Here is a 44,596-nt window from a genome sequence, read left to right on the forward strand (position 1 = left end):
CGCCTCCCAGGTGATCGTGGTCCCGGGGTACGGGATGGCGGTCGCGCAGGCCCAGCACGCGGTCAAGGACATGGCCACGCTGCTCGAGGGCGATAGTCGCCAGGGCGACTATCGCCACTCACGAGGAGTCAGGAGCTGTAGGCCTCGATGGGCGGGCAGGAGCAGACCAGGTTGCGGTCGCCGTGCGCCTGGTCGATGCGGCGGACCGGCGGCCAGACCTTGCGGTCGTGCACCCCGGGCACGGCACCCGTCGGGTAGGCGGCGAGATCGCGCGGGTACGGGTGGTCCCACTTGTCCACCAGGCAGGCCGCGGTGTGCGGCGCGCCGCGCAGCGGGTTGTCGTCGACCGGCCACTCCCCCACCTGCACCCGACGGATCTCGTCCCGGATCCCGATCATGGCCGCGACGAACCGGTCGATCTCGGCGAGGTCCTCGCTCTCGGTCGGCTCGACCATCAGCGTCCCGGCGACCGGGAAGGACATGGTCGGGGCGTGCAGGCCGTAGTCGGCGAGCCGCTTGGCGACGTCGTCGACCGTCACGCCGGACTCCTTGGTGATCCCGCGCAGGTCGAGGATGCACTCGTGCGCGACCGCGCCGTCGCGGCCCGCGTAGAGCACCGGGTAGTGCTCGCCGAGCCGGGCGGCGACGTAGTTGGCCGCCGCGACCGCGGTGAGCGTGGCCCGCCGCAACCCCTCGACGCCCATCATCCGGATGTAGGCCCAGGAGATCGGCAGCACGCCGGGGCTGCCGTACGGCGCCGCCGAGACCGCCCCGACGGCGTGCTCGCCCGAGCCGCGGCCGGGCAGGAACGGCGCGAGGTGCTCGGCCACGGCCACCGGCCCGACGCCCGGGCCGCCCCCGCCGTGCGGGATGCAGAAGGTCTTGTGCAGGTTCAGGTGGCTGACGTCGCCGCCGAAGGCACCGGGCCGGGCGAGCCCGAGCAGCGCGTTCAGGTTGGCCCCGTCGACGTAGACCTGGCCGCCGGCCTCGTGCACCGCGGCGCAGACCTCGCGCACCTCGGCCTCGTACACCCCGTGGGTCGAGGGGTACGTGATCATCAGCGCGGCGAGTGCCGCACCATGCTCGGCGATCTTGGCGCGCAGGTCGGCGAGGTCGACGTTGCCGGCCGAGTCGGTGGCCACCACGACCACCCGCATACCGGCCATGACGGCCGACGCCGCGTTGGTGCCGTGGGCGCTCGACGGGATCAGGCAGACGTTCCGCTCGGCCTCGCCGCGCGAGCGGTGGTAGGCGGCGATGGCCAGCAGCCCGGCGAGCTCGCCCTGGCTGCCCGCGTTGGGCTGGACGGACACGGCGGCGTACCCGGTCAGCTCGGCGAGCCAACGCTCGAGCTGCGTGATCATCTCCCGCGTCCCCTCGGCGTCCTCCGCGGGGGCGAACGGGTGCAGCTCCGCGAACTCCGGCCAGGTGATCGGCTCCATCTCGGCTGTCGCGTTGAGCTTCATGGTGCAGGAGCCCAGTGGGATCATCGTGCGGTCGAGGGCCAGGTCGGCGTCGGCGAGCCGGCGCAGCCAGCGCATGAGCGCGGTCTCCGAGCGGTGCTCGTGGAAGGTCGGATGGGTGAGGAACCCCGACTCCCGCCGCAGGTCCGCGGGCAGGGCGTCGGCGGTGGCGGCGTCGAGCTCCGCCACGTCCGCGGTCACGCCGAACGCCTCCCACAGCATGCGGAGGTGCGCGGTCGTGGTCAGCTCCGAGCAGGCCAGCCCCAGCTCGTCGGCGGAGATCCGGCGTACCGAGATCCCGGCCGTGTGGAGGGCGTCGGCGATCTCGGCGGCACGTCCGGGCACCCGCGCCACGACGGTGTCGAAGAACTCGCCGTGCGCCACCTCGACCCCGCCCGCACGCAGACCGGCGGCCAGGACGGCCGCCATCCGGTGGGTGCGCCGGGCGATCCGGGTCAGGCCCTCGGGGCCGTGGTAGATCGCGTAGCAGGCCGCGACGACGGCGAGCAGCACCTGCGCCGTGCAGATGTTCGACGTCGCCTTCTCCCGCCGGATGTGCTGCTCACGGGTCTGCAGGGCGAGCCGCAGGGCGGGGTTGCCGTCGGCGTCCCGGGACACGCCGACCAGCCGGCCCGGCAGCTGCCGGGCGAACTGCTGGCGCACCGACAGGTAGCCGGCGTGCGGGCCGCCGAACCCGAGCGGGACGCCGAAGCGCTGGGTCGTGCCCACCGCGGCGTCGGCCCCGAGCTCGCCGGGCGGGGTGAGCAGGGTGAGCCCGAGGAGGTCCGCGGCCACCGCGACCAGGCCCCCGCGTGCGTGGGCCTCCTCGATCAGCCTCCGGGGGTCGGCGACGCGGCCGGACGCACCCGGGTACGAGAGGAGCAGGCCGAACAGGTCGCCCTCGGGCAGGCCGTCGGCCAGGTCGGCGACCACGAGCTGGATGCCGAGCGGCTCGGCGCGGGTCCGCAGCACGTCGACCGTCTGCGGGAGGGTGTCGGCGTCGACCACGAACCGGGGGCTCTTCGCCTTGCCCGCCCGCCGCAGCAGGGTCATCGCCTCGGCGGCCGCGGTGGCCTCGTCGAGCAGCGACGCGCCGGCGACCGGCAGCCCGGTGAGATCCGCGACCATGGTCTGGAAGGCGAGCAGCGCCTCCAGCCGGCCCTGGCTGATCTCCGGCTGGTAGGGCGTGTAGGCCGTGTACCAGGCCGGGTTCTCCAGCACGTGCCGGCGGATCACCGGCGGGGTGACCGTGCCCGCGTAGCCCAGGCCGATCATCGGGACGGTCACGGTGTTGCGGTCGGCGAGCCCGCGCAGCTCGGCCAGCATCTCGGTCTCCGACGCCGGCGCCGGGATGCTCGTGGGCACCTCGCCGGTGTCGCGGATGCTCGGGGGCAGCGCGCGGTCGGCCAGCTCCTCCAGCGAGCCGACGCCGATCGCGGCGAGCATGCGCTCGAGCTCGGCCGGCCGGGGTCCGACGTGCCGGTCGGCGAACGGGACCCCCGCCTCGAGCTCGGCCAGCGAGAGCGGCGACGGGGCGGACGTGGTGCTCGACGGAACGGGCGGCGCGTCGGTCACGAGGACGACCTTTCGGGCGGTGGGCAGGACGGCATGCAGGACGTGCTGCCCTCCCCCTCTGTCCCCACCCGGGTACCCGGGTGCCTGAGAGATTCACCCGGCCGGAGCCGGGCTTTCCCCGTCGGCGGACGCCGGTCCGGTGGCTTCCGCACCGGCGTCGCTTTCCAGAGGCGTCTCACCCTCGCGGTCTCGGGTGCCTGAGAGGTTCCGGGGAGGAGTTGCTCCTTCGGCGCCCGGTCCACGTGCGACCGGGTCTCTCCCGCGCGGGATCGGCGACTGCCCGACCAGCCTAGCGCCGGATCCCGTAGTTCCACCGAGGAACCGGGCCGGGATCACCGCCAGACTCGCTGCATGAGCAGCTCGGACCGCAGCCCCGGCCCCGTCCCGTCGACCACCGCGGCCTTCCACCTGCAGGCGGTGGCGTCGTTCGTCGTCTCGCTCGCCGCCGTGACGGTCGGCGTGCTCTACCTGCCCGCCGATCCCTGGGTGCGGGCCTTCCTCGCCGTCTCGGTCCTCTACGTGACGACCTCGGCCTTCACCCTCGCCAAGACGGTGCGGGACAAGCAGGAGCGCCTCACCGTGGTCAACCGGGTGGACCAGGCGCGCCTGGAGAAACTCCTCGCCGAACACGACCCCTTCCGTCCCGCCGCCTGAGCGCGTGCCTCCGCTGGTCGAAATGAGCATCAGGGCTGTTTCGGCTCGCGAAACAGCCCTGACGTTCACCTCGACGGAGAGGAACCGCCGGGACGGTGATGCGGGGGGTTGCTCGGAGAGCCGCGCCCCGGGGCCTCAGCTGATGGCGCGGCGGGCGCGGCGGCGGGAGAGCTCGTCCTCGGGGGCCTCGTCGACCGAACCGCCGTCCGCGCGCTCGACCGGGAAGTCCTTGATCGAGCCGCTGATCTCGCGCATCGCGCCGGAGACCGCGATCCCGAACACGCCCTGGCCGCCCTGCAGCAGGTCGACGACCTCCTCGGGCGAGGTGCACTCGTACACCGTGGTGCCGTCCGAGAAGAGGGTGATCTGCGCCAGATCTCTTATCCCGCGCCGGCGCAGGTGTTCGACCGCGACCCGGATGTTCTGGAGGGACACCCCGGCGTCGAGCAGCCGCTTGACGACCTTGAGGACCAGGACGTCCTTGAACGAGTACAGGCGCTGCGACCCGGAGCCGGCGGCCCCGCGGATCGACGGGACGACGAGCCCGGTGCGGGCCCAGTAGTCCAGCTGCCGGTAGGTGATGCCGACGACCTGGCAGGCGGTGGGGCCACGGAACCCGACGAGCTGGTCCGGCAGGCCGTCGAGGCCTTCTCCGACCAGCGGGTCCGGGAAGAGCTCGCCCTGCTCGGGCCCGTCGGACGACGACCCGTCCACGGCACTCCCTCCGCCGGCCGGGACCTCCTGTCCCGACGACCCATTCACCTGTTGACGGAGCCGACGGTAAGCGCGCAGACGCCCACGGTCAACGCGCCACGCCGCCGTACGCCCTGCTCACCCGGGCGTGTCGGCGATCAACCCGCATCGAGGCGGATCCTCAGCCCGGCTGGGCGCCCCGGAAGTCCTCCGGGGAGACGGAGTCGAGGAACTCGCGGAACTTCTCGACCTCGTCCTCCTGCTCGTCCGGGATGACCAGCCCGGCCTCGGAGAGCACGCTCTCGTCGGCGTGGATCGGCACCCCGATGCGGAGCGCGAGCGCCACCGAGTCACTCGGCCGCGCGGACACGGTGATCCCGCCGTCGAAGATCAGCTCGGCGTAGAACGTGCCCTCCTGAAGATCGGTGATCCGCACCTGTTCCAGCCGCCGCCCGAGTGCGCCGATCACGTCCTTGAGCAGGTCGTGGGTCAGCGGACGGGCGGGCTTGACCCCCTGCTGCTCCAGCGCGATCGCGGTGGCCTCCACCGAGCCGATCCAGATCGGCAGGTAGCGGTCGCCCTGCGTCTCCCGCAACAGGAGGATGGGCTGGTTGGCGGGCAGTTCGACCCTGACTCCCACGACGCGCATCTCGCTCATGCGCCCGCCTCCTCACCCTGGGGTCCGACATGCTCGACGCTACACGCGCGACCCGTGCTTCGCGCGCCTCCGGACGGGCGTCGGCGGTGACTTTTCCGCCCCGCAACGCCTCCGCGCCCGGTCAGCCCTCCGCCCCGGGCTCGGGCCCGGTGAGGAAGACGAGCCGGAACTTGCCGATCTGGACCTCGTCGCCGTTGGCGAGGACGGCCGTGTCGACCGGCTCCCGGTTGACGTAGGTCCCGTTGAGGCTGCCGACGTCGACGACGACGAACTCGCCCGAGTCGCGCCGGAACTCCGCGTGCCGCCGGGAGACCGTGACGTCGTCGAGGAAGATGTCGCTGTCCGGGTGCCGGCCCGCACTCGTGGTCGGCCGGTCCAGCAGGAACCGCGAGCCGGCGTTCGGGCCGCGGCGCACGACCAGCAGGGCGGAGCCGGGAGGCAGCGCGTCGACCCCCGAGACCGGCTGCTCCTGGGCGGGCGGCTCGACGTCGGCCAGGAAGTCCGCCCGGAAGACCGACGTGGTCTCCGGGGAACGCTCCGGCGGAACGCCGGGCCCGTCGTTCGTGGTCACCTCGGGGTCTCCTCCTGCGTGGTGCGGTCCCGGCCGCGCCGCTGAAGGCGCCGCAGGGGCTTGCTGTCGTGCGGGCCGCCGCGGCACGACCCGCCGAACCTATCGTGCCGGGGCCGTGCGCGGGGGCCGGGGGACGGCGCTAGGCGCCTTCGACGAGCTGCCGGTAGGCGGCCGCGTCGAGCAGCTCCGCGACGGCCTCGCCCGCGCCCTCGCCGAGCTCCAGCTCGACGATCCAGCCGTCCCCGTAGGCCGCGGAGTTGATCAGCTCCGGGCTGTCCTCCAGGGCCTGGTTGACGGCCACGACCTCGCCCGCGAGCGGGGCGTAGATGTCCGAGACGGACTTGGTCGACTCCACCTCGCCGAGCGCGTCGCCCTGGGCGAAGCTGTCCCCCACGGCCGGGAGCTGCACGAACACGACGTCGCCGAGCTGCTCCTGCGCGTGGTCGGTGACGCCGACCCGGACCCGGTTCCCGTCGAGGACCCGGACCCATTCGTGGGCCTCGGTGTACCGCAGGTCGTCCGGCGTGGCGGTCTGCTCGGCAGTCACGCAGCGCAGCCTAGCCCTCGGGCCGCGGGTCCTCGGAGCGGACCGGTCCGGCGCGCATCGCCAGGACGAACTGGGTGAAGTACAGCAGGCCGGACCACAGGTAGAGGGCCACGCCCCAGGCCGCGAAGGCGTACCCGAACGGCTGCGCGAGCTCGCCCCAGAACCCCGCTCGGGTGCCCAGCAGCAGGATCGGGAAGGCGTAGAGCAGCAGGAAGGTCGCCGCCTTGCCGAGGTAGATCACCGGGAACGGGCCGTAGCCGTTGCGCCGCAGCACGGACACGCAGAGCCCCAGCACGAGGTCTCGGGCCACGAGCACGACGACGACCCACCACGGCACGATCTCCCGGACACCCAGCGCGACGAGCGCCGCGAGGATGTAGAGGCGGTCGACGGCGGGGTCGAGGAGCTCGCCGAGCCGCGAGTACTGGTCCAGCAGCCGGGCGAGCTTCCCGTCGGCCCAGTCGGTGATCCCGCCGACGGCGAGCACGAGGATCGCCCAGCCGTCCGCCCGCGGGCCGAGCAGCAGCCACAGGAACAGCGGGACCCCGGCCAGCCGCAGCACGCTGAGCAGGTTGGGGACGGTCAGCACCCGCTCCTGCCGGATCACCCCTGTCACGACGGGGAGGGTACCGGTGGAGATCGGCCCGCCCCCGGGCGACGATGGCCCCATGGACGCCACCCAGCTGCGGGACGTGCAGGGCCCGCTGAAGAAGCAGTACCGGGACGACCCGGGGTCCGCAGTGGTCACGCTGCACGCGGACGGGGAGCTCGACGGCACGGGCGTCGCGTGCCGGGTGCGCACCGCGACCGCGCTGGCCGAGGCCGGCCTGCACCCCGCGACCGGCGGCGACGGCACCCAGCTCTGCTCCGGCGACATGCTCCTCGAGGCCCTGGTCGCCTGCGCCGGGGTCACCCTGCGGGCCGTGGCGACGTCGATGGGCCTGGAGGTGTCCGGCACCGTGCGCGCCGAGGGCGACCTGGACTTCCGGGGCACGCTCGGCGTCGACAAGGAGGCCCCGGTCGGGTTCCGGGACGTCCGGCTGTCCTTCGCCCTGGACACCACGGCCGACGAGGAGCAGGTCGCGAGCCTGGTGAAGCTGACCGAGCGGTACTGCGTGGTGCTGCAGACGATCAAGGGCAACCCGCACACCGAGGTGGCGGTGACCACCGCCGGGTAGCGTCGCGGCATGGCAGGACCCGAGACAGGACCCGAGCCGACCGCGGAGACCACGGCCGAGACCACCGGCGCACAGGTGCTGCTGCGCACCCTGGTCGACGCCGGCGTCGACGTCTGCTTCGCCAACCCCGGCACGTCCGAGATGCACCTGGTCGCGGCGCTCGACGCCGAGCCCCGGATGCGGGCGGTCCTGACCCTGTTCGAGGGGGTGGCGACCGGCGCCGCGGACGGCTACGCCCGGATGGCGGACAAGCCGGCGGCCACCCTGCTGCACCTCGGGCCCGGCCTGGCCAACGGGACCGCCAACCTGCACAACGCCCGGCGGGCCGGCACGCCGGTGGTCAACGTCGTCGGCGACCACGCCCTGGACCACAAGCCGCTCGACGCCCCGCTGGAGTCGGACGTGGCCCCCGGGGCCGCCCGGGAGGGGGGGGGGGCCCCCGGCGGCAGGGCCCCCGGGGCCGGGGGCGGGACCCCCGCCGCCGGCGGGGCCGGGGCGGGCGCCCCCCCGCCCGCCGTGTCCACCTTGCTCGTGCCCGCCGACGTCGCCTGGACCTCGGCCGCGGGGCTCGAGCCCGGCACCGTCCCGCCACCGGCCGCCCCGGGCCGCGGGGCCCTCGACGCCGACGGCCTGGAGTCCGCCGCCAAGGCGCTGTGGTCCGGCGAGCCCTGCACCCTGCTCGTCGGGGGCACGGGCCTGCGTGAGCGCGGGCTGGTCGCGGCGCACCGCATCGCGGTCGCGACCGGGGCCCGGGTGCTCGCCGAGTGCTTCCCGACGCGGCTGGAGCGCGGCGCGGGCGTCCCGCCGATCTCCCGGCTCGCCTACCCGGGCGACGTCGCGCGGAAGCAGCTCGAGGGCACCACGCACCTCGTGCTCGCCGGGGCCGCCTCCCCGGTCACCTTCTTCGGCTACCCGGGCAAGGAGGGCGACCTGGTGCCGGAGGGCGCCACCGTCCACCGCGTCACCGAGATCGGGGCCGCCGGGACCGTCGCCCTGGAGGCGCTGGCGGACCTCGTCGCCGCCGATGTCACGGACGTGCCCCGCGCCGAGGCCGCCCCGCCCGCGCTGCCGAGCGGCCCGCTGACCGTGCAGACCGCGGCCGAGGTCGTCGGCGCCCTGCTGCCCGAGGGCGCGATCGTGGTCGACGAGTCGGTCACCTCCGGTGCGAGCCTGCCGCAGGCCACGGCCGGATCGGCCCGGCACGACTGGCTCACCCTCACCGGCGGGGCGATCGGGTTCGGTCTCCCCGCGGCCACGGGCGCCGCGGTCGCCTGCCCCGACCGGCCCGTCTGGTGCCTACAGGCCGACGGCAGCGCGATGTACACCATCTCGGCGCTCTGGACCCACGCGCGGGAGAACCTCGACATCACCACCGTCGTCTACGACAACGGCGCCTACGCGATCCTGCGCGGGGAGCTGCTCGGGGTCGGCGCGTCGCTGCCCGCGAACTCCCCCTCGCGGTCGCTGCTCGACCTCGGCTCGCCGCGGCTGGACTTCGTCGCCCTCGCCACCGGGATGGGGGTGCCGGCGGTCCGGGCGACGACGGCCGAGGAGCTGGCCGACGCGCTCCGCCGGGCCGCGGCCGAACCCGGCCCCCACCTGGTCGCCGCCCAGGTCCCGCCGCTGGTCCCCTGATCACGACCGCCGGGCTCACCGTTCGTCGCGGTGTCGTGTCGCTTCGGCGCGGGTACCCCCTGCCGTGTGACGGGCGACCCCCGGTCGCGCCCGTAGGGTGGTGATCTGGTCACGAGCAGCGAGCGAGAGACATGAGCGTGCGAGCGGCAGAGGATCTGGCGTCCGGCGACCACGCCTGCGCCGTTCCGGTCAGCGACGAGCAGCTCTGGGAGCTCACCGCCCGGTTCCTCTCCGGTGGCCTCCGCCGCAACGAGAAGGTCGTCTACTTCGACGACGGCACCTCCGAGCGGGTCCTCGACCGGCTGACCGAGGACCGGATGCCGGTCGCCGCCACGCTGCGCAGCGGCCAGCTGCAGGTCGTACCCGCCGACGTCACGCGCGGCGCGTTCCGCTCCCCCGTCGCCGACGTCCGCGCCCTGCTCCACTCCTACGTCGACGCCTCCGTCGCCCAGGGCTGGTCCGGTTTCCGCATGACCGGGCAGATGAGCTACGGCGCCGACGCCCCCGCGGGCATCCCGATGACGGCCTACGACGCCGCGCTCGACGACGTCGTCCGCGAGCGGCGGCTCGCCGCGCTGTGCCTCTACGACCACGGGCACTACACCCAGGAGCAGATCGAGCGGATGCGCGCGACGCACCGCGAGGAGCTCACCGCCCCCGCCGCCTACGACGACGGCCTGCTGCGGATCACCCAGACCGGCGTCACCTCCGTGCGGCTCGCCGGCGAGGCCGACCACAGCAACCGCCCGGTCATCCACAAGCTGATCACGGACACGCTGGACCGGGCGCTGCGCTCGGCCGACGCGCCCACGGACATCGAGCTCAACCTGGCCTCGCTGCGGTTCCTCGACGTCGCCGGGGCGGTCGCCCTGGTGCACGCGGCCGAGGAGTTCCCGAGCAGCCACCGGCTCGTGCTCGGCGACGTCCGGCCCGGTGTCCAGCGGGTGCTCGACCGGTGCGGGGCGCCGTTCGCCACCCAGCTGCTGGTCCGCGAGGCCCGCCAGCCCCCGGCCCGGCTGCCCGAGCCCGCGGACGGTCCGCACGGTCCGCGCGAGCGGCGCGTCGCCGGGGCGGAGCCGCCCGCGGGGTGGGGGAACGGGTCCCGGCCGGAGCAGGACGGGCCCGGTGCCGCCGGTGCGCCCGACGCCACCGACGCACCCGACGAGGACCCCCGGCGCGAGCCCGCCACCGAGGGGGCGCCCGGATGAAGGTCGAGTCCCGCGTCCCCGCGCACACCCGGCTGCGGCACGCCGTGGAGTTCCACGACGGGCCGGAGGACCAGCTCGCACGCGCCGTCGCGTTCGCCCGGGCCACCGTCCGCCGCGGCGAGCAGCTCGCCGTGGCGGTGCCGCCCGCCGTCGAGAAGGCGGTGTTCGACGCGATCGGGCACGCCGGCGTCGTCGCGCTGACGGCGCCGTTCGGCGCGTCCGGCGGCTCGGGGCAGACCACGGCCGCGACCTGGGCCCGGGAGCTGCGCTCGCTCGTGCAGAGCGACGCCGGCGCCACCGTGCTGTGCGGGCACGACCCGGCGCACGACGGCGTCGACGGCGGCTACTGGACCGAGCTCGACGCCGCGCTGAACGTCTCGCTGGCCGACCTGCCGGTGGACCTCGTCTGCCTCTACCCGGCCTGGCCGCTGCACCTCGAGGTGCTCGAGGGCGCCCGGGCCAACCACCCGTACGTGCTGGACGGGAGCGGGCTGCGGCACAACCCCGAGCACCGCTGCCCGCTGGAGGTGCTGCGCGGGCGGGAGCGCGCCGCGCCGCTGATCCTGGGCCCGCCGGACGTCACCTACCGGTACAACTCCTGGCAGCTGCACGAGGTCCGCCGCATGGTCGCGCGGCTCGCGCCGGCGCTGGGCTTCGACCCGGTCCGGTCCGAGGACCTGGTGCTGGCCGTGAACGAGATCGCCACGAACGCCGTCGAGCACGGGGCGCCGCAGGCCGAGATCCAGCTGTGGGCCACGGCGGGGGGTCTGGTCTGCGAGGTGCACGACACCGGCGACCTCGACGAGCCGCTGCCCGGCCTGACCGCACCGCACCCCGCGGAACCGCGCGGGCGCGGGGTGTGGATCGCGCGGCAGCTCTGCGACCTGTTGCACGTGTGGCAGGACCGCCGGGGTACCCACGTCCGACTGCACGCGACCCCGTGATCGGCCCGCCGGGGGTCCCCCGGCCGTGTTCCGAGGGCTGGGTTAAGATCGCCGAGGACGTCACCATTACGGCTGTACCTGCGGATCGTCAATTAGGTACGTGCAGATCGTAACTGTGACGAAACAGCCTCTTGGCAATCCGGGTCGTCGGGAGAACACTGTTCGGCGGCACGGAGCCCACGAGGCGTGCCCACGGGTCATCAGTCGCGTACCACCACAAGTCGGGATAACCATGTCTGACGGTCACCGCCGATCCCTCACTGAGTGTCCGGGCCACCGCATCACGGTGCTCGGATCGTTCGGTCTCACCTCGGACGGCACCACCGTGCCGTTGAGTGTGGACTCCCGCCGCGTCGTCGCGTACCTGGCCGTGCACCGCCGGCCGCAGCCGCGCGCCGGCCTCGCCGCCGACCTCTGGCCGGGCGTGCCGGCCGAGGCCGCCCACCGCCTGCTCGCCGAGGCGCTGACCGGCATCGACGTACCGGGCCTGCTCGTGGGCGACCCGGCCGACGAGGCCGCCCCGGTCGCCCTGGCGGACGAGGTCGAGGTCGACCTGTCCGACGCGATGCTCCTGGTCCGCGCCTTCAGCGGCGGCGGCCGCCTCACCGAGCGTCCCGCGGTCGACCTGCTGACCGAGGACATCCTGCCCGCGTGGACCTCCCCGTGGATCGCCGTCGAGCGCGAACGTTTCCGCCAGCTCCGGCTCGCCGCGCTGGAGGAGGTCTCCCTCAAGCTGACCGCGGCCGGCCTGTTCGCCGACGCCGTGGAGATCGCCGAGATCGCCGTGGCCGCCGCCCCGAGCCGGGAGAGCGCGCGCCGGGCCCTGATCGAGGCGCTGCTGGCGAAGGGCGACGTCGTCGAGGCGGTCGCCCAGTACGACGCCTTCCAGGAGCTGCTGCGCACCAGCGTCGGGCCGGAGAGCGCGGGCCTGGAGGGCCTGTTCCCGTTCGCCGGCGCCTGGCCGATGCGGCCCTCGATGGGCGGGTTCCGCCGCCCGGTGCAGCGCTCCGCCGTGGTCCTGCCGGGCCTGCGCGCCGCGCGGCCGGCCACGCCCGGTGCCCCGCGTCGCCTGGTCTCCGGCGGGTCGGTGCCCGGCCGCTGAGCCCGCACGTCCCGACTTCTCCCGGAACCCCGGTCGCCCCGCGGCCGGGGTTCCGGCGTTCCCGGGCCCGGGCGGTCCCGTCGGTGCGGTCAGTCCGGGAGGGCCAGCTCGAGGCAGACCTCGGTGCCCCGGCCCGTGGCGACGACGTCGAGGTGCGCCGCCAGCGCCCGGATCATCGGGAGCCCGCGGCCGCGGTCCCGGACCGCGCCCGCCGTGGCCGGCCGCCAGCGCCCCTGGTCGGAGATCCGCGCGGCGACCACGCTCCCGGAGCGGCGGCGGCGCAGCTGCACGTCGACCTCCACGGGCCCGGGCGGGCCACCGCGGTAGGCGTGGTCGACGGCGTTGGCCGCGGCCTCCCCCACCGCGAGGAGCAGGTCGACGAGCACGTCGGCGGACAGGCCCGCGCGCCGGCCCCACCGGGACACGGCGGTGCGGATGCCGGAGAGCTCGTCGGCCACGGCCGTGCGGACGATGCGCAGCTCGTCCGGTACCCCTCGCACCGACCGCCGGTCGGCCGCGCCCTGCGCGGTCGGTGCGGCCGGGACGCCGCGCTGCGGGCCGTGCGCGTTCACGAGCGGAGTGCCCCCGGGGATCGACGGTGGCGCACCGTATTCGGTCGCCTCGCCTGGTATCCCCCGGGCGCGCGCGCGGCAAACAGGCCCGGCGGGTGAGCCGCGCCGGTCAACCGTGGAAGCGGGGCGGCCGCTTCTCGCCGAACGCGGTGAGCCCTTCGGTCCCCTCCGGCCCGGCGGCACTGGCGGAGATCGACGCCGCCTCGGCGTCGAGGTGGGTCCGCAGGTCGTGGTCGAACGTCCCGGCGAGGAGCCGCTTGATCCGGCCGAGCGCTGCCGTGGGGCCCTGGGCCAGCCGGTACGCCGTGGCCTCGGCCTCGGCGGCCAGCTCGGTGTCGTCGGCCAGCACCGACGCGATGCCCAGCGACAGCATGTCCTCGGCGGAGAGCACCTGGTCGGACAGCAGGATGTGCCGGGCGCGGCCGAGGCCGACGATCCGCGGCAGCGTCCAGCTCATCCCGCCGTCGGGCGAGAAGCCGATGGCGGGGTAGGCGGGCCGGATCCGCGTCGAGGCCCCGACGACGACCACGTCCGTGGCCAGCACCAGGCTCATCCCCGCGCCGGCGGCCCAACCCTGCACGCCGGCCACCGTCGGCACGGCGCACCGGACGTACGCCTCGAGCATCTCGTGGAACAGGTCGGCCACCTCGCGCACGAACGCGCCGCGGTCCTCCGCGGCCGCGAAGGAGCGCACGTCCCCGCCCGCGCAGAAGTTGCCGCCGTCGTGCGCGAGCTGGACCGCGCCGATCCCCCGGTCGGCCGCCTCCTCCAGGGTGCCGAGCCCGCGCAGCGCCTCGGCGACCTCGGCCATCGCCGGGCCGTCGAGCGCACCGGCCTTGCCCGCCGTCACCCGGCAGCGCAGCACGCGGCCGTCCTGCGCCACCACGGGGCTCCCGCTCGCACCGCTCATCCCACCGCTCCTCACCCGGGGCGCGTCCCCGTCGACCCCGGCAGGCTAACGGTCAGCGCTGACCGGAGGGAACGATCACCCCGGGTGAGGCACCCGACACCGCCGCGGTCAGGCCAGGGCGCGCAGCTTCGGGACGACGTCCTCGGCGAACTGGGTGAGGAACCGCTCCTGGTCGTGGCCGGGACCGTGGACGACGAGGTGGTTGAGCCCGGCGTCGAGATACGGCTTGATCTGCGCGACCGCCTCGTCCGGGTCGCTCGCGACGATCCAGCGCTTGGCGACCTGCTCGATCGGCAGCTCGTCGGCCAGCCGCTCCATCTCCTCCGCCGAGTCCACCGTGTGCTTCTGCTCGGCGGTCAGCGACAGGGGCGCCCAGAAGCGGGTGTTCTCGAGCGCCGCGTCGGCGTCGCGGTCGTAGGAGAGCTTGATCTCGATGGTCCGGTCGATGTCGTCGAAGGAGCGGGACTCCTTCTCCGCGCCCTCCTTGACCGCCGGGATCAGCTTCTCCGTGTAGAGGTCCATGCCCTTGCCCGAGGTGCAGATGAAGCCCTCGCCGGACCGGCCCGCGTAGCGCGCCACCACCGGGCCGCCGGCCGCGATGTAGACCGGCACCGGCTTCTCCGGCCGGTCGTAGATCTTCGCGTTGACGAGCGTGTAGTAGTCGCCCTCGACGTTGACGTTGTCCTCGGTCCACAGCGCGCGCATCAGCCGCACGGCCTCGCGCAGCCGCGCGAACCGCTCCTTGAACTCCGGCCACTCCATGCCCGACACCGCGATCTCGTTGAGCGCCTCGCCGGTGCCCGCGCCGAGGATGATCCGGTTGTCGTACAGCAGCGCCATGGTGGCGAAGGTCTGCGCCATCACCGCCGGGTTGTAGCGGAACGTCGGCGTGGTCACGCTCGTGCCGATCTGCACCCGGCGGGTGCGCTCCCCCACGGCCGCCATCCACGTCAGGGCCGACGGCGCGTGCCCGCCCTCGTGCCGCCACGGCAGGAAGTGGTCCGAGACCCACACGCTGTCCAGGCCCACCTCCTCGGCCCGCACCGCGTACTCCACCAGGTCACGGGGCCCGAACTGCTCCGCCGAGGCCTTGTAACCGATCTTCAGGTCCACGCTGGTCCTTCCGCTGGGGAAACCCCTTCTGCGCACAGGTCTACTACACCGGACCGCCGCCGACACCCGCGCCGCCCGGCCCGCCCTTGACCTCGACCGGGGTTCAGGTCGCACGGTCGGGTGGTGATCGCGACAGGGACCGGCGGCTCCGCCCACGGCGAACCCCGCGCAACTCGGATGCGCCGGCGCCGGGGACTTCGTAGCGTGGTCGAAACCATGCCTGCCTCTCCCGACACCGTGCAGGCGCAGGACCCTCCCACGACCGAGCCGTCCGGGGCCGTGATCCGGCCCGCGGCGACCCTGGCCGCGCTGCGCCGCCTCGCCCCCTACGTCCGTCCGCACCGCGGCGCGCTGCTCGGCTCCGGCGCCGCGGCGCTCACCGCCACCCTCGCCGCCCTGGTGATCCCACTGGTCACCCGCCGGATCGTCGACGGGCCGATCGCCCGCGGCGACCTCTCCCCGCTGCCGTGGCTGATCGGCGGCGTCCTGGCGCTGGGCCTCGTCGAGGCCGTCCTGCTGTTGGTGCGCCGCCGGATCGTCGCGCGCCCGACCACCCGCATCGAGGCCGACATGCGCGCGGACCTCTACGCGCACCTGCAGCGGCTGCCGATCTCCTTCCACGACCGCTGGCCCTCCGGCCAGCTGCTGTCCCGCGCGGTGCAGGACCTCTCCACGATCCGCCGGTTCCTGGCGTTCGCCGGGGTGTTCCTCGTGGTCAACACGATCACCGCGCTGGTCGGCATCGCGATCCTCGGCGCCCTGTCCTGGCTGCTCGGGGTCGCGGTGGTGGTCGTCGCGGTGCCGCTGGTCGTGCTGACGCTGCGGCTCGAGCGCCGCTACTCGGTGGTCGCGCGGCTGGCCCAGGACCAGGACGGCGACCTCGCGACGGTCGTCGAGGAGTCCGCGCTCGGCGTGCGCGTGCTGCGCGCGCTGGGCCGGGGCCGCCAGATCACCGACCGGTTCGTCACCGGCGCCCGCGGCCTGCGGCGTACCGAGCTGCGCAAGGTGCGGCTGCAGGCGGCACTGTGGTGCGTGCTCGTGCTGCTGCCCGAGGCCGCGATCGCCGTCATCCTCGCGATCAGCGCCTGGGGCGTCGCCACGGGCGCGCTGACGGTCGGCACCCTGGTCGCGGCCGTGACGATCATGACCTACCTGTACTGGCCGATCGCCTCGCTGGGGTGGCTGCTCACCGAGGCCGGGAACGCCGCGGCCGCGACCCGGCGGTACTGGGAGGTCCGCGACGTCGCACCGGCGATCGTCGACCCACCGGACCCCGTCGCTCTCGGGGCCGTGCGCGGCCGCGTCGAGTTCCGCGGGGTCCGGTTCCGGCACGAGGGAGCCGACGCCGACGTGCTGCGCGGGGTGGACCTCGTCGTCGAGCCGGGCGAGACGATGGCCCTGGTCGGGGCCACCGGCTCGGGCAAGACCGTGCTGACCTCGCTGGTCGGCCGGCTCACCGACGTCACCGGCGGCGCGGTGCTGCTCGACGGCGTCGACGTCCGGCGGCTGCGGCTCGCCGACCTGCGCACCGCCGTCGCCACGGCCTTCGAGGACCCGGTGCTGATCTCCGCGAGCGTGCGGGAGAACGTGGCCCTCGGCCTGCCCGACGCGAGCGACGCGGACGTGTGGGAGGCCCTGCGGGTCGCGGGTGCGGCCGGGTTCGTCGAGGCGCTGCCGTGGGGCCTGGCCACGCGGATCGGCGAGCAGGGCCTGTCCCTGTCCGGCGGGCAGCGGCAGCGGCTCGCGCTGGCCCGTGCCGTGCTCAGCCGCCCGCCCGTCCTCGTGCTCGACGATCCCCTCTCGGCCCTCGACGTCCACACCGAGGCCGAGGTGGAGGCGGCGCTGCGCAGCGTGCTCGGCGGCGTGACCGCGCTGGTGGTGGCCCACCGGCCGTCGACTGTGCAGCTGGCCGACCGGGTCGCGCTGCTGGAGGGCGGCCGGGTCACCGCCGTCGGCACGCACCGCGCGCTGCTGGCCACGAACGCGGCCTACCGGGACCTGCTGAGCAGCCCCGACGCCGACCGGGTGGGGGCGGCATGAGCACCGCGACGGACCCCGGCGCCGATCTGGACTGGCGCGGCGTCGGCGACGACAGCGAGGAGGTCACCCGGGCCGCCGGGCTGCGGCTGGCCCGCAGCGCCCGCCTGCTCGTCGCCGACCTGCTGCGCCCCCGCCGCGGGGCCGTGGCGCTCGCGCTGCTGATCCTGGTCGTCGAGAACGCCGTGATGCTGACCGGACCGCTGCTCGTCGCGCTGGCCGTGGACACCGGCGTTCCCGCGGCGCTCGACGGCCGCCCGGCGCCGCTGGCCTGGGCCGTCGCCGGGTACGCGGCATGCGGGCTGGCGTCGGCGGGCCTGCGGGCGGCGTTCCTGCTCCTGTCCGGCCGGCTCGGCCAGGACGTGCTGCTGGAGCTGCGGCGGCGGGTGTTCCGGCACGCCCAGCGGCTCGCCCTGGAGTGGCACGAGTCGTACACCTCGGGCCGGCTGATCTCCCGCCTGACGAGTGACCTGGAGTCGATCGACGACCTCCTGCAGCAGGGGCTCGACGGCCTGCTGGGCGCGCTGCTCGCGCTGGCCGGGATCACCGTCCTGCTCCTGCTGATCGACCCGGTGCTCGCCGCCGTCGTGCTGGCCGGGTTCGTGCCGCTGGCCCTGCTCACCCGCTGGTTCCAGCGCCGGTCCCGGGCGAGCTACCGGCTCACCCGCACCTGGGTGGCGCGGGTGATCGTCCAGTTCGTCGAGTCGATGAACGGCATCCGCGCGGTGCAGGCCTACCGCCGCGAGGCGCGCAACGAGTCGATCATGGAGAAGCTCAACCACCGGTACCGCGACGCCAACGCCGACGCCCTGCTCACGTTGTCCTGGTTCGTCGCGTGCGTGCGGGCCGTCGGCAACCTGACGCTGGCGCTCGTGCTGCTGCTCGGCGCGCTGCGGGTCACCTCCGGGGCCCTGGAGCTCGGCGCACTCACCGCGTTCCTGCTCTACCTGCGGCGCTTCTACGACCCGCTCGACCAGCTCGCCCAGTTCATGAACGCGTACCAGTCCGCGGCCGCGGCGCTGGAGAAGCTGGCCTCGGTGCTGGAGACGCCGATCGGGGTGCCGGAGCCGGCACGCCCGCAGGGGCTGTCCGCGCCGGTGCGCGGCCAGCTGACCTTCGACCGGGTCACGTTCGCCTACCCCCGGGCGCCCGAGCGGCTCGTGCTGCCCGAGTTCTCGCTGACGGTGCCGGCCGGGCAGACGATCGCGCTGGTCGGCGAGACCGGAGCGGGCAAGACCACGCTCGCCAAGCTGGCCGCCCGGTTCCACGACCCGGTCACCGGTGCCGTGCTGCTCGACGGCGTGGACCTGCGCGAGCTCGCCGACGCCGACCTTCGCCGCGCGCTGGTCATGGTCACGCAGGAGCCGTTCCTGTTCTCCGGTTCGCTGGCGGACAACGTCGCCATGGGCCGGCCCGGGGCGTCGCGCGCGGAGATCGCCGCGGCCGTCGACGCCGTCGGGGCGGACTTCGTGCACGACCTGCCGGAGGGACTCGACACGGACGTCCGCAAGCGCGGCGGGAGGCTCTCGGCCGGGCAGCGGCAGCTGGTCTCGCTGGCCCGGGTCGTGCTGGCCGATCCCGCGGTGGTGCTGCTCGACGAGGCCACGTCGAGCCTCGACATCCCGTCGGAACGGGCGGTGCAGGCGGCGTTGGAGACGGTGCTGGCGGACCGGACGGCGCTGATCATCGCCCACCGCCTGTCCACGGTCGCGATCGCCGACCGCGTGCTGGTGATGGGCGGCGGCCGGATCGTGCAGGACGGCACCCCCGCCGAGCTCCTCGCCTCCGGCGGCGACTTCGCCGACCTCCACGCGGCCTGGCAGGACTCCCTGCGCTGAGGCGCCCGTGCGCGGTAAGTGGTGCTCCAGCACCACTTACCGCGCACAGGCGCGCTAGCGCACGAAGGCGGAGTGGCCGGTGATCGCCCGGCCGACGACGAGGGTGTTGATCTCGCGGGTGCCCTCGAAGGAGTAGAGGGCCTCGGCGTCGGCGAAGAACTTGGCCACGCCGTAGTCGAGCACCACGCCGTTGCCGCCGACGACCTGCCGCGCCAGCGCCACGGTCTCGCGCATCGCGGTGGTCGTGTACTCCTTGGCCAGGGCGGCGTGCTCGTCGCGCGCCTCGCCGGCGTCCTGCATCTCGGCGAGGCGCACGCACATGCCGAGCGAGGCGGTGATGTTGCCCAGCATGCGCACCAGCAGGTCCTGGACCAGCTGGAACCCGCCGATCGGCCGGCCGAACTGCTCGCGCTCCTTGCTGTACGCGAGCGCGGCCTCGTAGGCGCCGATCATCGTGCCGGTGGCGCCCCAGGCGACCCCGCCGCGCGTCCGGCGGAGCACGCCGTTGGTGTCCTTGAAGGAGTTCGCGCGCTGCAGCCGGTCCTCCTCGGGAACCCGGCAGTCGGTCAGCACGATGTCGGCGTTCTGCACGGTGCGCAGTGCGATCTTGTTCTCGATCTTCGTGGCCCTCATGCCCGGGTTGTCCTCGTGCACGACGAACCCCTTCACCGCACCGTCGGACTCGTCGCGGGCCCAGATCACGACGAGATCGGCGAAGGTGGCGTTGCCGATCCAGCGCTTCTCGCCGTTCAGGACCCAGGTCTCGCCCTCGCGGCGCGCCGTGGTCTCCAGGCCCTGCGCGACGTCGGAGCCGCCGTGCGGCTCGGTGAGGCCGAAGGCGCCGATCTGCTCCATCCGTGCCATCGGCGGCAGCCAGCGCTCGCGCTGCTCGTCGGAGCCGCAGAGGTCGATGCTGCCCATCGCGAGCCCGTTGTGGATGCCGAAGAAGCTGTTGAGCGAGGCGTCGGTGTGCGCCAGCTCGAGCGAGACGAACCCGATCAGCAGCCGGCGGGCGGCCGGGCCCGCGAGCCCGTCGTAGGGCAGCGCGGCGATGTCGAGCTCCGCGAACTTCGGGACGATCCCGTGCGGGAACTCGGCGCGGCTCCAGGCCTCCTGCGCGATCGGGGCGATCTCGGTCCGGCAGAACTCCCGGACGCGTCCGACGATCTTCTGCTCCTCGTCGGTGAGCAGGGAGCCGTAGCCGAAGAAGTCGCCGGTGAGGAGGTCGGCGTCGCGCAGGTCGCTCATGGGGCGACTCTTGCACGGCGCACCGGCCCCCGCTCGTCGTCGCGCGGGTACCTGTGGGAGTCGCCTGCCGGTCGGGGACCGTCGGTGCCGGCTCGTACGATCGCGCCGTGACCGCTCCCCCCGCCCCCGCGCTCGAGGTGCTCCACCGGGTCTTCGGCTACGAGGCGTTCCGCGGGCCGCAGCAGGAGGTCGTCGAGCACGTGTGCGCGGGTGGGGACGCGCTGGTCCTCATGCCCACCGGCGGCGGCAAGTCGCTCTGCTACCAGGTGCCGGCGCTGGTCCGCCCGGGCACCGGCGTGGTGATCTCGCCGCTCATCGCGCTCATGCAGGACCAGGTCGACGCCCTGCGCACGCTCGGGGTGAAGGCCGGCTTCCTCAACTCCACGCAGGGTCCGGAGGAGCGCCGCGACACGGAGCGGGCGCTGCTCGCGGGCGAGCTGGACCTGCTCTACCTCGCGCCCGAACGGCTGCGCGTCGGGTCGACCGTCGATCTGCTGGACCGGCTCGAGGCCCGGGGCGGGATCGCGCTGTTCGCGATCGACGAGGCGCACTGCGTGGCCCAATGGGGCCACGACTTCCGGCCGGACTACCTCATGCTCTCCGAGCTGCACCGGCGCTGGCCGGCCGTGCCGCGCATCGCGCTCACCGCGACGGCCACCGAGCACACCCGCGCGGAGATCGCCGAGCGGCTCGACCTCACCGGGGCCAAGCAGGTCGTCGCCAGCTTCGACCGGCCCAACATCCAGTACCGCATCGCGCCGAAGGCCGAGCCGCGCCGGCAGCTGCTCGACCTCATCCGCTCCGAGCACCCCGGCGACTCGGGCATCGTCTACTGCCTGTCGCGCAAGTCCGTCGAGCAGACCGCGGAGTTCCTCCAGGGCCAGGGTGTGCCGGCCCTCCCCTACCACGCCGGGCTCGACGCCGGGGTCCGCCGCGAGCACCAGGCCCGGTTCCTCCGCGAGGAGGGCCTGGTCATGTGCGCGACCATCGCCTTCGGGATGGGCATCGACAAGCCGGACGTCCGCTTCGTCGCCCACCTCGACCTGCCCAAGTCCGTCGAGGGCTACTACCAGGAGACCGGCCGCGCGGGCCGGGACGGGCTGCCCTCCACGGCGTGGCTGGCCTACGGGCTGGCCGACGTCGTGCAGCAGCGCAAGATGATCGACGACTCCGAGGGCGACCAGGCGCACAAGCGGCGGCTGGGCCAGCACCTCGACGCGATGCTCGCGCTGTGCGAGACCGTCGAGTGCCGGCGGGTGCAGCTGCTCGCGTACTTCTCCGAGAAGACCGGGCCGTGCGGCAACTGCGACACCTGCCTCACCCCGGCCGAGTCCTGGGACGGCACCGTGCCCGCCCAGAAGCTGCTGTCCACGGTGTGGCGGCTCAAGCGCGAGCGGAACCAGAGCTTCGGCGCCGGGCAGGTCGTCGACATCCTCGTCGGCAAGCGCACCGCGAAGGTGGAGCAGTCCCGGCACGACCAGCTCTCCACCTTCGGCATCGGCACCGAGCTGTCCGAGCAGGAGTGGCGCGGCGTCGTCCGCCAGCTGCTGGCGCGCGGGCTCCTCGAGGTCGGCGGGGCCTACAACACGTTGCAGCTCACGGACGGCAGCTCCGCCGTGCTCAAGGGCGAGCGCCAGGTGATGCTGCGCAAGGACCCCGAGCGCACGCGGACCCGCCGCACCTCCCGCTCCACGGTCCCCGCGGCGGACCTGCCGGCCGGCGCGGCCCCGGTGTTCGAGCGGCTCCGCGCGTGGCGGGCCGCGACCGCGAAGGAGCAGGGCGTCCCCGCCTACGTGATCTTCCACGACGCCACGCTGCGCGCCATCGCCACGCTCGCGCCGACCTCCGCCGCCGCCCTCGGCACGGTCAGCGGGGTCGGGGAGAACAAGCTCGCGAAGTACGGGGCGGGCGTGCTGGCGGCCGTCGCGGGGAACGACGGGGCCGACTCCGCTGCCGCCGCGGAGACGGCCGCGCAGCCGGGGGCACCGGCGCCCGAGGAGGACTGGCCGCTCGAGGACCCCCCGGAGCCGGACTACCCGGACGACGATCCGTGGGGCGCCTGAGCCGACCCGCCTGTCACCCCGTCGGCCCAGCGGCCGGGCCCGCCGGGCGTCGATAATCGCGGGTGGACCCGTCGTCGAGGCCCGGGAGGACACGTGCCGGATCGGACCGGCCTGCCCCTACGGATCACGGAGCGGCTGCGCCTGCCGGTGATCGCCGCGCCGATGCTGCGGGTGTCCGGCCCGGACCTCGTGGTGGCGGCGTGCGAGGCGGGCGTCGTCGGCGGTTTCCCCACCGCCAACGCGCGCAGCGCCGAGGAGCTGGACCGCTGGCTGGGCGAGATCGAGGCGCGGACCGGGCCGGCCGCCGCGCCCTGCGCCCCGAACCTGATCATGCGGTCACCGCGGCTGGCCGAGGACCTCGCGGTCCTCGTGCGACACCGGGTGGAGCTGGTGATCGCCAGCGTCGGGTCGCCGGCGCCGGTCCTCGGGCCGCTGCACGACGCGGGTGCCCTCGTCCTGGCCGACGTCGCGACGCTGCGACACGCCGAGCGGGCCGTCGCGGCCGGGGCGGACGGGCTGGTCCTGCTCACCGCGGGCGCGGGCGGGCAGACCGGATGGATGAACCCGTTCGCGTTCGTCCGGGCCGTGCGCAGCTTCTTCGACGGCCCGGTGGTGCTCGCCGGCGGGATCGGCGACGGCACCGCGCTCGCCGCCGCCCGCACGCTCGGCGCCGACCTCGGCTACCTGGGCACCGCCTTCCTCGCGACGCGCGAGAGCATGGCGGCCCCGGAGTACAAGCGGATGTGCGTCGACAGCACGCTCGACGACGTCGTCCTGACCAGGGCGTTCACCGGTCTGCCCAGCAGCATGCTGGCCCCCGCCATCCGCGCCGCCGGCCTCGACCCGACGGCGCTCGACGAGACCGTCACCCCGGCGGACGCCGACGCCCTCTACGGCCACGGCGGCCTCGGCCCGCGCCGGTGGAGCGAGGTCTGGAGCGCCGGCCACTCCGTCTCCGGGGTCCGCGAGATCCCCACGGCCGCCGAGCTCGTCGACCGCCTGGCGTGCGAGTACGAGGCGGCCGCCGACCCGGACCGCACCGTCACCCCGTCCTGACCCGTCCCGACGTCCATCGCCGCACCGAGGGAGCACGCATGACCACGGACACCCGCACCACCGCCCACACCGGCTCCGCGCCGGCGCCGCTCTGGGCGGAGACGACCGTCGGGACGCTGGTGCTCCGCGCGCTGCGCCGGTACCCAGACCGGATCGCCTTCGCCACCGACACCGGAACGCTCACCTATGCCGCCGTGACGGAGCTCGTCGGGCGGCTCCAGCGGGTGCTGGCCGACCGCGGCCTCCGCCGGGGCGACCGGATCGGGCTGCTCGCCGGCAACAGCCCGGAGGCCTGGTGCGCGGGCATCGCGGTGCAGGCGGCGGGCATGGCGACCTCGTGGCTGCACCCGCTCGGTTCGGTGGAGGACCAGCTGTACCAGCTCGCCGATCTCGACGCCGCCGCCTGCCTCGTCGACGCCCAGCGGCACGCCGGCCGAGGGGCGGAGCTCGCCGCCCGCTCCGGCGACGTCCCGGTGCTCGGCCTCGGCCCGTCCGACTTCGGTCCCGACCTGCTCGGCGAGGCCGCGGCGGTGGGCGCCGCGACCGCGCACGACGTCGCGCACGTCGACGACATCGCGCTGGTCAACTACACCGGTGGCACCACGGGCCGGCCCAAGGGAGTGATGCGCCGGCACCCCGCCGTCAGCCACATCATGTCGATCGGCACGCTCACCGACTTCGAGATCCCGTTCGACGCCCGCTACCTCGCCGTCGCGCCGATCACGCACGTCGCGGGCACCAAGGTCGTCCCGGTCCTGCAGCGCGGCGGGACGGTGCACCTGCAGGACGGGTTCGACCCGGGCCGGGTGTTGGAGACCGTCGAGCGCGAGCGGATCACGATGACCCTCGCCGTGCCGACGATGATCTACGCGCTGCTCGACCACCCCGCCCTCGACCGCACCGACCTGAGCTCGCTGGAGCTGCTGCTCTACGGCGCCTCCCCCATGTCGCCGACCCGGCTGGCGGAGGGGCTGGAGCGGATCGGGCCGGTGTTCTCGCAGCTCTACGGTCAGACCGAGTGCTACCCGATCAGCGTGCTGCGCCGGGCCGAGCACGCCGACCCGACGCTCGAGGGCTCCTGCGGCGTCCCGATCAGCACCGTCGACGTCAGCCTCCTCGACCCGGAGGGCAACCCGGTCGAGCCCGGCGAACCCGGCGAGATCTGCGTCCGCGGCCCCGGCACCATGGAGGAGTACTGGCGCAAGCCGGACCTGACCGCGCAGGCGTTCGCGCACGGCTGGCTGCACACCGGCGACGTCGCCCGACGGGACGCCCGTGGCTACCTCACGATCGTGGACCGCACCAAGGACATGATCATCAGTGGTGGCTTCAACGTCTTCCCCCGCGAGGTGGAGGACGCCCTGACCAGCCATGACGCCGTCGCGATGGCCGCGGTGTTCGGGCTGCCGGACGAGAAGTGGGGCGAGGCGGTGACCGCCGCGGTCGTGCTGCGGCCCGGCGCGACGGCGACCGCGGAGGAGCTCGCCGCGCACGTGCGGGCGCTCAAGGGCGCGGTGCAGACGCCGAAGTCGGTCCACCTGGTCGACGCCCTGCCGACCACGGCCGTCGGCAAGATCGACAAGAAGGCGCTGCGGGCGGGCCTGCGGACCGGCGGGCTGGAGCGGTAACCCTCACCCCTCCCCCGGGTCGGCCGCCGCGCGCAGCCGCTCCAGCTCGTGCTCGGCCGCCCCGAGCCGCCGGTGCAGGTCGGCCACCTCCCGCGCGTGCTCGGCGGCGCGCCGTTCGGCCGCGGCGGCGTGCTCCTCCCGCAGCCGGTCCTGCCCAGCGCGGTGCCGGGCGGCCGCCCGGTCCCGTTCCTCGGCCGCGGCGGCCCGGACGGCGTCGAGCCGGGAGGCGTGCTCCTCACGGAGACCGGCCAGCGCGGCGTCCAGCTCGTCGCGATGGGCGGCGGCCGCCTCGCGGGCCCGTTCCCGCTCCGCGTCGAGCTCCGTGCGACAGGCGGCCAGCTCCGCCCGGTGGGCCTCGACGGCCTCGCGGGCCCGGCGCCGCTCGGTGTCGAGCTCGGTGTCCCGGGCGGTGAGGGTGGCGCGCAGCGCGGCGAGCTCGTCGCGCAGCTGGGCGGTCTGCGCGGCGGCGGCCTCGGCCAGCTCCTCGGCGCGCACGGCCCGGTCCTCGAGTGCGACGGACCGGCCCTCGGCCCGCAGCTGCTCCCGCTCCGCGGCGGCCGCGGCCTGCTCCGCCCGCGTGCGCGCCCGCTCGGCCTCCGCCCGCAGCTCGACCGCCTCCGCGGCCCGTGCGCCGGCGTCGGCCGCCGTCGCCTCGGCCCGCCCCGCGCGCTCCTCCGCCGCCCGCCGCGCGCCGTGGTCCTCGGCCGCACGCGTCAGCGCCGTATCGCGGGCGGCCAGGGCCTCGCGGACCTCCTCGTCGAGCTGCGCTCGCAGGATCGCGACGCCGTCGATCACCGCGGCCAGCGGACCGGCGGCAGCGGCGAGCCGGGCACCGAGGTCGTCGACGGCGGTGACTGCGCCCGCGGTGTCCCCCTCCTCCCGCAGCGACTCGACGGCCACGAACGCCGCCTCGGCGTCCTTGCAGCTCAGCCCCTTCGTCCCCCAGCCCCGCCCGTCCTGGCAGTAGCGCGGCCGATTGCCCCGCCCCACCAGCACGGGCAACGGCTCCCGGCAGCGCCGGAAGGCGCACCGGCGGGACTCCGCGGCCACCCCCGACTCGGTTTCCGCAGGTCGCACCGCCATCGCAGGGTCATCCACCGCTTGTCTCCCGGAATTACGTAACTCGAACTCGATACCCAGAACTACATTTCTGTAGTTCGAAGAGTACTCGACTCAGGAGAACACCTCTTCTCCTGGGTCAGAACGCAGCCCGGGGCGAGGAACGGCCGAGAAACTGGGAGGCTCCGCGGCACCGGGTGCGCGGTCCCCTCCAGGGCGTGCCGGTGGGCGCCGCGGCACGGGGCGCAGGGCGCGTACGGGGCGGGGCCACGGCCGCGGCGTTCCCGCGACTGTCTCGCGGCGGCTCGACAGCCGAGCCGAGCTGGTGGCGGCGCGACCGCCCGATCCCCGTGAGACGGACCGCGCCGTTGCGGTCCCGGGAGCGGCCGCGCCGCTGCGGGTTCCGAGAGTGGGTTGAGGACCCGCACCCCCGCTGTTCCCGGCCGCACCCCACCGTCGAACGCCGTGTACAGGTTCGGCAGCGACGTGTCCCGTTTTCCGTGAGCGCTCCCGGAGATCACCTCCGCGTGATCAGCGGGGTGTGGTCGGATGACGGCATGCAGCGACGCGTGACGGAGTTCTGCGAACGGTTCGGCCTGCGGCTGCCGATCCTCGAGGCGCCGATGGCCGGGGCCTGCCCGCCGGAGCTGGCGATCGCGGTGGCCGAGGCGGGCGGGATGGGTGCCGACGGGGTCGTGCTCGACCCGCCCGAGCGGATCACGGCGTGGGTGGAACGGTTCCGGGCGGGCTCGGCCGGGGCACTCCAGCTCAACATCTGGATCCCGGACCCGCCGGTCGACGAGCCCGACCGCCTGCGCGCCGCCGAGGAGTACCTCGCGGGCTTCGGCGCGCCGGGGGAACCGGGTCCCGCGGGCCCGGTCTTCGCCGAGCAGTGCGAGGCCATGCTCGACGCCGCGCCGACCGTGATCTCCTCGATCATGGGCCTGTTCGAGCCCGACTACGTCGAGCGGATGCACGCGCGCGGGATCGCCTGGTTCGCCTGCGCGACCACCCTGGAGGACGCGCTCGCCGCCCAGCAGGCCGGTGCCGACGCGATCGTCGCCCAGGGCATGGAGGCGGGCGGCCACCGCGGCACGTTCGATCCGGCCGCGGCCGAGCGCACGAACGTCGGGCTCTTCGCGCTGCTCCCCCACCTCGTCGACCGGCTGCAGGTCCCCGTCGTCGCCGCCGGCGGGATCGCCGACGGCCGGGGCGTGGCCGCGGCGCTCGCCCTCGGTGCCAGCGCCGTCCAGGTGGGCACGGCACTGCTGCGGTCGCCCGAGGCCGGCATCGACGAGACCTGGGCCTCGGCGCTGGCGGACCTGCCACCGGAGCGGACCGTGCCCACCCGCGCCTACTCGGGGCGGCTCGGCCGGGCCGTGCCGACGTCGTACGTCACGGCGTGGACCCGGCCCGAGGCACCCGCGCCCGCGCCCTACCCCGACCAGCGCCGACTGGTCGGTCAGTGGCGGCGCGGGGGCGCGACGGGCGTGGACCGGGTCAACCAGTGGGCCGGACAGGGTGCGGCGCTGGCGCGGCAGGCCCCGGCCGGAACCATCGTGCAGGAGATGTGGGAGGCCGCCCGCGCACTTCTTGCCCAGTAGTCCGAGGGGCCCCGCCGGGGGCCGACATCCTCGACGGCACCGACCCGAGGGCGGCTCAGCCGGCGTTCTCGTGATCGTGGTCGTGGTGATCGCGCGGCAGGCGCTCGGCCACCCGCCGGATCCTGCGCAGCAGGGGGATGCTCGGGTAGCGGTCCTGCTCGACCTTCTCCCGGAGCACCTCCAGGTACTCCGGGATCATGCGCCGGGGGATCCACCGCTCGATGAGGTCGAGCTGGGTGTGGCTCGGGTAGCGGCTCTCGCGGACCTTGTCGAGGAGCAGCTCGACCAGCCACTCGCGGATGTCGTCGCGGGTCGTGTCGTCATCGATCTCGTCGCGGGCCACGTCGGTATCGACCTCGTCGCGGGCCATGTCGGTATCGACCTCCACCGCCGTCGTGCCTCGAGCCACCACCTCCAGGGTGGGTCGACCCGGCGCCGGTCGTTAGGGACGAAGGGCCCGCCCGGCCGGGCCCCGGGGAGTTGCCGGCGCCGGGACAGGTGAGCCGCGAACCCTCACGATGCCGCCGGAGCGAGGAGGGGCCCTGTGGGCACGCCCACGCGACGGCCGGTGCCCGGCCGTACGAACAGGGCGCCGATCGTGGCGAGGGTGCGGGCGTGCGCGGCGCCCCTCCCCAGCCCGACCTCGACGACGTCGTCGAACACCGCCCGGTCCCGGGCCGCGGCGAGCACGGCGGCGTGCACGAACCGGGGGCTTCGCATGAGGTGGGCCAGGGCCGCGGTGTGCCGGTGGTGGCGGGCGAAGCAGCGGCGCAGGCTCGCCCGATGGACCGCGCCCGCCGCCGCCCCGCACAGCGCGGCCTGGCCGGCGAGCACCCCGGAGGCCACGGCGTCGAAGATGCCCTCGCCGGTGAGCGGGTTGACCAGCGAGGCGGCGTCGCCCGCGAGGAGCACCCGCCCGTCCGGCTGGACGCGGCCGCCGGTGGACAGGGGCAGGCGGTGGCCCCGCACGGTCGACGGGTCGGGCTCCTGGCCCGGCAGCTGCGCGTCGAGCCCGGCGAGGAGCTCGTCGCGGCTGGTCGGCGCGGTGCCGTCGAAGATCCCGTACCCGACGTTGGCGCCGCCGTCGGCGAGCGGGAAGGACCAGGCGTAGGCGGGTCGGCGGCCCTCGGCGAACGCGATGTGCAGCGCTCCCGGGGTCGCGGGGGCCTGCGGGCTGTAGCCGCGGACCGCCACGGCCGTCACCCGCGGCCGGGGCGCGATGCCGAGGCTGCGGCGGACGACGGAGTTGGCGCCGTCGGTACCGATCACCGTGCGCGCGGCCGTGTCGCCGTCGAGCACCACGTGGTCGGCGTGGGCCTCGACGCGGCGGACCCGCTGCCGCCGCATCCGGGCCCCGCGCGCGACACAGGCCGTGACCAGCGCGTCGTCGAGCACGGCCCGGGGCACGACGCGGTTCGGGCGGGCACAGTGCCGGTCGGCGACGGCCCCGCGCGGGGAGCGCACGTGCAGCCGCGGCACGGACCCGCCGAGCCCGGAGAGATCGGGCAGGCCGAGCGCGGCGAGCAGGTCGAAGACCCCCGCCGCGATCCCGTCGCCGCAGGTCTTGTCCCGGGGGAACCGGGCGGCGTCGAGCAGCAGCACCCGGGCGTCGGGCCGGAGCTGCAGCACCCGCAGGGCGGCCGCGCTCCCGGCCGGTCCCGCCCCGACCACGGCGACGTCGTACATCCCGGTCATCGCGACCCTCCCTGCCGCCGGCCGGAGCGCCGACGCCACCGGGGGAGATCCCGGGACGCCGCGACCGGAACCGATCGAACTCCGCTGCGGTAGACAAGCACACACCGGGCATCCGGGCGCGGCGAACGGACGAGCGGAGCGGAGATGGCGGGTCGGGGGCGACCGACGGGTCCGACGGGCCCGGTGCTGACCCGCGGGCTCGCCCTGCTCGGCGCCTTCGGCCCCTCCCGCCCGGCGATGACCCTGAGCCAGCTCGCGCGGCACGCCGGGATGCCGCTCTCGACCGCCCACCGGCTCCTCGGTGAGCTCGTCGAGTGGGGTGCCCTCGAGCGCGACGACAGCGGCTCCTACCGGATCGGGCTGCGCCTCTGGGAGCTCGGCGCACTCGCCCCGCGGGGCCAGGGCCTGCGGGAACGCGCGCTGCCGTTCCTGGAGGACCTCTCCCAGATCACGCGGGAGAACGTCCAGCTTGCCGTGCGCGAGGGTACCGAGGTGGTGTTCGTGGAGCGGATCGGCGGCTCCGGCGCGGTCCCCGTGCTCACCCGCGTCGGCGGGCGGTTCGCGCTGACCGCCACCGGCGTCGGTCTCGTGCTGCTCGCGCACGCTCCCACCGACGTGCAGGAGGACGTCCTCGGCGGGCGCATCGAGCGCTTCACCGAGCGCACGGTCACCGACGCCGACCAGCTGCGCCGCATGCTCGCCGACGTCCGTGTGAACGGCTTCTCGATCAGCGACCGCCAGGTCACGATGGACGCGCTCTCCGTCGGCGCGCCGATCCAGGACGAGCGCGGCCAGGTCGTCGCCGCCGTCTCGCTCGTCGTCCGGCACGGCACGGCGTCGCCGCACTTCCTCACCCCGCTCGTGCGCACCAGCGCACGGGCGATCAGCCGCGCCCTCGCCGAGGGCTACCGCACGGGCTGAGCATCGGCAGACGACAAACCCTTCCATTTTCCGGAAGGTCTGTTCGGCGGCGCCGGGCCCGGAACGCATGCTCTCGGACACCGCACCGGGGCCCGACCCGGGCGGCGCCCGCTCCCACCACGGCCGTCGTCACGGACCGGTGCGGGCCCCGACGCAGTCGACAACGGAGTGCTGCCATGCGTCCTCCCACCCTTCGCGTTCCCGAGGGCCGGCGCCGATGAGCGCCACGGTCCGGGATCTGATCGACGACCGGCCGATGTCCCGCTTCCAGTGGGGCGCCGTCGTCGTGTGCGTGCTGCTGAACATGCTCGACGGCTTCGACGTGCTGGTCATGGCCTTCACCGGCAAGTCCGTCTCCGCCGACTGGGGCCTGAGCGGTGCCCAGCTCGGCCTGCTGCTGTCCGCCGGCCTGATCGGCATGGCCGTCGGCTCGATGGTCGTCGCGCCGTGGGCGGACCGGTTCGGCCGGCGCCCGATCGTGCTGGGCTGCCTCGCCGTCGCGGCCGCCGCGATGCTGCTGTCGGCGGCCAGCCAGTCCCCCACCCAGCTCGGTGTGCTCCGCGCGGTGACCGGCCTGGGGATCGGCGGCATCCTCGCCACCAGCAACGTCATCGCCGCCGAGTACGCCTCGAAGCGCTGGCGCGGCCTCGCCGTGAGCCTGAACTCGACCGGCTACGCCCTCGGCGCCACCCTCGGCGGCCTGCTCGCCGCCGTGCTCATCGGCCAGTTCGGCTGGCGGGCGGTGTTCCTCGTCGGCGGGCTCGCGACCGCCGCGTCGATCCCGCTGGTCTGGTGGCGCCTGCCCGAGTCCGTGGACTTCCTGCTGGCCCGTCGCCCGGCGCGTGCCCTGGAGCGGGTCAACGCGCTGCTCGCCCGGATGCGCCACGAGCCGCTGGCCGCCCTGCCCGAGCAGACGGCCGCGCCCAAGGGCGTGGGCGCCGGCTACAAGGAGCTGCTCACCCCGCGGCTGCGCCGCACCACGCTGGTGCTCTGGGTCGTCTTCTTCTGCATCATGGCCGGCTTCTACTTCGTGACGAGCTGGACGCCGACCCTGCTGGTCGAGGCGGGCCTCTCCCCCACGGCCGGGATCGCCGGCGGCACCCTGCTCAACGTCGGCGGGATCTTCGGCGCCGCGCTGCTCGGGCTGCTCGCCGCGAAGTTCGCCCTGCGCACCGTGCTGGCCACGTACCTGGTGGCCACGGGCGTGCTGCTCGCGATCTTCATCGGCGCGTCGTCCTCGCTCGCCGTGGCCTTCGTGATCGCCGCCGTGATCGGCGTGTTCGTCAACGGCTGCGTCGCCGGGCTCTACGCCCTCACCCCGACCGTCTACGACCCGGCCGTGCGCACCACCGGCGTGGGCACCGGCCTGGCCATCGGCCGCGCCGGCGCGATCCTCGCCCCGACGCTCGCCGGCGCGCTGCTCGACGGCGGCTGGACGCCCGAGCAGCTCTACATCGCCTTCGGCGTGGTCTTCGTGGCCACCGCCGCCCTGCTCTTCCTCCTCCGGCTGCGCAGCACGACCCCGGACACCACCGGAACGCGCGCCGCCGGCAGCACCGTCCGACCCGAGGGAGCCACCTCATGAGCACCATCCCCCGCGACCAGTGGTACGTCGCCGCGTACGGCTCCGAGATCCGCCACGAGCTGTTCGCCCGGACCATCTGCGACGAGCCGATCCTGTTCTGGCGCACCGAGGCCGGCGAGGTCGTCGCGAACTCCGACCGCTGCGTGCACCGCCGCTTCCCGCTGTCCCAGGCCCCGTCCCGGCTCGTCGACGACACGGTCGTCTGCGGCTACCACGGCTTCACCTACGGTTCGGACGGCAAGTGCGTCGCCGTGCCCGGCCAGACCCGCGTGCCGCGCACCGCCCGGCTGACCCCGTACCCGGTCGTCGAGCTCGACTCGCTCGTCTGGGTCTGGATCGGCGACCCCGCGCTGGCCGACCCGACCCGCATCCCGCGCGTCCCCTACCTGGCCTCGCCGGACTTCACGACGGTCCGCGGGATGGAGCCGCTGCAGGCCCGCTTCTCGCTGCTGGTCGACAACCTGCTCGACCTCTCGCACGAGACCTACCTGCACGGCGGCTACATCGGCACCCCCGAGGTCGCCTCGACCCCGATCTCCACCGAGGTCGACGACGAGGCCGGCATCGTCTACGTCTCCCGGCACATGGACGACGCCGAGTGCCCGCCCTTCTACTCGAGGTCCACCGGCCTGCAGGGGCGCATCGCCCGCTGGCAGGACATCGAGTACACCCCGCCGTGCCTGTACAAGCTGCACAGCCGGATCGCGCCCGTCGGTTCCGTCCCGAACCCCGACGGCACCGACCCCGACGCCTTCCACGTCGAGGTCGTCTACGCGATCACCCCGGAGACCGAGCACTCCACGCACGACTTCTGGATGGTCGCCCGCGACTTCGCGCTCGACGACGAGGAGGTCTCGGCCTTCCTCGCCGAGAACAACCGGACCGTCGTGCTGCAGGACGTCGAGGCGCTCGACGTCCTGGAGCAGGTGATCCAGGGCGAGCCGGAGGGCTACCAGGAGCTCTCGATCAACATCGACACCGGCGGGCTGGCCGCGCGGCGGATGCTCGCCCGGATGGTCGGGCAGGCGCCGCGCAACGCCCCGGCGGCCCCCGCCCGATGAGCGCCGGCATCCCGGAGGCCCCGCCCGTCCTCGGCGGCGACCGCGTCTACCGCATCCACTGGGTCCTCGGCACCGACCGGCTCCGCGCCGTCTGCCACTGCGGCAGCGAGCGGATCTTCGAGGACCCGGTGGAGCTGTGGGAGTGGCTGCTCGCCCACCCGGACGGCCACGGGCCCGCCGCCGTCCCCGCGCCGTCACCCGAGCCCGCCCCGGCCCGCGAGCCCGCGCCGGCCTGAGCACCCCGAGGAGACCCGAATGCACGCCGAGACCCCCGAATCCGAGCTCGACCTGGTCCTCGAGAAGAAGGAGACCCTGGCCGACGGCGTCGTGCAGCTGACCCTGCGTGACCCCGCCGGTGCGGACCTGCCCGCCTGGGAGCCCGGGGCGCACGTCGACCTGGTGCTCACCGACGAGCTGACCCGGCAGTACTCGCTCTGCGGCGATCCCGCGGAGCGCTCGGTGCTGCAGGTCGCGGTCCTGCGCGAGCCCGCGGGCCGGGGCGGCTCGGCCCACGTCCACGAGGTGCTGGCCGAGGGCGACACCGTCCGGGTCCGCGGTCCGCGCAACCACTTCGCGCTGGTCACCGCGCCGCGGTACCTGTTCCTCGCCGGCGGCATCGGCATCACGCCGATCCTGCCGATGGTCGCGGCGGCCGAGGCGGCGGGCGCGGACTGGCGGCTGGTCTACGGCGGCCGCACCCGCGCGTCGATGGCCTTCCGCGACCGCCTCGAGGAGCGCCACCCCGACCGGGTCGAGATCCGGCCGCAGGACGAGACGGGCCTGCTCGACCTCGCCGCCCTGCTCGGCGAGCCGGCGGAGGGCACCGTGGTCTACTGCTGCGGGCCGGAGCCCCTGCTGGCCGCCGTCGAGGAGCGGTGCGCGGCGTGGCCGGCCGGAACCCTGCACCTGGAGCGGTTCGCCCCGAAGGCCGGCGCGGACGACGGGCCGCGGGAGGCGTTCGAGGTCGAGCTCGCGCAGACCGGCACCACGCTGACCGTGCCGGCGGACCGGTCGATCCTGGAGGTCGTGGAGGAGTCCGGCGTCGCCGTGCTCTCGTCCTGCCAGGAGGGGACCTGCGGCACCTGCGAGACCGGGGTGCTCGACGGCGTGCCGGACCACCGCGACTCGGTGCTCACCGCCGAGGAGCAGTCCGCGAACGACGCGATGATGATCTGCGTGTCCCGCTCCTGCTCGGCCCGCCTGGTGCTCGACCTCTGACGGGCGCCGAGCTGTGGATCCGCTGAGAGGTTCCGTAACGATGTTGTGAGCGGGGTACACCGGGGTCACGGCCTCACGCGGAGGAGAACGCCATGACCATCACCGGGATCATCTCGGCCCTGCTCGTCGGCTTGCTGATCGGAGCCCTGGGCCGCCTCGTCGTGCCCGGGAAGCAGCGCATCCCGATCTGGCTGACGATCGTGATCGGCATCGTGGCGGCCTTCGTCGGGTCGTACCTGGCCGGTCTGTTCGGCTACCGGAACGAGGGCGGTGGGTTCCCGTGGCTCCTGCTGATCATCCAGGTGGTCGTCGCGGCGCTCGGCGTCGTCCTCGCCGCGGGTGCCTACAGCCGGCGGCACCGCGGCATGCTGCGCCGCTGAGCGGGGCCGCGCGCAACGCACCCGTGCTCAACGGGTGCGTCGTCCGGCCGCGCCGAACCAGTAGCCGAGGACCGTGCCGGCCATGCCGGTCACGGGCGCGAGGTAGAGGGTGAACTGCTGGGCGTCGAGCCGCAGCACGAGAGCCAGCACCGACAGGGCGGCGACGACGGCCACGACGATCACCAGGACCGCCGTGCGCACCCGCGCCTCCATCCGGCGCTCGGCCTGCACGGCGTCGTCGCAGGCCGCCCGGTAGATCGCCTCCACCTGCGCGGCGATCTTCCGGTGGGCCTCGGCCTTCGCCTGCTCCAGCCGCACGAGGAGTTCCGCACAGTCGGCGGCCCCGTCGAGACGGTGCCGCTCGAGGACGGCGAGGGCGTCCTCCGCGATGTCGTCGATCTGGCTGTCGAACCTCGTGATCGGGTTCATGACGGCCCCGCCTCCCCGGCTCGGTCGTGTGCCGACCAGGGTCGTGCCGTGCGGCCACCGCGCACAGAGGGTGGTCCCGCCGGTACTCGGGTGTGGCCCCTACTCCTCGCCCGGGCGCGAGCCGACGGGCGGGACCGGCCGGGCGCGTCGCCGACGACGTCGATCCCCCGGCTCCTAGGCTCGGGGCGTGCACGACCGAGCCCTCACCCCTTGTCCGGCGTGCCGGTGACCGGCCGGGCCACCGCGCTCACCCCCCGGGCGACGTCCGCGCTGCGACGGCGGCCGCTCCCCGGTGACCCTGCCTCGGACGCGACGCTGCGGGTCGACGCGCTCGATGCCGCAGCCGACCACTATCTCGACGCGGAGCGGGTCGCCAGCACGCGGGAGGCCTACGCACGGGACTGGGCCGCCTGGGAGGACTACACCCGGTGGGCGGGCATCCCGCTGCTCTCCGGGGGCCGCGGCGCCCTGGTCGGGTTCGTGCTCTGGCTCGAGCAGGGCGCGCCCCGGGTCGGGCGGGAGCCCGGCGCGCCGGCCGCGCCCGCCACCATCCGGCGCAAGCTCGCCGGGGCGCTGCACGGGCTGCGGAAGTTCGGGGCCGACGTCGACCCGCGCGGCCCGGCCGCCGCCCGCGAGGCACTCACCATCTACCGGCGCCGTCTCGCGGCCGGCGGCGAGCGGCGCGGCCGCGGCCAGGCCCACGCCGTGGACCTGCGGGCCGTGCTCGCGATGTCGCAGGCCTGCCCCGACACCCGCCGGGGCCTGCGCGACCGCGCGATGCTGACGATCGGCTTCTACGGCGCGACCCGGGCCAGCGACCAGGCGCACCTGCTCACGTCGGACGTGCTCGTCGAGCAGAACGGCGTGGTCCTCGACGTCCGGGTCGGCAAGACGACCGGGCGCAGCGCGCTGCCCCGGCGCCGGCACCCGCTGCTGTGCCCGCGCTCGGCCTGGCTGGCGTGGCTGCGGGCAGGCGGGCACACGGGCGGTCCCGCCTTCCGCCGCATCGACCGGCACGACACCGTCCGCGACGAACCCCTGTCCCCCGACGCCGTGACCGCGGTGATCGCGCGGGCCGGCGAACGCGCCGGGCTCCCCTACCCGGTCACCTGTCACTCCCTGCGAGCCGGCTTCGCCACCGAGTCCTACCGCGCGGGCGCCTCGCTGCTCGACATCGCCACCCAGGGCCGCTGGGCTCCCGGCTCGCAGGAGCTGTTCCGCTACATCCGCACGGTGGACCAGTGGCGGCACAACGCGGCCGACGGCCTCGACCTCGATCCCGGCTGACGCCGTTTCAGCGCTGCGGGGCCGGGAACGCAGGCCGTCATCGACCTGCGGAGGTGAGAACCGTGCTGTCCGACAAGTCCCGTCCGGTAGTCGAGGCGACGCTGCCCGTGGTGGGCGAGAACATCGGCACGATCGCCACCCGCTTCTACGAGCACCTCTTCGCCGAGCACCCGGAGCTGCTGGACGGGACGTTCAACCGCGTTCATGCAGGCGGTGCGGTCGTCGCTGGTCGAGCGCGGGGTCGCGGCCCACGACATCCAGTACGAGGTGTTCGGCCCCGACCTGTGGCAGGCCGACCTCGACCAGGCCCGAGGTCCGACCAGGCCCGAGGTCCGACTAGGCCCGGCGCAGGCGCTTGAGCGGTTCCGGCAGGTCCGCGGCGTGCACCACGCTGAGCCGCTGGGTGGCGCGGGTGAGCGCGACGTAGAGGTCGTTCATCCCGCGCGGGCTCTCGGCCAGCACCTCGGCCGGCTCGACGAGCACGACGGCGTCGAACTCCAGGCCCTTCGACGCGCCGACCGGCAGCACCACCACCGGCGCTTCGAGGTCCTCCGGGTCCTCGGGTGCGGCGTCGCCGAGCACGGCCTCGCGCATCGCCGCGACCCGCGCCGCCGGCACGAGCACCGCGGTGCGGCCCTCACCCACCGCGCCCCGCTCCTCGGCGACGATCCCGGCGAGCACCTCGTCGGACCCCTCCAGCGAGCCCGCGGCGACCGGCAGGGCGCGCGGCGGGACCCCGGTGCTTCGGACGGACGTCGGCGGGGTGAGGCCCGGGTCGATGGCGGCCAGGACGTCGTCGGCGACGTCCGCGATCTCGGCCGGCGTCCGGTAGTTCACCGTGAGCTGCTCGAGCTTCCACCGGTTCTGCACGAACGGCGACAGCACCTCCGACCAGGTGGAGGCCCCGGCGATGTCGCCGGTCTGCGCCACGTCGCCCACGACCGTCATGGAGCGGCTCGGGACCCGGCGCATCACCAGCCGCCACGCCATCGCCGACAGCTCCTGCGCCTCGTCGACGATCACGTGCCCGTAGGTCCACTCGCGGTCTGCGGCGGCGCGATCGGCGGTCGACTCGTAGGTCCGCACCTGCATGCGCTCGGCCAGCCGGTCGGCGTCGACGATGTCCGTGGCCCGCAGCAGCTCCGGGTCCAGGTCCTCCTCGAGGTCCAGCACGTCGAGCACACCCTGGGCGTACTCGATCTCCTCGCGCAGCGCGGCCTGCTCGGCGGCCCGGGCGGCCGATCCGTCGTCGCCGAGGAGCTCGGCCGCCTCGTCGAGCAGCGGGACGTCCGCGGGGGTCCAGCGCAGGTCGTGCGGCACGTCCGCCGCGGCGGCGGGCCGCTCCAGCAGCGCCCGGTCCTCGGCCGGGATCCGCCGGGCGATGGAGTTGAGCTTGCGCCGGTCGGCGAACAGGTCGGTGAGCAGCTGCTCCGGGGTGAGCGTGGGCCACAGGGCGTCGAGCTCGCGGGCGACGGCGGCGTCCTCGGCCAGCTCCTCGCGGATGTCCTCCACGTCGAGCTTGCCGAGCAGGTTCCGCCCGCCGAGGTTCCGCGCGACCTGCTGGGCGAGCAGCCGCAGCGCCTCGGTGCGGAAGAGCCGCTTGGCCTCGTTGTGCGGCTTGCGCGAGCGCCGGGCCCGCGAGCGGGCGGCGTTGACCAGGTCCCGGTCGATCCGCACGTCCTGCCGCTCGACGACGAGCTCGATCGGCCTGCGGGGCAGCTGCTGGCGGTCCCGGACCGCCGCGGCGACGACGGCGGCCATGTCGGCGCGGCCCTTCACCTCGGCGGTGCGGGCGTCCTCCGGCCGGCGCGCGTGCAGGCCCGGGAACAGCTCCGCGGGGGTGGCGAGCACGACCGAGGTCTCGCCCAGCGACGGCAGGACCTGGCCGATGTAGCGCAGGAAGGTGGGGTTGGGGCCGATGACCAGCACGCCGCGGCGGGCCAGCCGGTCCCGGTGGGTGTAGAGCAGGTAGGCGGCCCGGTGCAGCGCGACCGCGGTCTTTCCCGTGCCGGGCCCGCCCTGCACCACCAGCACACCCGACGGCTTGGACCGGATGATCCGGTCCTGCTCCGCCTGGATCGTCGCGACGATGTCGCCCATGCGGCCGGTGCGGGCCTCGCTGACCGCGGCCATGAGCGCGGCCTCGCTCGTCAGGCCCGACCCGCTGCCCCGGGCGGCGGCGTCGGCGAGGTCGAGCACCTCGTCGTCGACGGCGACGACGGTCCGCCCGCGGGTGCGCAGGTGCCGGCGCCGGCGCATGCCCTCCGGGTTGGCCGCGGTAGCGGTGTAGAAGGGCTGCGCGGCGGGGGCGCGCCAGTCCATGAGCAGCGGCTCGTAGTCGTGGTCCTCGTCGAGGAGGCCGAGCCGGCCGATGTAGCGGACCTCGCCCGACTCCGCGTCGAGCCGGCCGAACGCCAGCCCGTGCTCCGCGGCACGCAGCGCGGCGAGCCGGTCCGTGTACATCGCGGCCGCCGCGTCGCGCTCGGTGAGCGCCTGCGGTGTGCCCACGGTCTCGCCGTGCAGCACGTCGGCGAGCCGGCGCGCGGTGTCCCGGCGGCGCTCGTCGAGCCGCTCGTAGAGCATCGCGACATAGGCGCGCTCGTGCTCGAGCGGCGTCTCGCCCGTGGCGGGTTCGGGGGTCGGCACCTGCGGAATGTCCTTCGCGGGAGTGACGGATCGGCCGGTCGGCCCGGTCGTCCCTCGATCTGTCGGCATCTCGCGCGGCCGGCGGCGCGGCCGACGTCCTCGTCGTCCTTCGTCGCCCGACGGCGCGGCGTTCCAACCTACCAGCGATCTCCCGCGACCTCCGCGGGCATTTCCCCGGCAGGGGGACGGCGTTTGAAGGATCGGGGCGGTCGGGTAGATCCCTGCGTGGCGTCGGACAACAGAGACCCTTGCCCGGGGCGTCGTGGCTGACCGCGACCCGGCCCCCGCCCAGGGCCCCGCCCAGAACGGGCAGGGGTCCGACTCGGAGTACGGGCACCTCGCCCCGCTCTTCGAGAAGTTCGTGTCGCTCCCCGCCGACCATCCCGACCGCGACGCCCTGCGCGCCGAGCTGGTCACCGGCCACCTTCCCGTGGTCCAGCACATCGCCCGGCGCTTCGCCAACCGCGGCGAGCCCGTCGACGACCTGGAGCAGGCCGGCACCGTCGGGCTCATCAACGCCGTGGACCGCTTCGAGCCGGACCGCGGCGTCGACTTCCTCTCCTACGCGATCCCGACCATCACCGGCGAGGTGCGCAGGCACTTCCGCGACCGCACCTGGGCGATGCGCGTACCCCGCCGGCTCAAGGAGATGCAGAGCTCGATCAACGGCGCGATCGGGCCGCTGTCCCAGGAGCTGGGCCGCGCCCCGAAGCCGTCGGAGATCGCCGACCGGCTCGGCCTCTCCACCGAGGAGGTGCTGGAGGGGCTCGACGCCCAGCAGGCCTACCGCGGCCCCTCGCTCGACGAGCTGGTGGCCGGGGCCGACTCCCCGCTGGCGGACACCCTGGGCGAGGCCGACGCCGAGCTGGACAAGGTCGAGTACCGGCAGACCCTGGCGCCGCTGCTCGACGAGCTGCCGCAGCGCGAGCGCACGATCCTGGTGCTGCGCTTCTTCGGCAACAAGACGCAGACGCAGATCGCCGACCAGATCGGGATCTCGCAGATGCACGTCTCCCGGCTGCTCGCCCGCATCCTCGCCCAGCTGCGGCAGCGGATGAACGAGGAGTAGGCGCCCAGCCCTCGCTCGGCCCTGCTCAGCCCTTGATCAGCCGCACCACCGCGCGCTCCACCGCGGCCCGGCTGCGGTCGTCGGTCAGGTCGGGGGTCTCCAGCCGCTTCAGCGCCACCAGCACCGTGCGCCCCTCCTCGAACCGCTCGACCACCCGCGGGTCCACGTAGGAGTTCCGGGCGACGGTCGGGGTGTTGCCGAGGTGGTCGGACACCGTGCTGATGGCGTGGCGCACCAGGCGGGCCCGCGCCCGCTTCGCCGACGGGACCCGGCCCTCCTCCGCCACCGCCCCCGCAAGGGTGACGGCGGCGAGCACCGTCGCGTTCCAGGTGCGGAGGTCCTTGCAGGTGAACCGGTCCCCCGCCAGCTCCTTCACCGCGGTGTTGAGGTCCTCCGAGCGCACGTCGTGCCAGTCGGACCGGCCCGTGCGGTAGGCCAGCAGGTCCTCGCCGCCGCCCTTGCGCCGCAGCAGTCCGTTGACCAGCCGGTGCAGCAGCGGGTCGCGCAGGTCGAGCGTGCGCGGCACGCCGCCCTTGGCCGGGTAGTCGAAGTGGATCAGGCCCCGCCGCAGCGTGACGTGCTCGCGGCGCAGGGTGGCCAGGCCGAAGGTGCCGCTGTCGTCGTGGTCGTCGCCGTCGTGCCCGCAGTGGTCGGACCCGTCGTCGCCGCAGCTCGGGGCGTACTGCTCGCCCCCGGCACGGAACACCCCGATGTCGAGCATCCGGACGGCTCCGGCGAGCACCCGCTCGCGGTGCAGCCCGCCGTCCTCCAGCCGGGTGGTGATCTCCCCGCGGATGTCGGCGAGCCGGCGGCCCAGGGAGAGCACCCGGTCGTGTTTCTCCTCGTCCCGGGCCCGGCGCCAGTCGTCGTGGTAGCGGTACTGGCGGCGGCCGGCGTCGTCCGTCCCGACGGCCTGGATGTGGCCCCGGGGGTCGGGCGAGATCCAGACGTCCCGCCAGGCAGGCGGGATCACCAGGCTCTTGATCCGCGCGACCTCCGCCCGGTCGTCGATCCGGTCGCCGTCCGGCCCGAGGAAGACCCAGCCCCGGCCGGAGCGGCGCCGGCCCAACCCCGGCGTCGAGGGGTCGGAGCGGACGAGCCCGGCGGGGGGATCGACTGCTGCTGCGGTCACGCGCGGGAGATACCCCGGCCGCCCTCCCGCAATCCCCCGGGTGATCGAACCTCGGGTGATCGAACCCGTGCGGCGGTCAGCTCCCGTGGTGCCGCTGGCGCGGCGCCCGGCCGTACGGCTGCTCCACCGGGTCCACGGTGGGCGGCGAGGGCATCGGCCGGACCTGCGGGTCCTCGGCCAGCGCGACCGGCTCGCCGTGGTGGCGCAGCCGCATCGGCGGGCCGCTGACCAGCCGGTACTCGACCTCGTCCTGGGTGATCGTGACCCGGATGTGCCTTCCCTGCCAGCGCAGCCCGAACGAGATCCGGGTGAGCGCGGCCGGCAGCACCGGCGCGAAGGCCAGCCCGGTCGCGTCGCACGTCATACCGCCGAGCCCGGTGGTGATCGCCACCCAGGTGCCGGCCATCGACGCGATGTGCATGCCGTGGTCGGTGTTCCCGGCCAGGTTGTTGAGGTCGATGAGCGCGGCCTCGGCCAGGTAGTCGTAGGCCAGGTCCAGGTGCCCGGTGCGCGCGGCGACCATCGACTGCGTGCAGGCGGAGAGCGACGAGTCCCGCACGGTGATCGCCTCGTAGTAGGCGAAGTTGCGGCGCATCTGCTCCGGCGTGAACGCGTCGGGCCGCAGCTGCATCGCCAGCACCAGGTCGGCCTGCTTGATCACCTGCTTGCGGTACAGGTCGAAGTACGGGTAGTGCAGCAGCAGCGGGTAGGTGTCGGCCGGGGTGTTCTCGAAGTCCCAGATCTTGTGCTTGGTGAAGCCCTCGGACTGCGGGTGCACGCGCAGCTCGTCGTCGAACGGGATCCGCATCGAGGCCGCCGCGTCGCGCCAGCTGGCCATCTCCTCGGAGTTCACGCCCAGCTTGGCGGCGCTGCGCGGGTGCTTGGCGGCGACCTCGGCGGCGTAGCGCAGGTTCAGCTGCGCCATGAGGTTCGTGTAGACGTTGTTGTCCACGATCGCCGAGTACTCGTCCGGGCCGGTCACGCCGTCGATCCGGAACTCGCCCGCCGAGTCGTGGTGGCCCAGCGAGCGCCACAGCCGCGCGGTGGCGACCAGGATCTCCAGGCCCGCCTCCAGCTCGAACTGGGTGTCGCCCGTCGCGGCGACGTGCCGGCGGACGGCGTCGGCGATGTCGGCGTTGATGTGGAAGGCCGCGGTGCCGGCGGGCCAGTACCCCGAGCACTCCTCGCCGCGGATGGTGCGCCACGGGAACGCCGCGCCGTCGAGGCCGAGCTGCTGGGCGCGCTCGAAGGCCTTGGGCAGGATCGACTGCCGCCAGCGCAGCGCGTCGGCCGCCGCGTCGGGGGCCAGGAAGGACAGCACCTGCAGGCAGAAGGTCTCGGTGTCCCAGAAGGTGTGGCCGTCGTAGCCGTCGGCGGTGAGGCCCTTCGCCGAGATGCACCGGCGCTCGGCGCGGGCGCCGGCCTGGAGCACGTGGAAGGTGGCCAGCCGGACGGCCTGCTGGAGCTCCGCGTCGCCGTCGATCTCGACGTCGGCGGTCTCCCAGAAGTCGTCGAGGTACTCGGCCTGCTCGCGGAGCAGTCCCTCCCAGCCGGTGTAGCGGGCGGCGGCCAGCGCGGCCCGGACCTGGTCGTAGACCGCGGGCAGGCTGCGCTGCGACGACCAGCCGTAGGACAGGTACTTGACGATCTTCAGCGTCTCACCGGGCTTGACCCGGCCGATGATCGTGGTGCTGCCGGTGTCCTCGGTCGCGTCCGAGGTGATCTTGATGCCCTCGGGCCCGTGCACCTCGTGGTCCATCGCGGCGGCGACGCGCAGCCCCGACCTGCGGGTGCTGTGCACCAGCGTGGCGCCGGCCTCGTCGGCGCGGTGCATCTCGGACTCGAGCGCGTTGGTGAGCGCGGCCTCCAGGCGCGGGTCGTCCGCGCCGCGGGTCGGCAGCTGCTCGTTGGCCACCAGCTCGGACTGCACGACGAGCAGCGCCGGCTCGTCGAGCACCTCGACCTCGTAGCAGATGGCGGCGATCGCGCGCTGGGTCAGCGACACCAGCCGCGTGCTGTGCACCCGCACCACGCGCCCGGCCGGGGACTCCCACTCGACCTCGCGGGTGAGCGTGCCCGCGCGCAGGTCGAGCACCCGCTCGTGCCGGCGGAGCTTGCCGTAGCGCAGGTCGAACGGCTCGTCGTCGACCAGCAGCCGGATGAGCTTGCCGTTGGTGACGTTGATGATCGTCTGCCCGGACTCCGGGTAGCCGTAGCCGCCCTCGGCGTACGGCAGCGGCCGGACCTCGTAGAACGAGTTCAGGTAGGTCCCGGGCAGGTGGTGCGGGTCGCCCTCGTCGAGATTGCCGCGCAGCCCGATGTGGCCGTTGGACAGCGCGAAGACCGACTCCGTCTGGCCCATCGCGGCGATGTCGAGGGTCGGCTCGCGCACGACCCACGGCTCGACCGCGAACGTGCGGCCGGCGTCCGGCTTCACTGGTCCTCCAACAGCTCGGAGAGGTCGGACACCACGACGTCGGCGCCGTGCTCGCGCAGCTTGTCCGCGTGCCCGAGCCGGTCGACGCCCACGACCCGGCCGAACCCGCCGGCCCGGCCCGCCTCGACGCCCGCCAGCGCGTCCTCATACACGACTGCGGCCGTGCGCGGCACGCCCAGATCCTCGGCCGCGGCCAGGAACGTGTCCGGCTTCGGCTTGCCCGGCAGCCCGCGCTCCCGCGCGACGACGCCGTCGACCCGGTGGTCGATCAGCTCGGCCAGCCCGGCCACGTCGAGCACCTGCTCGGCGTTGGCCGACGACGACACCACCGCCACCTTCAGGCCCGCCTTGCGGACGGCCTCGAGGTAGGGCCGCGACGCCGGGTAGACGTCGACGCCCTTCTCCTGGAGCACGACCTGCACCAGGTCGTTCTTGCGGGTGGACAGCCCCCAGAGCGTCTCGGCGTCGGGCGGGTCGTCCGGGCTGCCCTCGGGCAGCGTGATCCCGCGGGAGGCGAGGAAGCTGCGGGTGCCCTCCAGCCGCGGCTTGCCGTCGACGTACGGGCCGTAGTCGGCGGCGACGTCGAAGGGCCGGTAGCCGGGGCCCTCGTGCCGGGCGAGGAACTCGTCGAACATGGTCTTCCACGAGGTCGCGTGCACGCTGGCGGTGTCGGTGAGCACACCGTCGAGGTCGAACAGGCAGGCGCGGGCGCCGTCGGGGAGGCCGAGCATGCGCGCACCGTAGCGTCCCCGTGATCGCTCCCGCAGACCGGCGCCGCCACGTCACACGGCGCCGCGCAGGTTGTCACGCATCGTTCACACAGGAGGGTGGTTCAGCCCGGGCAGGCGGCGGGCGCGGGCACCCGGAGCCGGGTCTCCCCGTGCCCCGCGTCGGCGACGACGACCTCGGCCCCGCCCACGCCGTCGGGCACGACGTGCACGGTGACCGCGCCGCCCCCCGGGCGCGGTTCGATGCGCTGCTGCACCGTCTCGCGGACGAGGACCAGCACCCGCAGCGGGGCGATGGCGAGGTCCGCGAGCTGCGCGGTGAGCACGTCGTCGACCGTCACGGCGGTCTCCAGGCGCCGGCCGAACCGGGCCTTCTCGATGGCCAGGTAGGCGCGGACGGCGGCCAGCTCGTCGGCCAGCGGGATCTCCGGGGTGCCGACGCGGTCCGCGGTCCGGCTGAGGTCGGCGAACCCGAGCAGCAGCTCGCGGGCCCGCCCGGGATCGGTGCGCATGAGGGCGGCGATGGTGTTGAAGGCGTTGTAGACGAAGTGCTGCTCGAGGCTGCGGTTGAGCGAGCTGGCGGGGCCGGGCGGCGCGGCGCCGAGGGTCGCGGCCGGCCGGTCCGGCACGGCCGGGAGGGCGGGCGGTCGTG

Annotated in this window: 39 protein-coding genes, 1 pseudogene and 1 riboswitch; of the genes and pseudogenes, 21 read left to right on the forward strand and 19 right to left on the reverse strand. The window is 74.6% G+C overall.

Annotated features, from left to right (window positions below; genetic code table 11):
* Nucleotides 1-91 (forward strand): annotated as a pseudogene (locus AB0B41_RS20840) (NAD(P)(+) transhydrogenase (Re/Si-specific) subunit beta); the annotation flags it as partial.
* A gap of 37 nt (nucleotides 92-128) precedes the next feature.
* Here AB0B41_RS20840 and gcvP read toward each other — a convergent pair.
* Nucleotides 129-3,038: an aminomethyl-transferring glycine dehydrogenase gene (gene gcvP / locus AB0B41_RS20845; protein ID WP_358205648.1), complete on the reverse strand. Its 2,910-nt coding sequence runs from the start codon at nucleotides 3,036-3,038 to the stop codon at nucleotides 129-131.
* 174 nt (nucleotides 3,039-3,212) lie between these two features.
* A riboswitch (glycine riboswitch) is annotated at nucleotides 3,213-3,310 on the reverse strand.
* A 79-nt stretch (nucleotides 3,311-3,389) separates the two neighbouring features.
* Between gcvP and AB0B41_RS20850 the strand changes: the two genes are divergently transcribed.
* Nucleotides 3,390-3,692, forward strand: a complete 303-nt coding sequence (locus AB0B41_RS20850; RefSeq protein ID WP_358205650.1) for a YiaA/YiaB family inner membrane protein — start codon at nucleotides 3,390-3,392, stop codon at nucleotides 3,690-3,692.
* 135 nt (nucleotides 3,693-3,827) lie between these two features.
* Here AB0B41_RS20850 and AB0B41_RS20855 read toward each other — a convergent pair whose 3' ends face one another.
* From AB0B41_RS20855 to AB0B41_RS20875, 5 genes are all read right to left on the reverse strand, one after another.
* Nucleotides 3,828-4,352, reverse strand: coding sequence for a MerR family transcriptional regulator (locus tag AB0B41_RS20855; RefSeq protein WP_232868747.1), 525 nt, complete (start codon nucleotides 4,350-4,352; stop codon nucleotides 3,828-3,830).
* Nucleotides 4,353-4,566: 214 nt separating this feature from the next.
* Entirely contained in the window at nucleotides 4,567-5,043 is a 477-nt protein-coding gene (locus tag AB0B41_RS20860) for a bifunctional nuclease family protein (protein WP_037038968.1), read from the reverse strand.
* 121 nt (nucleotides 5,044-5,164) lie between these two features.
* On the reverse strand, nucleotides 5,165-5,614 hold the full coding sequence (gene garA, locus AB0B41_RS20865) for a glycogen accumulation regulator GarA (RefSeq protein WP_037038971.1): 450 nt from the start codon (nucleotides 5,612-5,614) through the stop codon (nucleotides 5,165-5,167).
* Nucleotides 5,615-5,753: 139 nt separating this feature from the next.
* The gene (gcvH, locus tag AB0B41_RS20870) at nucleotides 5,754-6,161 is read right to left on the reverse strand and encodes a glycine cleavage system protein GcvH (RefSeq protein WP_358205653.1); all 408 of its coding nucleotides are present in this window, start codon (nucleotides 6,159-6,161) and stop codon (nucleotides 5,754-5,756) included.
* A gap of 10 nt (nucleotides 6,162-6,171) precedes the next feature.
* The gene (locus AB0B41_RS20875; RefSeq protein WP_358205654.1) at nucleotides 6,172-6,777 is read right to left on the reverse strand and encodes a CDP-alcohol phosphatidyltransferase family protein; all 606 of its coding nucleotides are present in this window, start codon (nucleotides 6,775-6,777) and stop codon (nucleotides 6,172-6,174) included.
* 52 nt (nucleotides 6,778-6,829) lie between these two features.
* Between AB0B41_RS20875 and AB0B41_RS20880 the strand changes: the two genes are divergently transcribed.
* The 5 genes from AB0B41_RS20880 (at nucleotide 6,830) to AB0B41_RS20900 (ending at nucleotide 12,228) form a co-directional block, all read left to right on the forward strand.
* The gene (locus AB0B41_RS20880) at nucleotides 6,830-7,339 is read left to right on the forward strand and encodes an OsmC family protein (RefSeq protein WP_358205657.1); all 510 of its coding nucleotides are present in this window, start codon (nucleotides 6,830-6,832) and stop codon (nucleotides 7,337-7,339) included.
* 9 nt (nucleotides 7,340-7,348) lie between these two features.
* Nucleotides 7,349-8,974, forward strand: a complete 1,626-nt coding sequence (locus tag AB0B41_RS20885; protein WP_358205659.1) for an acetolactate synthase large subunit — start codon at nucleotides 7,349-7,351, stop codon at nucleotides 8,972-8,974.
* A gap of 131 nt (nucleotides 8,975-9,105) precedes the next feature.
* Nucleotides 9,106-10,182 carry an MEDS domain-containing protein gene (locus tag AB0B41_RS20890; protein WP_358205661.1) on the forward strand — a complete coding sequence of 359 codons (1,077 nt, stop codon included), beginning with the start codon at nucleotides 9,106-9,108 and terminating at the stop codon, nucleotides 10,180-10,182.
* Nucleotides 10,179-11,126 carry an ATP-binding protein gene (locus tag AB0B41_RS20895; protein WP_358205663.1) on the forward strand — a complete coding sequence of 316 codons (948 nt, stop codon included), beginning with the start codon at nucleotides 10,179-10,181 and terminating at the stop codon, nucleotides 11,124-11,126. Before AB0B41_RS20890 ends, AB0B41_RS20895 begins: the two co-directional genes overlap by 4 nt.
* Before the next feature lie 286 nt (nucleotides 11,127-11,412).
* Nucleotides 11,413-12,228: a BTAD domain-containing putative transcriptional regulator gene (locus tag AB0B41_RS20900; protein ID WP_358205665.1), complete on the forward strand. Its 816-nt coding sequence runs from the start codon at nucleotides 11,413-11,415 to the stop codon at nucleotides 12,226-12,228.
* A gap of 89 nt (nucleotides 12,229-12,317) precedes the next feature.
* Here the strand turns inward: AB0B41_RS20900 and AB0B41_RS20905 are convergent, their stop codons facing one another.
* The 3 genes from AB0B41_RS20905 to fgd form a co-directional block, all read right to left on the reverse strand.
* Nucleotides 12,318-12,800, reverse strand: a complete 483-nt coding sequence (locus AB0B41_RS20905; RefSeq protein WP_358205668.1) for an ATP-binding protein — start codon at nucleotides 12,798-12,800, stop codon at nucleotides 12,318-12,320.
* A 109-nt stretch (nucleotides 12,801-12,909) separates the two neighbouring features.
* A complete protein-coding gene (locus AB0B41_RS20910; RefSeq protein WP_358205670.1) occupies nucleotides 12,910-13,710 on the reverse strand; it encodes an enoyl-CoA hydratase-related protein in 801 nt (266 codons plus the stop codon).
* A gap of 108 nt (nucleotides 13,711-13,818) precedes the next feature.
* A complete protein-coding gene (fgd, locus tag AB0B41_RS20915; RefSeq protein ID WP_358205673.1) occupies nucleotides 13,819-14,823 on the reverse strand; it encodes a glucose-6-phosphate dehydrogenase (coenzyme-F420) in 1,005 nt (334 codons plus the stop codon).
* Between the two features lie 216 nt (nucleotides 14,824-15,039).
* Here fgd and AB0B41_RS20920 point away from each other — a divergent pair, with 216 nt between their 5' ends.
* The gene (locus AB0B41_RS20920) at nucleotides 15,040-16,863 is read left to right on the forward strand and encodes an ABC transporter ATP-binding protein (protein WP_358205675.1); all 1,824 of its coding nucleotides are present in this window, start codon (nucleotides 15,040-15,042) and stop codon (nucleotides 16,861-16,863) included.
* Entirely contained in the window at nucleotides 16,860-18,698 is a 1,839-nt protein-coding gene (locus tag AB0B41_RS20925) for an ABC transporter ATP-binding protein (RefSeq protein ID WP_358205677.1), read from the forward strand. The genes AB0B41_RS20920 and AB0B41_RS20925 overlap by 4 nt, the downstream gene beginning before the upstream one ends.
* A 54-nt stretch (nucleotides 18,699-18,752) precedes the next feature.
* Here the strand turns inward: AB0B41_RS20925 and AB0B41_RS20930 are convergent, their stop codons facing one another.
* Entirely contained in the window at nucleotides 18,753-19,946 is a 1,194-nt protein-coding gene (locus tag AB0B41_RS20930) for an acyl-CoA dehydrogenase family protein (protein ID WP_358205680.1), read from the reverse strand.
* A 107-nt stretch (nucleotides 19,947-20,053) separates the two neighbouring features.
* On the opposite strand from AB0B41_RS20930, the gene recQ reads away from it, so the two are divergent.
* The 3 genes from recQ to AB0B41_RS20945 all read left to right on the forward strand — a co-directional run bounded on the left by recQ (nucleotide 20,054) and on the right by AB0B41_RS20945 (nucleotide 24,693).
* Nucleotides 20,054-22,009, forward strand: coding sequence for a DNA helicase RecQ (gene recQ, locus AB0B41_RS20935; protein ID WP_358205682.1), 1,956 nt, complete (start codon nucleotides 20,054-20,056; stop codon nucleotides 22,007-22,009).
* A gap of 93 nt (nucleotides 22,010-22,102) precedes the next feature.
* Nucleotides 22,103-23,065 carry a nitronate monooxygenase gene (locus AB0B41_RS20940; RefSeq protein WP_358205685.1) on the forward strand — a complete coding sequence of 321 codons (963 nt, stop codon included), beginning with the start codon at nucleotides 22,103-22,105 and terminating at the stop codon, nucleotides 23,063-23,065.
* A gap of 38 nt (nucleotides 23,066-23,103) precedes the next feature.
* Complete coding sequence (locus AB0B41_RS20945) at nucleotides 23,104-24,693, forward strand: AMP-binding protein (protein WP_358205687.1); 1,590 nt, start codon at nucleotides 23,104-23,106, stop codon at nucleotides 24,691-24,693.
* A gap of 3 nt (nucleotides 24,694-24,696) precedes the next feature.
* Here the strand turns inward: AB0B41_RS20945 and AB0B41_RS20950 are convergent, their stop codons facing one another.
* On the reverse strand, nucleotides 24,697-25,770 hold the full coding sequence (locus AB0B41_RS20950) for a hypothetical protein (RefSeq protein ID WP_358205689.1): 1,074 nt from the start codon (nucleotides 25,768-25,770) through the stop codon (nucleotides 24,697-24,699).
* Between the two features lie 539 nt (nucleotides 25,771-26,309).
* On the opposite strand from AB0B41_RS20950, the gene AB0B41_RS20955 reads away from it, so the two are divergent.
* Nucleotides 26,310-27,356 (forward strand): nitronate monooxygenase, encoded by a 1,047-nt coding sequence (locus AB0B41_RS20955; RefSeq protein WP_358205691.1) that lies wholly within the window; start codon nucleotides 26,310-26,312, stop codon nucleotides 27,354-27,356.
* Between the two features lie 55 nt (nucleotides 27,357-27,411).
* On the opposite strand, the gene AB0B41_RS20960 is transcribed toward AB0B41_RS20955, so the two are convergent.
* Both AB0B41_RS20960 and AB0B41_RS20965 read right to left on the reverse strand, forming a co-directional pair.
* Nucleotides 27,412-27,765 (reverse strand): hypothetical protein, encoded by a 354-nt coding sequence (locus tag AB0B41_RS20960; protein WP_358205693.1) that lies wholly within the window; start codon nucleotides 27,763-27,765, stop codon nucleotides 27,412-27,414.
* A 104-nt stretch (nucleotides 27,766-27,869) separates the two neighbouring features.
* Nucleotides 27,870-29,051: a geranylgeranyl reductase family protein gene (locus AB0B41_RS20965; RefSeq protein WP_358205694.1), complete on the reverse strand. Its 1,182-nt coding sequence runs from the start codon at nucleotides 29,049-29,051 to the stop codon at nucleotides 27,870-27,872.
* Nucleotides 29,052-29,195: 144 nt separating this feature from the next.
* On the opposite strand from AB0B41_RS20965, the gene AB0B41_RS20970 reads away from it, so the two are divergent.
* The 6 genes from AB0B41_RS20970 (at nucleotide 29,196) to AB0B41_RS20995 (ending at nucleotide 34,216) form a co-directional block, all read left to right on the forward strand.
* On the forward strand, nucleotides 29,196-29,972 hold the full coding sequence (locus AB0B41_RS20970; RefSeq protein ID WP_358205696.1) for an IclR family transcriptional regulator: 777 nt from the start codon (nucleotides 29,196-29,198) through the stop codon (nucleotides 29,970-29,972).
* Nucleotides 29,973-30,189: 217 nt separating this feature from the next.
* Nucleotides 30,190-31,557, forward strand: a complete 1,368-nt coding sequence (locus AB0B41_RS20975; RefSeq protein WP_358205698.1) for an MFS transporter — start codon at nucleotides 30,190-30,192, stop codon at nucleotides 31,555-31,557.
* Entirely contained in the window at nucleotides 31,554-32,618 is a 1,065-nt protein-coding gene (locus AB0B41_RS20980) for an aromatic ring-hydroxylating dioxygenase subunit alpha (protein ID WP_358205701.1), read from the forward strand. Before AB0B41_RS20975 ends, AB0B41_RS20980 begins: the two co-directional genes overlap by 4 nt.
* Nucleotides 32,615-32,854, forward strand: coding sequence for a hypothetical protein (locus AB0B41_RS20985; protein ID WP_037038998.1), 240 nt, complete (start codon nucleotides 32,615-32,617; stop codon nucleotides 32,852-32,854). The genes AB0B41_RS20980 and AB0B41_RS20985 overlap by 4 nt, the downstream gene beginning before the upstream one ends.
* 19 nt (nucleotides 32,855-32,873) lie before the next feature.
* Nucleotides 32,874-33,836, forward strand: a complete 963-nt coding sequence (locus AB0B41_RS20990; RefSeq protein ID WP_358205704.1) for a PDR/VanB family oxidoreductase — start codon at nucleotides 32,874-32,876, stop codon at nucleotides 33,834-33,836.
* A gap of 92 nt (nucleotides 33,837-33,928) precedes the next feature.
* Nucleotides 33,929-34,216 (forward strand): GlsB/YeaQ/YmgE family stress response membrane protein, encoded by a 288-nt coding sequence (locus AB0B41_RS20995; protein ID WP_358205707.1) that lies wholly within the window; start codon nucleotides 33,929-33,931, stop codon nucleotides 34,214-34,216.
* Nucleotides 34,217-34,243: 27 nt separating this feature from the next.
* Here AB0B41_RS20995 and AB0B41_RS21000 read toward each other — a convergent pair whose 3' ends face one another.
* Complete coding sequence (locus tag AB0B41_RS21000) at nucleotides 34,244-34,645, reverse strand: hypothetical protein (RefSeq protein ID WP_358205709.1); 402 nt, start codon at nucleotides 34,643-34,645, stop codon at nucleotides 34,244-34,246.
* 219 nt (nucleotides 34,646-34,864) lie between these two features.
* On the opposite strand from AB0B41_RS21000, the gene AB0B41_RS21005 reads away from it, so the two are divergent.
* Nucleotides 34,865-35,932 (forward strand): tyrosine-type recombinase/integrase, encoded by a 1,068-nt coding sequence (locus AB0B41_RS21005; RefSeq protein ID WP_358205727.1) that lies wholly within the window; start codon nucleotides 34,865-34,867, stop codon nucleotides 35,930-35,932.
* 336 nt (nucleotides 35,933-36,268) lie between these two features.
* Here AB0B41_RS21005 and AB0B41_RS21010 read toward each other — a convergent pair whose 3' ends face one another.
* Entirely contained in the window at nucleotides 36,269-38,515 is a 2,247-nt protein-coding gene (locus AB0B41_RS21010; RefSeq protein WP_358205729.1) for an ATP-binding domain-containing protein, read from the reverse strand.
* Between the two features lie 325 nt (nucleotides 38,516-38,840).
* On the opposite strand from AB0B41_RS21010, the gene AB0B41_RS21015 reads away from it, so the two are divergent.
* A complete protein-coding gene (locus AB0B41_RS21015; RefSeq protein WP_358205712.1) occupies nucleotides 38,841-39,647 on the forward strand; it encodes an RNA polymerase sigma factor SigF in 807 nt (268 codons plus the stop codon).
* A 25-nt stretch (nucleotides 39,648-39,672) separates the two neighbouring features.
* On the opposite strand, the gene AB0B41_RS21020 is transcribed toward AB0B41_RS21015, so the two are convergent.
* The 4 genes from AB0B41_RS21020 to AB0B41_RS21035 all read right to left on the reverse strand — a co-directional run.
* Nucleotides 39,673-40,779 carry a DNA topoisomerase IB gene (locus AB0B41_RS21020; protein WP_358205715.1) on the reverse strand — a complete coding sequence of 369 codons (1,107 nt, stop codon included), beginning with the start codon at nucleotides 40,777-40,779 and terminating at the stop codon, nucleotides 39,673-39,675.
* 76 nt (nucleotides 40,780-40,855) lie between these two features.
* On the reverse strand, nucleotides 40,856-43,216 hold the full coding sequence (locus tag AB0B41_RS21025; protein ID WP_358205717.1) for a glycosyl hydrolase family 65 protein: 2,361 nt from the start codon (nucleotides 43,214-43,216) through the stop codon (nucleotides 40,856-40,858).
* Nucleotides 43,213-43,947: a beta-phosphoglucomutase family hydrolase gene (locus AB0B41_RS21030; protein ID WP_358205719.1), complete on the reverse strand. Its 735-nt coding sequence runs from the start codon at nucleotides 43,945-43,947 to the stop codon at nucleotides 43,213-43,215. The genes AB0B41_RS21025 and AB0B41_RS21030 overlap by 4 nt, the downstream gene beginning before the upstream one ends.
* 101 nt (nucleotides 43,948-44,048) lie before the next feature.
* Nucleotides 44,049-44,596 (reverse strand): histidine kinase (locus AB0B41_RS21035; RefSeq protein ID WP_358205722.1); only part of this gene is annotated, 548 nt, incomplete at its 5' end.

Source organism: Pseudonocardia sp. NPDC049154 (genome assembly GCF_040648315.1).
GTDB lineage: Bacteria > Actinomycetota > Actinomycetes > Mycobacteriales > Pseudonocardiaceae > Pseudonocardia.

Bases quoted from the DNA above. Each gene is read 5' to 3' on its own strand.
- AB0B41_RS20970 (WP_358205696.1), top strand. From the start codon at position 29,196: ATGGCGGGTCGGGGGCGACCGACGGGTCCGACGGGCCCGGTGCTGACC.
- AB0B41_RS21030 (WP_358205719.1), bottom strand. From the start codon at position 43,947: ATGCTCGGCCTCCCCGACGGCGCCCGCGCCTGCCTGTTCGACCTCGAC.
- AB0B41_RS20885 (WP_358205659.1), top strand. From the start codon at position 7,349: ATGGCAGGACCCGAGACAGGACCCGAGCCGACCGCGGAGACCACGGCC.
- AB0B41_RS20945 (WP_358205687.1), top strand. From the start codon at position 23,104: ATGACCACGGACACCCGCACCACCGCCCACACCGGCTCCGCGCCGGCG.
- AB0B41_RS20975 (WP_358205698.1), top strand. From the start codon at position 30,190: ATGAGCGCCACGGTCCGGGATCTGATCGACGACCGGCCGATGTCCCGC.
- AB0B41_RS20995 (WP_358205707.1), top strand. From the start codon at position 33,929: ATGACCATCACCGGGATCATCTCGGCCCTGCTCGTCGGCTTGCTGATC.
- AB0B41_RS20930 (WP_358205680.1), bottom strand. From the start codon at position 19,946: ATGAGCGACCTGCGCGACGCCGACCTCCTCACCGGCGACTTCTTCGGC.
- AB0B41_RS20985 (WP_037038998.1), top strand. From the start codon at position 32,615: ATGAGCGCCGGCATCCCGGAGGCCCCGCCCGTCCTCGGCGGCGACCGC.
- AB0B41_RS20990 (WP_358205704.1), top strand. From the start codon at position 32,874: ATGCACGCCGAGACCCCCGAATCCGAGCTCGACCTGGTCCTCGAGAAG.
- AB0B41_RS20980 (WP_358205701.1), top strand. From the start codon at position 31,554: ATGAGCACCATCCCCCGCGACCAGTGGTACGTCGCCGCGTACGGCTCC.
- AB0B41_RS21010 (WP_358205729.1), bottom strand. From the start codon at position 38,515: ATGCTCTACGAGCGGCTCGACGAGCGCCGCCGGGACACCGCGCGCCGG.
- AB0B41_RS20955 (WP_358205691.1), top strand. From the start codon at position 26,310: ATGCAGCGACGCGTGACGGAGTTCTGCGAACGGTTCGGCCTGCGGCTG.
- AB0B41_RS20850 (WP_358205650.1), top strand. From the start codon at position 3,390: ATGAGCAGCTCGGACCGCAGCCCCGGCCCCGTCCCGTCGACCACCGCG.
- AB0B41_RS21000 (WP_358205709.1), bottom strand. From the start codon at position 34,645: ATGAACCCGATCACGAGGTTCGACAGCCAGATCGACGACATCGCGGAG.
- AB0B41_RS20925 (WP_358205677.1), top strand. From the start codon at position 16,860: ATGAGCACCGCGACGGACCCCGGCGCCGATCTGGACTGGCGCGGCGTC.
- AB0B41_RS20860 (WP_037038968.1), bottom strand. From the start codon at position 5,043: ATGAGCGAGATGCGCGTCGTGGGAGTCAGGGTCGAACTGCCCGCCAAC.
- AB0B41_RS20965 (WP_358205694.1), bottom strand. From the start codon at position 29,051: ATGACCGGGATGTACGACGTCGCCGTGGTCGGGGCGGGACCGGCCGGG.
- AB0B41_RS20890 (WP_358205661.1), top strand. From the start codon at position 9,106: ATGAGCGTGCGAGCGGCAGAGGATCTGGCGTCCGGCGACCACGCCTGC.
- AB0B41_RS20910 (WP_358205670.1), bottom strand. From the start codon at position 13,710: ATGAGCGGTGCGAGCGGGAGCCCCGTGGTGGCGCAGGACGGCCGCGTG.
- AB0B41_RS20880 (WP_358205657.1), top strand. From the start codon at position 6,830: ATGGACGCCACCCAGCTGCGGGACGTGCAGGGCCCGCTGAAGAAGCAG.
- AB0B41_RS20920 (WP_358205675.1), top strand. From the start codon at position 15,040: ATGCCTGCCTCTCCCGACACCGTGCAGGCGCAGGACCCTCCCACGACC.
- AB0B41_RS20895 (WP_358205663.1), top strand. From the start codon at position 10,179: ATGAAGGTCGAGTCCCGCGTCCCCGCGCACACCCGGCTGCGGCACGCC.